This window comes from Streptomyces sp. NPDC002676 (assembly GCF_053592455.1).
Genome location: NZ_JBSFVT010000004.1, coordinates 510,445 through 566,519, shown reverse-complemented (window position 1 = coordinate 566,519; position 56,075 = coordinate 510,445). Strand labels below are relative to the sequence as shown.

The window sequence follows — 56,075 nt, the reverse complement described above, 5'->3', positions numbered from 1 at the left end:
CAGCGGGTTCAGCCGGATCCCGTGGTCCAGGGCGGCCGTCGGATCGAGCCGGATCGGCGTTATCCCCAGCTCTTCCGCGATCAGGTTCCATTCGCCGACGCCGTCCTCGCCCTGGGCGTCCAGGACGACGACCTGGCGGTCCCTGAAGCGCAGCTGGCGCAGGACGTACGTCTTCTCCAGGGCCGACTTGCCGTTCCCGGACTCGCCGAGGACGAGCCAGTGCGGGGCCGGGAGCTGCTGACCGTACAGCTGGAAGGGGTCGTAGATGTAGCCCTTCCCGGAGTACACCTCGCGGCCGATGATGACACCGGAGTCGCCCAGGCCGGGCGCGGCGGTCGGCAGGTAGACCGCCTGGGCCTGGCCGGTGGAGGTGCGCACCGGAAGCCGGGTCGTCTCGACCTTCCCGAAGAGGAAGGAGGCGAAGGCGTCGGTGAGGACGGACAGCGGATCCCGCATCGGCGAATCAGCCCCTACCTTCGGATGCCGGTGGCGAAGGGAAGTGTGTTCACGAAGGCCCGGTGGTGCTCGCGGTCGCACCACTCCAGCTTCAGATACGACTTGCCTGCGGAGGCCCTTATGGTGCGCTTGTCGCGGTTCAGTGCCTCCGGGGAGCGGGCGGAGACGGTGATGTAGCCGACCAGGTTGACGCCGGCGGCGCCGCTGGCGAGGTCCTCGCCGCGCTGGTCGAGGCGGGAGTGGGCGGCCACGTCCCGGGGGTCGACGGTGCGGTTCATCTTGGCGGCACGGGAGGCCTCGGCCTCGTCGTTGGTCTTCTCGGTCAGCATGCGCTCGATGGCGATCTCGGTGGGTTCGAGGTCCATCGTGACGGCGACCGTGCGGATGACGTCCGGGGTGTGGACGAGGAGGGGCGCGAGGAAGTTGACGCCGACGGGCGTCATCGGCCACTCCTTCACCCAGGCCGTGGCGTGGCACCAGGGCGCGCGGGTGTTGGACTCCCGGGTCTTGGCCTGGAGGTAGGTGGGCTCCATGGCGTCGAGCTCGGCCGGCCAGGCGTTGCGCTGGGTCATCGCCTGGATGTGGTCGATGGGATGGTCGGGGTCGTACATGGAGTGGATGAGGGAGGCGAGCCGCCCCTGCCCGAGGGGCTGCCGCACCCGGATGTCCGCCTCCTGGAGGCGCGAGCAGATGTCGGTCAGCTCGCGGGCCATGACGACGGCGAGCCCCGCGTCCCGGTCCAGCTTGCGGCCCGCCTGCGGGCGTGCGGCCCGGGCCATGGCCTGGGCCTCGGAGGCCAGTTCGCGGGTGTAGTGCATGCAGGCGACGAGGTAGGCGCGGTGCTGCTCGCTGCTGGTGGACACCATGGACTGGAGCTGGTCGTACGACTGCTGCAGCCACTGCGGTGAACGCCCGTCGCCGCGCTGGGCGACGTCCTTGGCGTGTGCGTCGGGGTCAGCGGGCAGCGTACGGGCGAGCATCTGCAGCCGGGTCACGAAGCCGTCGCCGTTGGCGACGTGCTTGAGCAGCGTGCCGAAGCGGTCGACCAGGGCCTCCTGGTCCTCGGAGTCGCGCAGTCCGACGCCGGGGCCCTCGATCTCGATGGCGGCGGTGACGGTCCTGCGGTCGGCGTGCAGCAGTACGGCGATCTCGTCGGGCCCGAAGGGGGCGGCGAGCCAGCTGATCCGGCCGATGCCGGGCGGCGGTCCGATCTCGACCTCGCGTCCGTCGAGGCGGGTGCCGGCCTCCGCGGCGGTGGAGCGGTAGACGGCCCCGCGCTTGACGGTCCGCTTGTAGGAGCGGTTGATCTCGAACCACTTGTAGAAGGTGCGGCGCTTGTACGGCACGTACACGGCGGCGAGCGCGAGCAGCGGGAAGCCCGTCAGCAGCACGATCCGCAGGGACAGCACCGGGACGAGGAGGCCGCACATCATGCCGAGGAACGCGCCCGCGATGATCAGCGCGATCTCGCCGGACTCGCGGTTCCGGCCGACGATCGCGTTCGGCCGGGCGCGGCCGATGAGATACGTACGGCGGGGCGTGACCGGATGGGACAGATGGGACTCGGTCGTCAACGCCCTTCACCTCCCGTGCGGTTGTTGCGGGTGTTGCCGGCGTGCGGGGTGTTGAGCGGGCTGGCCGCGCGGGGCGCGGGTGTGGCGGAGGGGACGGCTCCGCCGTTGCCGCCCGGGGTACGGCTGCCGTGGGCGGCGACGCCGCCGGAGGCGGGGTTGGCGGGGCGCGGCGTGCTGCTGCTCTGCGCTCCGCCGCCTGCGTTGTTGTCGGCGCGGCTGCTGTGGGTCTTGATGCCCTGGGCGACCAGGGTGGCGGGGGAGCTGATGACGGCGGCGGCCTTGCCCTCGGCGCCCTGCATGATGCGGTTGTTGCGGGAGCCGGCGATCTCGTCGCCGAAGCCGGGGACGAAGCGGTAGATCATCGCGCTGGCGAAGATGGCGAGCAGGATGATGGCGAGACCGGAGACGACGGCGGAGAAGGCGTCGGGGCCGTTGTCGGAGGACAGTGCGCCTGCCAGTCCCAGCACGATGACGATGACCGGCTTGACGAGGATGACAGCGATCATGATCCCGGCCCAGCGGCGGACGTGCCCCCACAGGTTCTTGTCGACCAGTCCGGCGTAGACGACGGTGCCGAGGAGGGCGCCGACGTAGAGCAGGGCGGCGCGGATGACCAGCTCCAGCCAGAGGATGCCGGCGGCGAGGATGCTGACGAGGGACACCACGATCAGCATGATCGGTCCGCCGCCGATGTCGTTGCCCTTGTTGAGGGCGCCGGAGAAGGTGCCGAAGAACGTGTCCGCCTGGTCGCCGGTCGCCTTCGCGAGGACGTCGGTGACGCTGTCCGTGGCCGAGACGACGGTGTACAGGATCAGCGGGGTGAAGGCGGAGGCCAGCACCGTCAGCCACAGGAAGCCGACGGCTTCGGAGATGGCGGTGGTGAGCGGCACACCGCGCACCGCGCGCTTGGCGACGGCCAGCAGCCACAGCAGCAGCGTCAGGATCGTGGAGGCGGCGAAGACGACGGCGTACTGCTGCAGGAACTTCTGATTCGTGAAGTCGACGTTGGCGGTCTCCTTCACGGCCTTGCTGAGTTTGTCCACCGTCCAGGAAGCGGCCTCGGCGCAGCCTTTGGCCAGCGAGGACAGGGGGTCGAGAGTCGAGTCCAGGGAGCCGTCGGAGTTGGATCCGGTGAGGCCCTTCTTGGCGCCGCCGTTGTCCTGGTCGCAGAATTCCCGAGCGGTGCCGTGGAGCAGGGCGCACGGGTTGTTGCTCGTCGAGGGTGAGGGAGTGGGCGCGGCCAGGGCACGCGTGGCCAGGAGGACCGCTGCCGTCTGAGCGGCCGTGACCGCGCCGGCCAGGGTGAGTACGCGGCGACTAGCGGGCATAGGTGAACCCTCCGTACTCCTGGACGGCCTTGGACATCTCATCGGAGCTGGAGGCCCTGTCGTCGCCGGGTACGGGCGCCGGGCCTTCCTGCTGGGACTGCGTGCTGATCTTCCAGTCGCCGCCGGCCCACTCGAGTTTCATCGTGATGGTGAACCAGCTGTTGGTGACCGGGTTCGTGGACTTGTCGCCCGCGAGACCGAGGAGGCCACTGCACCAGACCTCGACCGTCGCGGTGTCGCTCGTGGACTCGGTGACCTTGGTACCGATCGGGCTCGTGCGTGAGACGAATGTGTAGCCCCTCGGCGCCGAACCGTCGTCGTTGAGACCGAGGTTCTCGTTGAAGGCGGGCGTGTACGCCTTGTCGAACGCAGCCTCGGAACGCGATAGCTGGGACGGAACGGTGACGGCCTGAAGGATGGCATCGCGTGCGGCCTTGTTGAACATCTCGGCGGACCCCAGAGCCACCGCATAGTTCGCCGCCGCGCTCTGTGCTCCTTGCGTGCTGTGGGCGAAGCCGGAGGGGATGGCGGCGGATGACTTGGTTTCCACCGGACGCGTCCCGCTGGCTGCCGTAGGGGCGGCCTTCGGGCGGGAGCCCTTGGCTGTCGAGTCGTCGGACGACGAATCGTCTCCGCGGTTCGCGAAGGCGATCGCGGCGATCAGGACGACGACGACGCCGACGACCGTGACCAGGCTCCGCGAGGAGGACCGGCTGTTTCTGCGGGGCGCGCCGCCGTAGGGGTCGCCCCCGGGCAGGCGGGTCCGGGTCTGGCCCGCTTCGGCGTAGCCCTGCTCGTCTCCGGGACTCATGCCGCGTACGCCCCCTCCACCTCGTAGAGATACGACGGTAGCCGTGCTGGTTTCCGCGCGGGCGCGGTGTGGTGACTCGACATCAGGGAAACGCAACCTCAGCCGGTGGGCACGACGGGTGGGTGGGGTGGAGGGGACCAGGACCGGGCGTGCCCGGGAGGAAGTAGGAGGAGGGGAAAGGGAAAAGGAAGAGCGTCAGACCGCCATGCCGTACACGATCGTGAACAGTGTGCCCAGGGAGCCGATGATGAAGACTCCGGTGAGACCGGCGATGATGAGGCCCTTGCCCTGTTCCGCGCTGAAGGTGTCCCGCAGGGCCGTCGCGCCGATGCGCTGTTTGGCCGCACCCCAGACCGCGATGCCGAGGCAGAGCAGAATGGCCACTGCCATCACCACCTCGATCATCACCTTGGCCTCGTTGCCCAGGCTGCCGAAGGGGCCCCAGTCCGGAGCGATCCCGCCGATGATGGTGTTGATGTCTCCCTTGTCGGCCGCAAAGAGCATGTAAGTCACCGCCCCTGGTGGGTAGTTCCGCAAGACCCTGCCGTGTGCAGGGGTCAGGTCTCATTCTCGCCGACAACGTCGCCGTCGTATGTCGACTTGACGTCATTGACTGGCGGGTTTCGTACGCATGGCTAGTACGGTCACTCTGTGTATCACGGCAGGTCACGCCGGGCAACGAGGCCCCAGCGAAACCTGTCGTGTGGTTCCGTCGTTGTCCTCCTTTACGGCCTCCGTCCCGACCTGGCACGGTTTTTGACGGCTGGTCGGGTGAGGTGCCGAGTCGATGGTCTCACGGAGCGCACGGGGCATTCCGTGTGCAGGCGGAAGGCCGTAGTGCGGGCGGTGCTCGGCGACTTGGGGGCGGGCGCCGGGTCAGCGAGGGCTCAGGCCGTGCAGCAGCAGGTGGACGTGCTCGTCCAGGCCGGCCACAGCCTCGTCCGCGTCGAGGGCGCAGCCGGCGATGAGTGCGGCGAGGCCGTGCAGGCTCGCGGCGGCGACCATGGTGATGCGCTCGGGGTCGCCCTGGATGATCTCCCCGCGTCCCTGGGCCTCGGCGACCAGCCTGGTGAAGGAGCCGAGGGAGCGGTCGACGGCCGCCGCGAGCTGCGCGGAGCTGTCGGGGTCGTGCTTGCGCGCGAACATCAGCTCCAGCAGTTCCGGGTGCGCGACGGCGAACCCGAGGTAGGCCCGTGCGAGCGCCGTCATGTGTTCCTCGAAGGTCTGGCCGGGGCTGTCGGCGGCATCCAGGGCCTGGTTGAGGCGCTCGTATCCGTCCAGCGCGAGGGCGTCGAGCAGTGCCTGCTTGTCCTTGAAGTGCCGGCCCGGCGCGGCATGGCTCACGCCGGCGTCACGGGCCAGCTCGCGCAGCGAGAGCGCGCCGACGCCCTTCTCGCGCAGGGTGCGCTCGGCGCTCTTGAGGAGGGCGGTGCGCAGGTCGCCGTGGTGGTAGGGGCGGTTTGTGGACGGGCGCGGCATGCGGACCATCGTATCTCGATGTTGTCATTGACAGCATTGTTGGCGCTGCCTACATTGGCTTCCATGGCCGAGACGACCGAAGCGCGCGGTACGCGCACCAAGTGGAATGCGACCCACCTCCCCGACCTGACAGGCCGTACGGCCGTGGTCACCGGTGCCAACAGCGGCATCGGCTTCACCGCGGCCCAGGCGCTCGCGCGGGCCGGGGCACACGTGGTGTTCGCCGTACGGGACCTCGCGCGGGGCGGGGCCGCGGCGGCGAAGGTGAGCGGCAGCACCGAGGTGCGCCGCCTGGACCTGGCGGATCTGGACTCGGTACGCGAGTTCGCCGCCGGCTGGGACCGCCCGCTGGACCTGCTGATCAACAACGCGGGCGTGATGATGCTGCCGGAGCAGCGCACGAAGCAGGGCTTCGAGATGCAGTTCGGCACGAACCACCTGGGCCACTTCGCGCTCGCCAACCTGCTGCTGCCCTACGTCACCGACCGGGTGGTGACGGTCGCCTCCGCCGCCCACCGCTGGGGCGACGCCCGGATCGAGTTCGAGGACGTCAACCTCACCGGCCGCTACAACCCGCAACGCGCCTACGCCCAGTCCAAGCTGGCCAACCTGCTCTTCACCCTGGAACTCCAGCGCCGCCTGACCGGGGCGGGCTCCGGAGTGCGCGCCCTGGCGGTCCACCCGGGCTACGCGGCCACCAATCTGCAGAGCCACGCCGGGAACCCCGTCGCGCGGGCGCTCATGGCCGTCGGCAACAAGCTGCTGGCCCAGGACGACAGGGCCGGCGCCCTCCCCACGCTCTACGCCGCGACCCAGGACCTCCCCGGGGCGGCCTACGTCGGCCCCGACGGGCTGGGCGAGTGGCGGGGCGCGCCTACGCTGGTGGGCCGCAGCGGGGCGGCGAGCGACCCGGAGTCGGCCCGCCGCCTGTGGACCCTCTCGGAGGAGCTGACGGGGGTGGCGTGGGGGCTCACGGCGGCGCAGACGTCGTAGGCGCTCACGCCGCAATCGCAGCCGGGCTCAGCCGACCGTGACGTGCTCGTCCATCCCGAGCTGTTTGTGGTTTTCGACCGGGCAGTGGGTGGCGTCCTTCGGGTCCCCGAGCCCGCCCCGGGCGTGCCGGAACCCGTCGAACCGTGCGACTGCCCGCCGCCCCCGCCGGAGCAGGCGGCCAGGAGGAGAGCGGCGCGGAAGGTGGCCGCCGTCGTACCGAGCGTCGTGCGCGTCATACGTGCCGAGACGGTCATGCGGCTCACCCGCACGGCCGGATACGGTGACGCGTGGACGACTCCTCCAGGACCCACCAGGACTCACGGATGGCGGCAGGCATGGGCGGCGGCACCGGCCGGTTGAACTTCCGGCTCGACGGCCGCACAGCCCTCGTGACCGGCTCGGTGCGCGGGCTCGGGCTGGAGATGGCGCGAGGCCTGGCCGCCGCCGGGGCACGGGTGATCCTCAACGGCCGGAACCCGGACACCGCCGAGGCTGTCGCGGTGCGCCTGCGGGAGGAGGGCTACGACGTCCTCGCCGCCGCCTTCGACGTCACGGACCGGGAGGCTGCCGAGCAGGCGGTGAGCGGGCTCGGCGACATCGATGTCCTGGTCAACAACGTGGGCCGATGCGACCCGCGGGCCGTGCACCAGATGACCCCGGACGAGCTGTCCGCGATGCTCGACGTCCACCTGGCCTCGGCGTACGCGCTGAGCCAGACCATGGCGCAGGGCCTGGCCGCGCGCGGTGTGCCGGGCCGCATCATCAACGTCTCCTCGGCCGTCGGCCGGCTGGCCCGCACCGGCGACGCCGCCTACGCGACCGCGAAAGCGGGCCTCGACGGCCTGACCCGGGCCCTGGCCGCCGACCTCGGCCCCAGCGGCACCACGGTCAACTCGGTGGCACCGGGCATCTTCGCGACCGACCTCGACACGGAGCCGGCCGACGACCCCGAGCGGGAGCACTGGCTGCGCACACGCACCGCCCTGGGCCGCTGGGGCCGGCCGGGAGAGCTCGCGGGGCTCGTGGTCTTCCTGGCGAGCGACGCGGCGTCCTTCATCACCGGGCAGACGATCGCGGTGGACGGGGGGATGACGGCGCCCGCTTGAGCAAGGGCTCGGGTACGGGTCGTCGACGCGCGCCGTACTGGCGCGGAGGCGGGACGGGAAGGTGCCCTTTACCGTGGGTACGAAGCCGGGCGCTGCATCGGGCCTCTCGTCATCGACCCGCAATGCCCCGTGGGCCCTGCGCAGCCGGCTGGACAACGGGCGTCTACCAGGCCGTACTGCCGGGAGGAGAAGCTCCACCGCCACAGGGAGGTTTCACAGGAAAATCTCGGTGAAGTCGGAGCGTGTTTCTCACCTTCGGGGGGCAGAGTGAGGGCTGATGAAGCGCAACGCACGCATCTCGCTCACCTCGCGTCCCGCCTTGCTCGGCGCTGTGGTGCTGCTCGCCCTGACCTCGGCCTCCGTGGCCGCCGCCGATGACGGTCCGGGACCCCTCGGGGTCACCGCCGACGCGGTCGCGACCCGGCAGAGCGTGCGGGTCGGCGCGCTGTTCGGCGCGGACCGGGCCGACAGCCTGGCCGGGGGGCACTTCTGCACGGCCTCGGTGGTGCACAGCCCGCGGGGCGATCTCATCGTCACGGCGGCGCACTGCGCGGGCGGTGCCGACGGCGACCTGGTGTTCGTGCCGGGCTACCGGGACGGGCAGGCGCCGTTCGGGGTGTGGAAGGTAGCGAAGCGGTACCTGCCCGACGGGTGGGCCAACGAGCAGGACGAGGACAGCGACCTCGCGTTCGCCGTCGTGGAGGACCTGGACGGCAAGCGGATCGAGGACGTGGTCGGGGGCAACCGGTTCGCGACCGGCGTGGCCACCGGGGCCACCGCGGTGACCGTCACCGGCTACCCCGACTCCCGCGAGGTGCCCATCAGTTGCACCAACAAGCCGACCCGGCACAGCAGCACCCAGCAGCGCATCGAGTGCCCCCGCTTCTCCAGCGGCACCAGCGGCAGCCCCTGGGTCAACGGCGACCACCAGATCGTCGGCGTCCTCGGCGGCCACGAAGCGGGCGGCGCCACGGCGGACACCTCCTACAGCGTGGTGCTGGGCCGCGAGGCCGCCGAGTTGTACCGGGACGCGACGAGCGACTGACCCCTGAGTTTCCGTCAGCTGCGGCATACGTGGTGCCCGGCCTGTGAAATGACGCCACTTCATGCGGAAATCGCCTTTAACCATGCCCGTATGGGGGAAAGTTGAGGCGTGCGGAAGGTATGGGTGGTCGGTGGGGCGGCGGTCGGGCTCGGGCTGAGCTTCGTCATGCTGTTGGTCGTCGGGGTCTACGTCATCTCCGGGAATCTCGTCAACGGGGTCGGTGCGGGCAGTCGTGGGCTGGCCAAGGGGGCCGTGCCTGCCGCCTACAAGCAGCTCGTGCAGAAGTGGGGCAATCTGTGTCCCGCGCTGAGCCCTGCCCTGCTCGCCGCGCAGTTGTACCAGGAGAGCGGCTGGAACCCCACCGTCGTCAGCCCCGCCGACGCCCGTGGCATCGCCCAGTTCATCCCGGGCACCTGGGCCACCCACGGCATCGACGGCAACGGTGACGGCAAGCGCGACATCTGGGATCCGAATGACGCGATTCCGTCGGCGGCTTCGTACGACTGCGAACTCGCGAAGTACGTGAAGGACGTTCCCGGGAACGTCTCCGACAACATGCTCGCCGCCTACAACGCGGGCGCCTACCGCGTCATAAGGGCGGGCGGGGTTCCCGCCATCAGCGAGACGCAGAACTACGTCAAGCGGATCCGTAGCCTGGAGGAGAGCTTCGCCGCGCCGGTCAGCCGGATCGACCCCACCCGGCAGGCCGCCGGCGCCATCGCCTTCGCGCAGAGCAAGCTCGGCACCCTCTATCTGTGGGGCGGCAACGGCACCGCCGACCAGGGCGGACGCTTCGACTGCTCGGGGCTGACCAAGGCCGCGTACGACAAGGTGGGCATCGGCCTGCCCCGCGTCGCCAACGACCAGTACAACGCCGGGCCGCACCCCTCGCGGGACCAACTGCTCCCCGGCGACCTCGTGTTCTTCTCCTACGACCTCACCGACTCGCGGGCCATCCATCACGTGGGCATCTATGTGGGGGGCGGGTACATGATCGACGCGCCGCGCACCGGTGCCGTGATCCGGTTCGACCCCATCGACACCCCGGACTACTTCGGTGCCACCCGGGTCACCGAAGATGGCGCAAAAGCGCTGCCCACGAAGGTGTGAGGCGGTGTGAGCCGACTGTGAATCCCCCTGAGCTGCGGCGATGAGTCTCTCTTCGATAACGTCTGAGTGATCATTCCGTGGAGTGTGGAACGTATGAGGGGGAGCCGTGCGTTCCTGTTGACGTATCCACCACGCACATGACGTGCGTCCGGAAGACCGACGAAGGGGCCGCAGCACATGGCTGTACTCGCCGAATCCGGATCGAACCCCGACGTCGACCTCCTCTACGACATCAACGGCCTGGCCAAGGACGCACCGCACTGGTTCGACCGGGTCATGGAGTTCGTCGGTGAGTACGGACTGCTGCTCGCCATGGTGCTGTTGGTCCTGTGGTGCTGGTGGTCCGTGCGGCGCCGGGACGGTGAGAACGCGGCCTCCACGGTCGCCTCGCTCGTGTGGGCACCGCTCGCCGCCGGCATCGCCGTGCTGGTCAACATCCCCATCCGGGGCTTCGTGGCACGCCCCCGCCCGTTCGCCGACCACCAGGGACTGGACGTCCTCGTCTCCGGCAAGACCGACTTCTCCTTCGTCAGCGACCACGCGACGATCACCATGGCGCTGGGGGTCGGGCTGTTCGTCGCCAACAGGGCGTTCGGCATCGCGGGCATCGCCCTTGCCCTGCTGGAGGGGTTCTGCCGTGTGTACATGGGCGTCCACTATCCGACGGACGTCGTCGGTGGGTTCGCGCTGGGCACGGCGGTCACCCTGCTGCTCTCTCCCCTGGCGACCGCCCTTCTCACCCCGCTGATGAAGGCGGTCGAGCGGTCGCCGCGGGCCGGGTGGATCATCCGCCGTCGCTCGGCACCGGTGGGACAGCGCAAGGCCCTGCTTCCGAGCGCCCGCAAGCCGGCCGGCTCCGAGGAGCGGGACCTGGCGGCATAGCCGAGCCCCTACAGCCCCTGCCCGTAGGAGAAGAACCTCTCCGGGTCGTACGCCTTCTTCACCTGGCCGAGCCGGTTCACCGCATCCCCGTAGTACGCCTTCCGCCAGTCCCGCAGCGTCGGATCCGTGTAGTTCTGGTACGCCGCACCGGAGGCGTACGGCTTCATCGCGTCGTGGGCCGACGTCAGCCACGACTGGGCCGTGGCGCCGGAGGCCCCCGCCCCCCAGGACGCGATGTACTGCGCCAGCATCCGCGAGCGGCGGTGGACGAAGGCCGTTGCCGTGGGGCTGACGCGGTTGACCGCGCCGCCGAGGGCCGTGAACGCGATGCTGCCCGCGCCGCCCCGGACGGAAGCGATCTGCTTCAGGGCCGTCTGGATACCCGCCGCCGTCAACGAGCGGTCGAAGAAGTCGGAGCGGGCCGCGTACGTCTCCCGGCCCAGCGCGCCCTGGGGGGAGCGGCCGGGGGTGGAGCCCGGCAGGTGGCACTGGGCGGAGGTGGGGAAGGAGGAGCAGCCGGCGTAGATCTCCATGGCCTCCTCGTAGCCCCGGCGGTGCAGGGAGACGGAGGAGGCGTTCGCGCCGGCCTGGTGGGCGAGGTGGTCCACCGCGTTCTGGAGTTCGCCGTAGGTGCCGAGGGAGAAGCAGGCCACGGAGATCGTCGGCGTGCGGCCCGGCGTGGCCGCCAGGTGCAGGGAGGACCAGATCTCGTCCGGCTGGGTCGGGCCCCACTCCTGCCAGGCCTTCAGTACCGCTGCCGCCTTCGCCCACGGCCAGGTCATGTACGCGGTCACCGCCTGGGGGGCCGGGTGGGTCTTGAAGACCAGCTCCGTCACCACGCCGAAGTTGCCGTTGCCCGCGCCGCGCAGCGCCCAGAAGAGGTCGGAGTGGGTCGTGGCGTTCGCGGTCAGCTGGGTGCCGTCCGCCGTTATCAGCGTTGCCTGGGTGAGGCTGTCGCAGGTCAGGCCGTACGCGCGGGAGACGACGCCGTGGCCGCCGCCCAGGACCAGGCCGGAGACGCCGACGGTGGGGCAGGAGCCCGCGGGTATGGTCACGCCCTTCGCGGCCAGCGCCCGGTAGACGTCGATCAGCTTGGAGCCGGCGCCGACGACCGCCTGGCCGCCGCTCACCCGGATCCGGTTCAGCTCGGAGACGTCGACGATCAGGCGGTTGTCGCCGGAGGAGTAGCCCGCGTAGGAGTGGCCGCCGTTGCGTATCGACACCTTGATGCCGTGGGCGCGGGCGTACGACAGGGTCGTGCGGATGTCGTCCGCGTGGGCGGCGTAGGCGACCGCGGCCGGCTTCAGTCCGTCGAAGCGGGTGTTGTACAGCTGGTGGGCCGTCTTCCAGGCCGTGTCGCCGGGGCGGACCAGGGGACCGTCGAGGTCACGGGCGAGGGCGGCCCAGTCGGCGGCGGCGCTCGCGCTGGTGGTCTTGAGGGACGTACGCGAGGATGTTGTCGCGTTCGCCGAGAGACCGGCGGACCGACCATCACCACCATGACCCGTGGTGCACGCGGTCAGCGCGGTCGCCGCCAGCGCGGCTGCGCCGCCCGAGATGAACGTACGCCGTTCCATGTCCGCCGCCTTTCCTCAGCTGTCGTGGAACGAGACGACGTCCTGCGCGCATGGGTTCCCCCGATCGGGTGAACGACTTCGCATACCCGTCCGCTACATGGCCACCACCCCTCCGCTACCCCTCCGCTACCCGTCCCCGAAGCGGTTTCGAACCGCTCGCGAACCGTCCGCGAGCCGTTCACGTGGCCCGATCGCCGGAACCTCCATGTGCCCTCCCCGTAAGCATTCCGTGACCTAACCAGGCCGACGGCAGGGGTTCACTCCCCGTTCACTTACGGCCTTCGGCGGCTTCACCTGTTCTGCCTAATTTCGGCCTTACCCGGTGCCGAGTGCGGCCATGAAAAGCGCTCGGACCCAACAACTTCGCGCGCCGCCGACAGCGGCGGCTCCTGGAAGGAACTTCCGAAAGTGATGCTTCAGCGCAAGAACCGGCTGCGGGCCCTTTCCCTCGGTGCTGTCGCCGTCACCGGCGCCCTGGCCCTGACCGCGTGTGGCTCGGACGACAACGGCAACAACAACTCGGGCGGCAAGTCGGCGGCCCCGACCAACGCCAGCTCGATCAAGTGCGACAACGCCAAGGGTCAGCTGCTCGCGGACGGCTCTTCCGCGCAGAAGAACGCGATCGACGCCTGGGTGCAGCAGTTCACCGCCGCCTGCAAGGTGCAGATCAACTACAAGGGCCAGGGCTCCGGTGCCGGTGTGACCGCGTTCACGCAGGGCCAGGTCGCCTTCGCCGGTTCTGACTCCCCGCTGAAGCCCGAAGACCTCGCGGCCTCCAAGAAGGTCTGCACCGGTGGTGGCCAGGGCATCGACCTCCCGATGGTCGGCGGCCCGATCGCCCTCGGTTACAACGTCCCGGGTGTCGACAACCTGGTCCTGGACGCGCAGACGATCGCGAAGATCTTCGACAGCAAGATCTCCAAGTGGAACGACCCGGCGATCGCCAAGCTGAACCCGGGCGTCAAGCTGCCCGACCTCAAGATCCAGGCGTTCCACCGCTCGGACGAGTCCGGCACCACGGACAACTTCACCAAGTACCTGATCGCCACCACCCCGGCGAACTGGAAGTACTCCGGCGGCAAGGCCTGGCAGGCCAAGGGCGGCCAGTCCGCTCCGCAGTCCGCGGGTGTGGCCCAGCAGGTCAAGCAGACCGCCGGCGCCATCGGCTACTTCGAGCTGTCCTACGTCAAGGACGGCATGAAGGCCGTCTCCATCAACACCGGTGCCAGCAAGCCGGTCGCCCCCAGCTCCGAGTCCGCCACCGCCGACATCGCCGCCGCGAAGGTCGTCGGCACCGGCAAGGACCTGACGCTGAAGCTGGACTACAACACCAAGGCCGAGGGTGCCTACCCGATGACCCTGGTCACGTACGAGATCGTCTGCGACAAGGGCAACAAGGCGGACACCCTGCCCGCCACCAAGGCGTTCCTGCGCTACATCGCCTCCGAGGACGGCCAGAAGATGCTCTCGGGCATCGACTACGCGCCCGTCCCGGCCGACATCAACGCCAAGGTCCGCACCACCATCGAGGGCCTGAGCTGACCTGATCCCGAGTGCGGCCCGGTCCTCACGGCCTCCCCTGAGGACCGGGCCCGCGCCCGTCCGGTGCACCGCCGCCAGGAGCCGCAGCCCCACAGGGCACGCGGCTTCGCAGACCGGAGATCCCAGTGGACATATCTACGAAGACAACCGACGCACCTCCACCCACCCCCCAGCCCGTGGCCAAGCAGAAGGGCGCGGCCCGTGGCACCACCCGGCCCGGTGACCGCATCTTCCTCGGTCTCTCCCGCGGCTCGGGCATCCTGCTGCTGCTGATCATGGCCGCCATCGCGGCCTTCCTCGCCTATCGCGCCTCCCTCGCGATCAGCAAGGACCACGGCAACTTCCTGACCACCTTCGAGTGGAACACCAACCTCCTCGAGCCGACCTTCGGCATCGCGGTGCTGGCCTTCGGCACGATCGTCTCCTCGGTCATCGCCATGGTCCTCGCGGTTCCGGTCGCGGTCGCCATCGCGCTGTTCATCACGCACTACGCACCGCGCCGCATGGCCGGCCCCGTCGCGTACGTGATCGACCTCCTCGCCGCCGTGCCGTCCATCGTGTACGGCCTGTGGGGCGCGCTCGTGCTCGTACCGCACCTGAACGGCCTCTTCGGCTGGCTCAACAGCTACTTCGGCTGGACCGGCCTGTTCTCCTGGGACCAGGGCGCCCCGCGCTCGATGCTCACCGTCGGCATCCTGCTCGCGATCATGATCCTGCCGATCATCACCAACGTGAGCCGCGAGGTCTTCCGCCAGGTCCCGCAGATGCACGAGGAGGCGGCCCTGGCCCTCGGCGCCACGCGCTGGGAGGTCATCCGCATGGCCGTCCTGCCCTTCGGCCGCTCCGGCGTGATCTCCGCCTCGATGCTCGGCCTCGGCCGCGCCCTCGGCGAGACCATGGCCGTTGCCACTGTGCTCTCCCCTGACTTCCTCATCCACGCCAGCCTGCTCAACCCGGGCGGCGGCACCTTCGCCCAGAACATCGCCAGCAAGTTCAGCGAGGCGACGGAGTTCGGCCGGGACGCGCTGATCGCGTCCGGTCTGGTCCTGTTCGTCATCACGCTGGTGGTCAACGGCGCGGCCCGGCTGATCATCGCCCGCCGCGCGGAGTACTCGGGGGCCAACGCATGAGCCACGCAGCCGTCGTCAACGACAAGCGCCCCAGCACGCTGCGCGGCGCCAGCCTGCCCCGCTGGTCGCCGTGGGCGATCGCGGGCGGCTCCCTCGTGCTCGGCATCGGCATCTCGCTGGCCGCCGGCCTGGACAGCAAGGTCCAGTGGGGTCTGATCGCCGCGGTCCTGTTCGTCCTCGGTACGTACGTGATCGCCGCCCGCGTCGAGGGCCGGCGCCAGGCCAAGGACCGCGTCGCCACCAGCCTCGTCTGGGTCGCCTTCCTGATCGCCGTCATCCCGCTGATCTCCCTGATCTGGGTGACCGTCGCGCGCGGTGTGAAGGTCCTCGACCCCTACTTCCTGAGCCACTCCATGGGTGTCGTCGCCGACACCGAGCCGGGCGGTGGCGCCTACGCCGCCATCATCGGCAGCCTGGAGCAGGTCGGCCTCGCCACCGTGATCGGCGCCCCGATCGGCATCCTCACCGCGATCTACCTGGTGGAGTACGGCCGGGGCAAGCTCGCCAAGGCCGTCACCTTCTTCGTCGACGTGATGACCGGTATCCCGTCGATCGTCGCGGGTCTGTTCATCCTCAGCCTGGTGCTGATCATGAAGGAGGGCCCCTCCGGCTTCGCCGGCGCCCTCGCTCTGGCCATCCTGATGATGCCGGTCGTCGTCCGCTCCACCGAGGAGATGCTCAAGCTCGTCCCGAACGAGCTGCGCGAGGCCTCCCTGGCGCTGGGCGTGCCGAAGTGGCGCACCATTCTGAAGGTGGTCCTGCCGACCTCCATCGGCGGCATCACGACCGGTGTCATGCTGGCCGTGGCCCGTATCGCGGGTGAGACCGCCCCGGTGCTGCTGCTCGTGTTCGGTAACCCGTTCATCAACAACGACCCCTTCCACGGGGCGCAGGCGTCGCTGCCGCTGTACATCTACCAGCAGTTCGCGAACAGTGCGGGTTCCGGCGCGGCGTACGACCGGGCCTGGGCGGCCTCGCTCACGCTGATCGCCTTCGTGATGATCCTCAACCTGGCGGCCCGCGGCATTGCCCGCTGGAAGGCCCCGAAGACCGGTCGCTAAGGCGACACTTTCCGGCTCCGCCGGGCGGGGCCCCTCAGCGACTGAAGACTTTGGAAGTGAAGCAGTAATGGCCAAGCGAATCGACGTAAGCGGACTGACCGCCTACTACGGCTCCCACAAGGCGATCGAGGACATCTCGATGACCGTCGAGCCGCGCTCGGTGACGGCGTTCATCGGCCCCTCCGGCTGCGGCAAGTCGACGTTCCTGCGCACCCTCAACCGCATGCACGAGGTCACCCCGGGTGGCCGCGTCGAGGGCAAGGTGCTCCTGGACGACGAGGACCTGTACGGCGCCGGCATCGACCCGGTGTCGGTGCGCCGCGAGGTCGGCATGGTGTTCCAGCGCCCGAACCCCTTCCCGACGATGTCGATCTACGACAACGTGGCGGCGGGTCTGCGCCTGAACGGCAGCTACAAGAAGAGCGAGCTGAACGACATCGTCGAGCGCTCGCTCAAGGGCGCGAACCTCTGGAACGAGGTCAAGGACCGCCTGAACAAGCCCGGCTCTGGCCTCTCCGGTGGTCAGCAGCAGCGTCTGTGCATCGCGCGGGCGATCGCCGTGGAGCCGAAGGTCCTGCTCATGGACGAGCCCTGCTCGGCCCTGGACCCGATCTCCACCCTCGCCATCGAGGACCTGATCGGCGAGCTGAAGGAGCGCTTCACGATCGTCATCGTGACGCACAACATGCAGCAGGCGGCCCGTGTCTCGGACCGTACGGCGTTCTTCAACCTCGCTGCCGTCGGCCAGCCCGGCCGGCTGATCGAGATCGACGACACGGAGCGCATCTTCTCCAACCCGTCGGTCCAGGCGACGGAGGACTACATCTCCGGCCGCTTCGGCTGATCCCCTGAACCCCTCGCGGTGCTGCATGGCGGTGCCACCGCGAGGACGCAAAAAAGGCCCGCCCCCGGATTCCCGGGGGCGGGCCCGCCGCTTTTCACGGCACGTTTTCAGCTTGCCTGGTACGTCCCCTACAGCACGGTGAGCTTCACAAGGCCGAAGGCAAGCGCGGCAACAAGCCCGGCGGCCGGCATCGTGATGAACCACCCCAGCACGATGTTCTTGGCCACCCCCCACCGCACGGCGTTGAGCCGCTTCGTCGCCCCGACACCCATGATCGCCGAGGTGATGACATGGGTGGTGGAGATCGGCGCCTTGAACAGATACGCCGTACCGAACATGATCGACGCACCCGTCGCCTCCGCGGCGAACCCCTGCGGCGGATCCAGCTCGATGATCTTCCGGCCCAGTGTCCGCATGATCCGCCAGCCACCGGCGTACGTGCCGAGCGACAGCATCACCGCGGAGACGATCTTCACCCAGACCGGGATCGGGTCGCCGAAGGTCTCGTGGCCGGAAATCACCAGGGCCATCACCACGACACCCATGGTCTTCTGGGCGTCCTGGAGACCGTGTCCGAGGGCCATGCCGGCCGCCGAGACGGTCTGGGCGATACGGAAGCCCCGCTTGGCCTTGTGCGGGTTGGCGCGGCGGAACATCCACATGATCGCCGTCATGACCAGGTAGCCGCCGAGCAGGCCGACCACCGGCGACAGGAACATCGGGATGATGATCTTGTCGACGACGCCGTTCCAGTGCACGGCCGTGCCGCCCGCCAGGGCCGCGCCCACCAGGCCGCCGAACAGCGCGTGGGAGGACGAGGAGGGCAGGCCGAAGTACCAGGTGGCGAGGTTCCAGACGATCGCACCGACCAGGGCGGCGAAGAGGATGCCCATCCCGTGCGAGCCCGAGGGCGTCTCGATCAGTCCTTCGCTGACGGTCTTGGCGACCCCGGAGCCCAGGAAGGCACCGGCGAGGTTCATCACGGCGGCCATCGCGAGGGCGGCGCGCGGGGTCAGCGCCCGCGTCGACACCGAGGTGGCGATCGCGTTCGCGGAGTCGTGGAAACCGTTGGTGTACGTGAAGAAGAGCGCGACCAGGATGGTCACGACAAGGGCAAAGGTGTCCATGGACGCCTCAGGACTCCTTGACGGCGATGGTCTCCACCGTGTTCGCCACGTGCTCGAACGCGTCCGCCGCCTCTTCCAGGACGTCCACGATCTGCTTGAGCTTCAGCACCTCGATCGCGTCGTACTTGCCGTTGAAGAGGTGGGCCAGCAGCTTGCGGTGTATCTGGTCCGCCTGGTTCTCCAGCCGGTTGACCTCGATCCAGTACTCGGTGAGGTTCTCCATCGTGCGCAGGTGCGGCATGGCCTCGGCGGTCAGTTCGGCCGCGCGCGCGAGAACCTCGATCTGCTGCTCGACGCCCTTGGGCAGTTCCTCGATGTTGTAGAGGACGACCAGGTCGACGGCCTCCTCCATGAAGTCCATGATGTCGTCGAGGGACGACGCGAGGGAGTAGATGTCCTCGCGGTCGAAGGGCGTGATGAAAGAGGAGTTCAGCTGGTGGAAGATCGCGTGCGTGGCGTCGTCACCTGCGTGTTCCGCGGCCCGCATACGCTCTGCGATCTCGGCTCGGCCGGAGGCGTCCGCCCCGAGCAGTTCCATCAGGAGCTTCGAGCCCGTGACGATGTTGTCCGCGGATGCGGCGAACATGTCGTAGAAGCTCGTCTCCCTGGGGGTCAGACGAAAGCGCACAAGGGGTCCTCGGGGTGCATCGGTTTCGGTCAGGCTGATGCTAGGCGCATCATCCGGCCACGGCTATCGGGCCGTCCCCCAGTGTCGCCCATCAGGCAGATTGATCAGCACGGGGGCGGACCAAGGGCCCCATACCCAGCAAAGTTCGCTATCATATACCCACCTGGGGTATATGCAGGCTCGTCCGGAGAACAGGGAGGCCCGTGATGACGGCGACCGAGGCCCACGCGACCACGCACGGTTACCACAAGCAGAAGGACGAGCACCTCAAGCGGCTGCGCCGGATCGAGGGGCAGATCCGCGGGCTGCAGCGCATGGTCGACGAGGACACCTACTGCATCGACATACTGACGCAGGTTTCGGCCTCGACGAAGGCCCTGCAGTCCTTCGCCATGCAGCTGCTGGAGGAGCACCTGCGGCACTGCGTCGCGGACGCGGCCCTCAAGGGCGGCGACGAGATCGACGCCAAGGTGGACGAGGCGACGAAGGCGATCGGCCGCCTGCTGCGCTCCTGAGAGCGTTTACAGCGCGCTGTAGGGGTCTCCCGGGGGCCCTGGGGCGGTCTCCCGTTCCTCGGCCACCCGCAGCACCTCGTCGATGCTCTCCAGACTCAGCCGTTCCTCGGCGGCCGAGGCCGCGATGATCAGCTCCCCGCACAGCTCGATCTCGGCGAGAGCCACGTGGTCCTGGACCGCCGTACCGCCTGCCCGAGCCACGTGCCTCACCTCTTCTCCGCCGCCACCGACCTCCTAGGGTAGGCAGGGCCCTGCACGCCGCGCATGGCACGGACGGGCTAGTCGGGGGTGACGGCACTGACTAGTTTCCGTCCTCGGTGATCCGGCCCGCGTAGATGTCCCGGGGGCGCGGCAGGAGTACGTCTACGGGGGCGCCGAAGCCGTACAGCAGCGTGGTCGAGGCGACCGCCACCGCGGTCTTCTGGCGGCCGTTGACGAAGCTGAAGTGCTGCCTGAGCTTGCGGATGCGGCCCTGGTCGTCGAGGTAGGCGTCGAACGGAACCTCGGTCGTGGCGAACCCTTTCGCCGCCGCCGTGAGGGAGGCCCGCACGTCCGCGGGCGCGCTGCGGGCCGCGAGGGCCAGGTCAGCCGTCCCCCGGTAGTGCCGCACCTCGGTCCCGCCCAGCTCGGTCGTGCCGAGGTACGTCGCCTTACGCGTCCCGCGCAGCACCTCGGCCGCCGCGTACGGGTCGGTGACGCCGCCGGTCACCAGGTTGCCGTCGGACAGCGCCGCCGTCTCCACCCGCACCCACTTGTCGGCGGGCACCCCGGCGCCCCGGTTCTTCATGAACAGCGCGCCCGGGGCGAGGAGTTCGGTGATGGGCCGGTGCCGCGAGGCGCCCGTCGGGTCCTCGGGCAGTACGACGGTGAGCCGGCCGAGCCGGCGCCGGTAGTCGTAGACGCCCTGGCCGCGGATGGTGACCCGGGTGCCGCCCGTCGCCATCTCCATCGACGTGCTGGCCTTGGAACTGCCCGCGCCGGAGAGCGTGCCGACGGCCCGGTGCAGGACGGCGACCGGGTCGCCGCCGGGCCCGCTCACGCCCGCCGCGGCGGCTCCGCTGCTCGAACAGCCCGTGGCGGTCGCGCCGAGCCCTGCCGTGATCGCCGTGATCCCCACCGCGACGACCGTTCTGCCCGCGTGCCTGTGCTGCCGCCGATCCATCGCCTGTCTACCCCCAGCCGGTGCGTCCGTGGGCGCCTGTCGTTCCGGTTAACGACGGGTAGGGGGCGCCGTCACGCGTTGCGCAAAGGGGCGCGGAAGCCGGGGGAGGTAAGGGGAGCCAAGGGGAGGCCGTACGAACGCTTTGGCCGCGGGCTGGGTACCGTTGTCGGTGTGAGACAGGAGGACGGGCCGCAGCGGGCCCGCCAGGGGCAGGAACACCTCGCGACGACGACCGAGCAGGGGCGCTTCTGCGTGGCCCGGTGCACCTGCGGCTGGCGTGGACCGGCCCGCCGGGCCCGCAGCCAGGCCAGAACGGACGCTGCGGATCACACGGCGGGCCTGTGAGGCACCGCCCTCACCTGTACCCGCTCACGTGCGCGCTCAGCTGTGCTCGAAGGCGCGGACCAGCGCGTCCACCAGGTCCCGGTCGCGGGGCTGGGTGAGCCGCTCGCGGGCCGCGGCGGGGGAGAGCCACAGGATCCGGTCGACCTCGGCGTTCGGCGTGAAGTGGCCGGAAACCGCCTCGGCCGCCCAGTAACGCACCTGCTTCGGGCGGCCGTTGGCCACATAGTGCATGGTCGGCAGCTCGGCGCCGGGGACGGCGGTGCAGCCGGTCTCCTCGGCCACCTCGCGCAGCGCGCCCGCGAGCGCGTCCTCGCCCCGCTTGAGCTTGCCCTTCGGGTGGGACCAGTCGTCGTACCTGGGCCGGTGGACCAGGCAGACCTCCAGGTCGCCCGAGACCGGGGAGCGGCGCCACAGCACGCAGCCCGCCGCCCGGACCAAGATGTCCTTCACACCGCCTCCTCGGGAGGGTTCAGGGTGCGCTGACCGTCTGCTTGAGCCACGCCTGCTGGAAGCCGAACCGGGCCGCCTCCACCTCGTGCCGCTGGTCGGCGTGGAGCACGCCGAGGGCGTACGCCGTGGCCGGGGCGATGCGGGGCGTCCGGGCCGCCTGTGCCGCCGCCGCTGCCGCCTCCGAGGCGTCCCGGTGCCGGTTCAGCGCCTGGCCGGCCGTCAGCAGCCGTACGTCCACGGGCGCGTCGCCCCCGTGCAGGGCCTCGACGGCGTAGCGGTGCAGGCGCAGCAGCAGCCGGACCTGGTGCCAGGGGCCGTCCTGCGGGTGCGGGGAGAGGTCCGGGGACAGGCCGTGGACCAGGGCCTCCGCGTTGTAGGGGTGCCCGGCGGTGACCAGCGGCAGGGTGCCGATGGCGTCCGTGAGGCGCTCCTCGGCCGCGGCGGCCAGGGGACGCAGGTCCGTGGTGACCGCGGCCGGGGTCAGGGGCACCTCGCTGGCGAGTACGGCGACCTTGTCGGCGACGGCGTGGAAGCGGGAGGAGCCGAGGGCCTGGAGCGCGGTGGAGTGGGCGCGCGTCCGGGCGAGGGTGAGCTGGCGTTCGAGCAAGGCGCCCGCTTTGGCCGCGCCTACTGTCAGGTTGCCGCGCTCTGCGGTTGCCGCCGGGCGGGCCGGGCCGCCGGCGCTCTGAGGTGCCGCTTTCAGCGGGACGGGTGCCGCACCGGCGGCACGACTGCTAGTGGTCAGGGCGGCTGCCGCGTCCTTCGACACCGTGGCCTGTGCCGGGATCACCGTCGCCCCCGAAAGCCGGTGCAGCGCCAGCAACAGCCGTTCCAGCCGGGCCTCGTACGCGTGCTCAAGGCCCAACGTGCCAGAGAGCCAGGCCAGTTCGGGGCGCATCTCTTCGGACCAGTCGGGGTCCAGGAGGGGGTGGAAGGTGTGCAGGCTGCCGCTGATGCGGCGGGCCGAGCGGCGCAGTGCCCGGGCTGCGTCGACGGCCTCCTCCGCGCTGCCGGCGCCGTTGCCGCCGGACTCCCCGTGCAGGCGCAGCGCGCGCAGGAACTCCGTGGCCTGCGCGCGCAGATAGCCCGCGAGGGCGTCCCCCATGGCAGCCTTGGCCGTGGGGTCCGTCGGGTCAAGGTGTTGCATTGCCACGCCGGCGCCTCCGGGCGTCTATGAGCATCTCCTGAACGTTGCGCAGGGGCTGTCCGTCCGCGTCGGTCGCGTGCCGGGTCCACTCGCCGTCGGGGCCGAGGTGCCAGGAGGCGGTGGATTCGGACATGCCGGTGTCGAGCAGCCGGTTCAGGGCCGCCCGGTGGCCGGGGTCGACGACCCGGACCAGGGCCTCTATCCGGCGGTCGAGGTTGCGGTGCATCATGTCGGCGCTGCCTATCCACACCTCGGGTTCGCCGCCGTTGCCGAAGGCGAAGACCCGGGAGTGCTCGAGGAAGCGGCCGAGGATCGAGCGGACCCGGATGTTCTCCGACAGGCCCGCGACACCCGGGCGGACGGCGCAGATGCCGCGCACCCAGATGTCGACCGGCACGCCCGCCTGGGACGCCCGGTAGCAGGCGTCGATGATCGCCTCGTCGACCATCGAGTTGACCTTGATGCGGACGAAGGCCGGGCGGCCCGCGCGGTGGTGCTGGATCTCCTTGTGGATCCGCGCGACCAGGCCGTCCCGCAGGGACTTGGGGGCGACCAGGAGCCGGCGGTAGGTCTCCCGGCGGGAGTAGCCGGAGAGGCGGTTGAAGAGGTCGGAGAGGTCCGCGCCGACCTGCGGGTCGGCGGTGAGCAGGCCGAGGTCCTCGTACAGGCGGGCCGTCTTCGGGTGGTAGTTGCCGGTGCCGACGTGGCTGTAGCGGCGCAGCGTATCGCCCTCCTGGCGGACCACCAGGGACAGCTTGCAGTGGGTCTTCAGGCCGACCAGGCCGTACACGACGTGGCAGCCGGCCTCCTCCAGCCGCTTCGCCCACTTGATGTTCGCGTGCTCGTCGAAGCGCGCCTTGATCTCGACCAGCACGAGGACCTGCTTGCCGGCCTCGGCGGCGTCGATGAGCGCGTTGACTATCGGGGAGTCGCCGGAGGTCCGGTACAGGGTCTGCTTGATCGCGAGGACGTCCGGGTCCTCGGCCGCCTGCTCGACGAAGGCCTGCACGGACGTCGAGAAGGAGTCGTACGGGTGGTGCAGCAGGACGTCCCGGCTGCGCAGGGCGGCGAAGATGTCGGGCGCGGAGGCCGACTCGACCTCGGCGAGGTCGCGGTGGGTGCCCGCGACGAACTTCGGGTACTTCAGCTCGAGGCGGTCGATGCCGGCGATGCGGAAGAGACCGGTGAGGTCCAGGGGGCCCGGCAGCGGGTACACCTCGGCCTCGGAGATCTTCAGCTCGCGCACCAGCAGGTCGAGCACCTCGCGGTCGATGGACTCCTCGACCTCCAGGCGCACCGGCGGCCCGAAGCGGCGCCGCATGAGCTCCTTCTCCAGGGCCTGGAGCAGGTTCTCGGCGTCGTCCTCCTCGACCTCCAGGTCCTCGTTCCGGGTCAGGCGGAAGGCGTGGTGCTCCACCACCTCCATGCCCGGGAACAGCTCCTCCAGGTGCGCGGCGATGACGTCCTCCAGCGGGACGTACCGGCCGGGCGCGGCCTCCAGGAAGCGGGACAGCAGCGGCGGCACCTTCACGCGGGCGAAGTGCTTGTGGCCGCTCACCGGGTTGCGTACGACGACGGCCAGGTTCAGGGACAGGCCGGAGATGTACGGGAAGGGGTGCGCGGGGTCCACGGCCAGCGGGGTGAGGACCGGGAAGATCTGGTGCCTGAAGAGCGTGAAGAGGCGGGCCTGCTCCTTCTCGGTCAGCTCGTTCCAGCGGACCAGGTGGATGCCCTCCTCCGCGAGTGCGGGGGCGACGTCCTCGTGGTAACAGGCGGCGTGCCGGGCCATCAGCTCGCGCGAGCGGGCCCAGATCATCTCCAGGACCTCGCGGGGCTGCAGGCCGGAGGCCGACCGGGTGGCGACCCCGGTCGCGATGCGGCGCTTCAGACCGGCCACCCGGACCATGAAGAACTCGTCCAGGTTGCTGGCGAAGATCGCCAGGAAGTTGGCGCGCTCCAGCAGGGGCGTGTTCGGGTCCTCGGCGAGCTCCAGGACGCGCTCGTTGAAGGCGAGCCAGCTGCGCTCCCGGTCGAGGAACCGGCCGTGCGGCAGCGGTGCCCCCTCGGCGTGCGATTCCTCGTACGCGTCGAGGTCCGCGTCGATGTCGGGTTCCAGGTCGGAGACGACAGCGGCCACCGTGTGGGGGCGGTGCGCGGCGATGGAGCCCACGGAGGGCTGGGCGTGCTGGACCTCTGCCTGGGTGTCTGACTGGCTCATATACCCATTGTTCCGCGCCCGGGGCGTGACGGGCGCGTCGGAACGTGCGGGCGGGAGCGTCACTGCCCCGTTCACCGCTGGCCCCTCGGGAGGCGGCGAAGGCTCTGGCACGGCGGGCTTCATTGGCCGAGCGTCGCAAGGTCGTCTGAATCGATGGTTACGGAGACATGACGTACGGGATAGCGCGGAGCGGCCCCCGGGCGTATCTACCGCCTCGAGTGGATCACTGCGGCGGGATTTCCGGGGGCCGGAGCGTCACCGTGGGTGTGCGGCGGGCTGCTCCAGGTGAGTGAACGTCTCACGTTTCGGTGCGGTACATCAGGTCCGTCTCGTGGACCGTGAAGCCAAGCCGCTCGTACACCGACACGGCCGCCTTGTTGTCGGCGTCGACGTAGAGCATCACCGTCGCAAGGCCGAGACCGGCCAGGTGGCGCAGCCCGATCGTGGTCAGCGCCTTGCCGAGGCCGCCGCCCTGCTCGCCCGGCAGGATCCCGAGGACGTACACCTCGCCGAGGCCCTCCGCCGCGTGCACCTTCGTCCAGTGGAAGCCGATCAGCTCCCCGTCCCGCTCGGCGAGGAAGAAACCGGCCGGGTCGAACCACGGCTCGGCTTTGCGGTCGTCCAGGTCGCGCTGGGTCAGCGAGCCCTGCTCGGGGTGGTGGGCGAAGGCCGCCGCGTTCACCGCGAGCCAGGCCGCGTCGTCCTTGCCGGGCACGAAGGTGCGGACGGTCACGCCCGCGGGCAGCACCGGGTCGGGCAGCTGCAGATCGGTCAACGGCCGCCGCATCTGGCGCAGTTCGCGGAACAGGGTCAGGCCCAGCACCTGGGCGAGGTGGCGGGCGGCGGAGTGCCCGCCGTGCGCCCACACCCGCAGCCGTTTGCCGGAGGCGGCGAGCAGCGCCGAGCCGAGCGCCCGGCCGTGCCCGTGTCCGCGGTGCCCGGGGTGGACGACCAGTTCGGCGGCCGGTGCCTCCACCGGGTCGGTGTCCTCCAGCTGTGCGTAGCCGACGAGTTCGCCGTCGATGGTCAGCAGCAGGTGCGAGACGCCCTCGCGCGGCGCCCCGCGCAGTTGCAGCCGGCCCTGTTCGGACACCGGCTGCTGCCCGTCGACCCGGGCGGCCTCCGCGAGCAGTTCGCCCACGGCCTCGGCCTGGCGCGGCGTGAGTTCGGCGTAGGTCTCGATGGCACGGGAGGGGAAGGGCCGTACGGCGTCGTCGCTACTCATGCGTACGAGGGTACGACCAGCCCCCGACGGAGGGGCCGACATCGGCCGCCCCGCGTCGGGCGGTCCGTGTCAGCCGTTCCCCGTCAGTCCGTGCGGCGGCGGTCGAACCAGATCGTGGCCGCCGTCGGCACCAGGCCCGCCCAGAAGATGAACTGCGGCACCGTCCGCGTCGTCCACGGCACCTGAGTGAGCAGCAGGGCGCAGAGCATGGCCCAGGCGGCCTGCCCCAGGACGATCCGCGGCCAGCGGCGACGACGGATCAGGGAGCGCAGGTTGTACCGGACCCCGGTGCGCAGCCGGCGGTAGCGCAGCAGGGCGCCCACGGCCCAGATGGCCGCGAACGGGACGAGCGTCCACAGGCGTTGGCCCAGGGCAACCGGCAGCTCGCGCTGGACGTGGCCCTCGGTGGCGAACAGGTCGAGCATGGCGCCGGCCAGGCCCACGCACAGCAGGGCGAGCCAGCGCACCCCGCGCAGCAGCCGGTAGGAGGCGTCGTCCAGGCCCTGCATCATCGACGCCGACTCCGGGGCGGCGGCCAGGGCGTCCGCGTAGAGCGTGGCGGCCTCGGCGGCCTTCACACCCGGCGCGGCGGCGGCCTTCTCGGTCCGCCGGGCCAGGGCCTGCTGGTGCATCGGGTCGAGGCGGAGGATGGCCTCATCCATCATGCCGGCGACCGTCCGGTTGCCCGCCATGTCGGCGATCAGCCAGGCAGCCTCGTACGCGTACACCTCCTCGGGCCCCAGCCGGATGGCCTCCTGGGCCAGCTCGCCGGCTTCCTGGAGGGCGGCGTCCATGGCGTGCCGGGGGACCTCCCCGCCGTTCGCCTGCCCGGCGGCGATGCACCTGATCCGCCACAGCCAGTCCGCGAGCAGCGCGTACCCGTACCAGTACTCCGGCGCGAGACGGATGACCTCCCGCAGCACGCCCTCGGTCTCCGGGAACCGGCCGACCTGGCGCAGGGCACTTGCGCGCGTGAGGAGCGCGCCGATGTCCTCGGGGTCGAGCGCGAGCGCCCGCTCGACCGCCTCCAGGGCCTCGGCCCCCTCCCGCTCGCCGATCAGGCGGGCGCGGGCGAGCTTGGCCCAGGCGCGGATGTCGTCGGGGTCCTCGGCGAGCCGCTGCCCGAGCAGCGCCTTGGCTTCGTCGAGGCGATCCAACTGGATGAGCGCCTCGGCCTTTTCCACGGCGGGGTGCAGGGCTGTGGTCACAGCTTGCGCCTCTTCTTCAGGTGGGTGATCAGGTCGTCGTACATGCCGCCCTCGTTGGCGAACATCGCCACGTTCCGGGCGGCGGCGAACCACGGTTCGCTCGACGGGGGGACTTCCTTCGCCGCGGCCAGCAGGTCCTTCATGCCGATCATGCGGACGGTGCCGGTGCGGGCCGAGTCGAGCAGCGCGCGTTCGGACGCCGCCTCGCACACGTGGGCCAGGTCGGCGCCGGACAGGCCCTCGGTGACCTTGGCGAGCTTGGCCAGGTCGACGTTCTCGATGGGGCGCTCGCGCAGGTGGTAGCGGAGGATCGCCTCACGGGCCGGGGCGTCCGGCGGCAGCACGAGCAGGGTGCGGTCCAGGCGGCCGGGCCGGCGCAGGGCGTTGTCGACGTCCCAGGGCACGTTGGTGGCGGCCAGCACGAAGACGCCCTCGTTCGCCGCGGAGTCGACGCCGTCCAGCTCGGTCAGCAGCTGGTTGACGGTGTTGCGCATCCCGCTGTGCGCGGTACGGCTGCGCTTGGCGCCGAGCGCGTCCAGCTCGTCGAGGAAGACCACGCAGGGGGCCTGGCGGCGGGCGGTCTGGAAGATCTGGTGCATGTTGCGCTCGGAGTTGCCGATCCACATGTCGAGCACGTCGTTGACCGACACGGAGAGGAAGGACGCCCCGAGTTCCCCGGCGACGGCCCGCGCGATGAACGTCTTCCCGCAGCCGGGCGGCCCGTACAGCAGCAGGCCGCCGCGCAGGCTCTTGCCGTACAGCTTGCGCAGCTCGGGGTTGCGCAGCGGGGCGAGGAAGGCGGCCTCCAGCCGGTCCTTCACCTCCTGCATGCCGCCGACGTCCGCGAGCCGTAGGCCGCCGGGCTGCTCCACGTCCCACGCCTCGGCGTCCCCGGGGTCACCCTCGCCGTCCGCCCGCAGGGGAGCCTCCGCCTCGACGAAGCGGGGCGGTACGACGTCCCCGACCTGCTGCTCGGCGGCCCGCCAGTCGAACCCGCCGCGCGCCTGGGCGGGCTGCTGCACCGCGGGCTGCTGCACGGCAGGAGGGGCCGGCTGCTGGGGTACGCCCATGGCCCGTGCCATGAGCTGCCGTGCCTTCTCGTCCCCGGGCGTGTGCTGCAGCGCGACGGCCACCTCGGCGACGGCGGCATCGGGCCGGCCCTCGTCCAGGAGGAGTTCGGCCAAGTGCAGTCGGAGCGGCACATCGGCGGGCGCGGCCTCAACTGCCGTGCGCAGGCTCTGTATCAGCGGGGATTCTCCGGGCATGGCCATACCCTACGGAACCTCACTGACAGGGCTTCAGGCCGTCTCCTGCGGAGCCGTCGGGGTCCCCGGCAGCCGTACGGTCACCAGCGTGCCGCCGCCGTCCGCGCGGGTCACGGTGACCGTGCCGCCCGCCTGCTGGACCGAACGCGCCACGATGGAAAGGCCCAGGCCCGAGCCCGGCAGGGCGCGGGCGCTCGGGGAGCGCCAGAAGCGGTCGAAGACGTGCGGGAGTTCGTCCTCGGCGATGCCCGGGCCGTGGTCGCGGACGGTCAGGACGCCCTTGCGCAGCTCGACCTCGACCGTGCCGCCCGCGGGGCTGAACTTCACCGCGTTGTCGAGGGTGTTGACGATCGCCCGCTCCAGCGCGGAGGGCTCCGCCTGGACGAACCACGGCTCCACGTCGGCCGTGATCGTGAGCTCCGGCCCGCGCAGCCGCGCGCGGCGCAGGGCGGCCTCCACGGTGTCCTGGAAGGAGACCACCTGGACGCGCTCGCCCCGCTGCCCCTCCGAGCGGGACAGCTCCTGAAGATCGCCGATCAGCGAGGACAGCTCCGCCATCTGCGCCGTCACCGAGGCCAGCAGGGCCTTGCGGTCCTCCGGCGGGAGCGGGCGGCCGGTCTCCTCACTGCGGGTGAGCAGTTCGAGGTTCGTCCGAAGCGAGGTGAGAGGAGTGCGCAGCTCGTGGCCGGCGTCCGCGATCAGCTGCTGCTGGAGGTCGCGGGAGCTGGCCAGGGCGGTGGTCATCGAGTTGAAGGAGCGCGAGAGCCGCGCCACCTCGTCCTCGCTGTCGTCCTCGACGGGGATGCGGATGGTCAGGTCCTCGGTCCGGGCCACGTGCTCCACGGCCTCGGTGAGCTTGTCGACCGGGCGGAGGCCCGCCCGCGCCACCGCCAGGCCCGCGGCGCCCGCTCCCACGACTCCGACGCCGGAGACGAGGAGGAGGATCAGGGCGAGGTCCTTGAGGGTCTTCTCGGTGTCCTTGAGCGACAGGGACACCAGGACGGCGACGCCCGGGTAGGGCTCGATCGCGGGGGTCACTCCCACTCCGCCCACCGGGACGGCCGTGATCATCACCCGGACGTCGTTGCCCTTGCTGTCGGTGCTGTTGTGGAAGATGTGGTCACGGAGGGTGGGGTTCTTCGCCGCGTTCCGGTCCGTGGCGGTCACGTTCACCGAGACGCCCTCGGAGTTCGGCACGACGCAGGTCCGGCCGTCCGCCGTCACGACCTGGAGGAAGACGAGGGAGGGGCGGCCGTCCGTGTCCTGGGGGTTCTGCGGACACGCCGCCACCAGCGCGGCGACCTCGTCGGCGGTCAGCGTCCGGCTGCCGATGCCCGACAGGCGGTCGTCGGCCTGCTCGTACAGCTTGCCCTGCACGATGAACCAGCAGGTGACCGAGACGGCCGCCACCGCGAAGGCCACCGCCGCCGCGACCAGCACCGCCAGCCGTGCCCGGATCGGGAGCGCCCGGTAGCGGCGCACCAGCTTCTTCACTCGGCGCCGCCCTGGCGGAGCACGTACCCGACGCCGCGCACGGTGTGCACGAGGCGCGGTTCGCCGCCCGCCTCGGTCTTGCGGCGCAGGTACATGACGTAGACGTCCAGCGAGTTGGACGAGGGCTCGAAGTCGAAGCCCCACACGGCCTTCAGGATCTGTTCGCGGGTGAGCACCTGGCGCGGGTGCGCGAGGAACATCTCCAGCAGCGTGAACTCCGTGCGGGTCAGCTCCACCGGTCGCCCGCCCCGGGTGACCTCGCGGGTGGCGAGGTCCATGCGCAGGTCGGCGAAGCTGAGCCCCTCGTCCTGCCCGGCCGCGGCGGCGACGGCCCCCGCGTAGTTGCGGCGGCGCAGCAGCGCGCGGATACGGGCGAACAGCTCGTCCAGCTCGAACGGCTTGACCAGGTAGTCGTCCGCCCCTGCGTCGAGTCCGGTGACCCGGTCGCCGACCGTGTCGCGGGCCGTGAGCATCAGTATCGGGGTGGTGTCCCCGGTGCCCCGGATCCGCCGGGCCGCCGTCAGGCCGTCCATGCGGGGCATCTGGATGTCCAGCACGACCAGGTCCGGGCGGTACGCGGTCGCCTTCTCCAGCGCGTCCGCGCCGTCGACGGCGACCTGCGTGTCATACCCCTCGAAGGCGAGGCTGCGCTGCAGCGCTTCGCGTACGGCGGGCTCGTCGTCCACGATCAGGATGCGCTGGGCGTCACGGTCGCCTTCGGAGGGGCTCATCGGTGGCGGTTCCTCGGGGTGGGGTGGGGTGGGGGTGTGGTGGGGATGCGGTGGCGATGCGGTGCGCGGGTGTCTCTCAGCGTCGCACGTTTCGGGGCCGGGAGGCGCGCTCACACCCGGACCGGACGCCTCTCACGCCCCGACGGTCGTCAGGCCCGTGACCGCGGTCAGGCGCTTGAGCGGCACCTTGCGTCGGTGGGTGCGCGCGGCCGGGGTGCGCAGGCCCATCAGCTGGGGGACCGGGACCTCCAGCGGCGGGAACGGGTCGAGCTCCGGTTCCGGGACCCGGACGGGGCGGAACGGGGTGGCGGGCGCGTGCAGCTCGTACGCCACGTCCAGGGCCAGGGTGACGACGGCCGGACCGGTGCCGGTGGCCTGGTGGGATACCTGCTTGATCATGACGTACTCCCTGCCGACTTGCTGGGCTTCCTGATGAAGACCCGAGGTGGGTGAGGAGAGGGGAGGGGATCAGTTGGTGGCGCCCGACCGCAGCTTGGCCAGGTCGGACTTGACGGTGTTGACCGGGATCGCGAAGCCGAGGCCGATGCTGCCCGCGTCCGAGGACGAGGACTGCTGCGAACTCGACGAGTACATCGCGGAGTTGATGCCGATGACGGCACCGCTCGCGTCGATCAGCGCACCGCCGGAGTTGCCGGGGTTGAGCGAGGCGTCCGTCTGGATCGCCTTGTACGTCGTCGTGGACGAACCGGTGTCGCCGTTGAACTGCCGGCCGCCGAACTGGAACGGCCACTGGCCGTCGCCGTCCTGGCTCTGCCCCTGGTTCTCGTCCGTGGAGACGGTGACGTCCCGGTCGAGCGCGGAGACGATGCCGCTGGTGACGGTGCCGGTCAGGCCCTCGGGGGAGCCGATCGCCACGACCGAGTCGCCGACCTGGACGCCGTTCGAGTTGCCGAGCGCGGCCGGTGTGAGGCCGGAGGCGCCCTTCAGCTTGATCAGCGCGAGGTCCTTGGAACTGTCGGTGCCGACGAGCTCGGCGGTGTAGCTCCTGCCGTCGCTGGTGCGCGCCTTGATGGAGGTGGCACCGGAGATGACGTGGTTGTTGGTGACGATCTCGCCGTCACGGCTGATGACCACGCCGGAGCCGGTGGAGGAGCCGTTGTCCAGGGTCGCGTTGATCTCGACCACGCTCGGGGTGACCGCGGAGGCGATCGCGGCGACGTTGCCCTTCTTGTTCGAGGGCACCACGTTGGTGGCGGTCCCGGCGGAGGAGACCGAGTCCTTGCCGGTCAGCTCCTCGAACAGGTACGCCGTGCCGCCGCCGACCGCAGCCGCGACGATCGCGACCGCCGCGAGGAGGCCGATCGAACCACGGGTGCGCTTCTTGCGACGGGTGGGTTCCGGACCCGCCGGAGCCGCGAAGGGCTGGTGCTGCACGGGCTGCACCGGCTGTCCGGGCTGGACGGGCTCGTATGAGGGCGGGGGAGGCCACTCGGGGTTCACGGTCATGCCATTCAATATGTCCCGTGACCATGAGAGCTTCCTGAGTGCCCGCTGAGAAGCCCGACAGAACCGCGTTTGCCCCGAATAAAGACGCTCGGCACCGCTGTGCGGTCGCTCAGTGCACGCAGCCGCAGCTCGTGCGGACCATCAGCTGGGCCGGGAACGTCTTCAGCCGCTCGCGCCGGGAGCCCGCGACCCGCAGCCCGTCGTCCAGGACGAGGTCCACGGCGGCCCGGGCCATCGCCGAGCGGTCCGAGGCGACCGTGGTCAGCGGCGGGTCGGCGAACGCCGCCTCCTTGATGTCGTCGAAGCCGGCCACCGCCAGCTCCCCGGGCACGTCGATACGCAGCTCGCGCGCGGCCCGCAGCAGGCCGATGGCCTGGTCGTCGGTGGAACAGAAGACCGCGGGCGGCCGGTTCGGCCCGGCCAGCAGCTCCAGGGCCACGCGGTAGGCGTCGTAGCGGTTGTACGGCGCCTCGAAGAGCCGGCCCTCGGTGGACAGGCCCGCCTCCTCCATGGCCCGCTTCCAGCCCTCGACGTGGTCGGAGACCGGGTCGCCCACGGCCGGCGTCTCCGCCGTACCGCCCAGACAGGCGACGTACTCGTGGCCGTGCTCCAGCAGGTGACGTACGGCGAGCTGGGCGCCGCCCAGGTCGTCCGTGACGACGGCGACGTCGTCGATGGCCTCGGGCCGCTCGTGCAGCAGCACCACCCGGGCGTCCCAGGCGTCGATCTCGGCGGCGGCGAGGTCGTTCAGCGCGTGCGAGACGAGGATCAGGCCGGAGACCCGCATGCCGAGGAACGCGCGCAGGTAGTGGACCTCGCGTTCGCCGACGTAATCGGTGTTGCCGACGAGGACCATCTTTCCGCGCTCGGCGGCGGCCTGCTCGACCGAGTGCGCCATCTCCCCGAAGAAGGGCTGGCGGGCGTCCGGGATGATCAGGCCTATGAGGTCCGTGCGCCGCGACGCCATCGCCTGGGCGACCCGGTCCGGCCGGTACCCCAGTTCCTTGATCGCCGCGAGGACACGCTCGCGCGTGGCCGGGGCAACCGGCCGGGGTCCGTTGTTGATGACATAACTGACGACGGCGGTGGAGGTCCCAGCCAGCCGTGCCACATCATCCCGAGTCACCTTGGCCACGCGCGGAGTCTACGCGGATGGACCCACTCTGGGCAGGGCGTATCAAAGCCCGGATATGCGATCGCAATGCTCCGACCGGCGGACGGCAGCGTTCCGCAGGCGCCGTCGCTAGGCGTCCGCGTGGGCATCGGCGGCGTCCAGGGCGGCCGATCCGTCCCTGTCGTCCGCATTCGCCCGCCCCGCCCTGGCCTTGGCGTCCTCGCCGCCCCGGTCACCCTTCTCGGGCGTAACGAATCGATAACCGACGTTGCGAACGGTGCCGATCAGCGACTCGTGCTCCGGGCCGAGCTTGGCGCGCAGCCGCCGTACGTGGACATCGACCGTCCGGGTGCCGCCGAAGTAGTCGTAGCCCCACACCTCCTGCAGCAGCTGGGCGCGGGTGAAGACCCGGCCCGGGTGCTGGGCGAGGTACTTCAGCAGCTCGAACTCCTTGAAGGTGAGGTCGAGGACCCGCCCCTTGAGCTTCGCGCTGTAGGTCGCCTCGTCCACCGACAGATCGCCGTTGCGGATCTCCATCGGGGAGTCGTCGCTGACGATCTGCTGCCGTCCCATGGCCAGGCGCAGCCGCGCCTCGACCTCGGCGGGACCGGCGGTGTCGAGCAGGACGTCGTCGATGCCCCAGTCGGCGGTGACGGCGGCGAGGCCGCCCTCGGTGACGACGAGGACGAGCGGGCAGCCGGGCCCGGTGGAGCGCAGCAGCTGGCACAGGCTGCGCACCTGGGGCAGGTCGCGGCGGCCGTCGACCAGGATGACGTCGGCGCCCGGGGTGTCGACCAGCGCGGGGCCCTCGGCGGGGGCGACCCGCACGTTGTGCAGGAGGAGGCCGAGGGCGGGCAGTACTTCGGCGGACGGCTGGAGAGCGTTGGTCAGCAGCAGCAGAGAACTCATACGTCTGGTTCCTCCTCGGTCCCTGCGAGGACATGGCGTCGGTGCGGCACTGCTCTGCGATCCCGGGGCGCTTCGTATACAACGCTTCCGAAAGCACAAAAGGACCCGGGGGCTACGCTGCCCGAGTCCTCTGCACAGCAGAATAGCCCACATGAGCAACGGTCCGGCAGGTCGTGTGGCGCGTTCCACCGTAAGTCCATATCCCGAGACGCGCAGGCCCGCGCCTATCCGGACGTATCTGCGCACAGCCGACGGAATTCCGATCGATTCCGTATACAACCCGGGCGCGGCTGTATGCGAAACGCAATCGGAGACGCATTCGGATGTGTTCGTGATCGCTCACGGCTTCACCGGATGCGTGGACCGGCCGCATGTTCGACGGGTGGCCGACGTCCTCGCCCGTTACGGCGCCGTCGTCACCTTCTCCTTCCGCGGCCACGGGGCCTCCGGCGGCCGGTCCACGGTCGGCGACAGGGAAGTGCTGGACCTCGCCGCCGCGGTGGAGTGGGCGCGCGGCTTCGGCCACGCGCGCGTGGTGACCGTCGGTTTCTCCATGGGCGGCTCGGTGGTGCTGCGGCACGCGGCCCTCAACCCCGGCGCGGTCGACGCGGTGGTCTCGGTCAGCGCCCCCGCCCGCTGGTACTACCGGGGGACGGCCCCCATGCGCCGCCTGCACTGGCTGGTCACCCGCCCCGAGGGCCGCCTGGTGGGCCGCTACGGCCTGCGCACCCGCATCCACCACCGCGAGTGGAACCCCATCCCGCTCTCCCCGGTGGAGTCGGTCCCGAAGATCGCCCCGACCCCGCTGCTGATCATCCACGGCGACCGCGACGGCTACTTCCCCCTCGACCACCCGCGCATGCTGGCCGAGGCGGCCGGTGAACACGGCGAACTGTGGCTGGAGCCGGGCATGGGCCACGCCGAGCACGCGGCCGAGGACGCGCTCGTCGCCCGGATCGGGGACTGGGCGGCGTCGAACGCGGGCTAGCCTGACCCCAAACTGTCTTTAGTCACTTCTTGCCGTCGATTGAGGAATGAGATGCCCAAGGTCACGGTGCGCTACTGGGCCGCCGCCAAGGCCGCGGCCGGGGTCGCCGAGGAGCCGTACGAAGCGGCCACGCTCGCCGACGCGCTCGCCGTCGTGCGCGAGCGACACCCCGGTGAACTCACCAGCGTGCTCCAGCGTTGCTCCTTCCTTGTCGACGGTGACCCCGTCGGGACCCGCGCGCATGAGACGGTACGGCTGGCCGAGGGCGGCACGGTCGAGGTGCTCCCGCCGTTCGCAGGAGGGTGAGCATGACCGACCAGCCGTATCAGGGCGGCCCGTACGAGGGCTACGACCCGTACCAGCAGCAGCACCAGCCCCAGCAGCAGTGGCCTGGGCAGGAGCAGTACGACCAGTACGGGCAGCAGCAGCCCGGCTACGACCCCCAGCTCACCCAGCAGTGGCAGGGCCAGACCTGGGAGACGCAGACGCACGGTTCGCTGCAGGCGCCGAGGCAGGCGCAAGCGCAGGCGCCGGAGACGGCGTATCTGCCGCAGCAGGAGCAGCAGCCGTATCAGCAGCAGTACCAGCAGTACGAGCAGCAGCAGTACGCGCCCGAGGCCCAGGTACAGCAGCCGCAGCCTGTCGCTGAACCCGCCCCCGCTCCCGCCCCCGAGCCGGAGTCCGTCTCCGGCCCCGAGTACGGCCCCGCCACGCTCGCCGGCAACGCCCGGATCACCGACGCCCAGCGGGCCCGGCTGGAGGGCCGCTCGCCGATCATCGAGCCGGGCATGCAGCCGGCGCTGCTCACCGCGCTCCTGGGCGTGCTGCTCGCGGCCACCGCGCCCGTCGCCTCGTACGCCCTGGCCGTCCCGCTGGTGCTGCTCCAGGCCGTGACGGCCGCGGGCTGGTTCCGGCTCAACGGCATGTGGCCCGCCCGCCAGGGCATCGCCCTCGCGTTCCTCGGGGGCCTCGCGGCGGACGTGGCGGTGCTCGCCGCGGGCCGCGACCACGCGCCCGCCGCGATCCTGGGCCCCCTCGGCGTCTGGGTCCTGCTGTCGCTGGTCCTCCAGCTGCGCTCGCACGCCTCGCCGGACGAGCGGATGTACGGCCTGATGGCCACGGTCGTCTCGGCGGCCCTCGCGATCCTCGCCACCGGCTACCTGGGCGCGACTCCGCACGCGGTCTCCGTGGGCGCGGCGGCGGTGGCGGTGGCCGTCCTCGCCCGGGTCCTGCCGCTGCCGGGCCCGGCCTCACTCGTGGTCTCGCTCCTCGCCGCGGCAGGCGCGGGAATCGCGGTCGGCGGCATGACGGGCCTGGGCGCGAAGGGCGCGCTGCTGGGTCTGGCCGCCGGGGCGTGCGCGCTGATCGGCCACCGGGTCGCGAGCTACGACTACCCCTCCCGCTTCGTCCACTTCACGGCGGGCGTGGCACTTCCGCTGTCGGCGGCGGCGCCGGTGGTGTGGGTACTGGGGCGCGCGCTGGGCTAGGTGTTCTGTAGAGCTGCCGACCCGTGCCCCCCGTTCATTCCGCCGAGCCGGATCAGGTCTTGAGGTGTGCGGTGAGGGCGTGGAGCGCGGTCCAGGCCGCGGCGTCGGAGCCGTCGCCGAGGGAATAGTGCAGCGCCGGGTCCGTGGCTGTGCCGAGCTGTACGGGTCTCTTCGCGAGCGGGGGCCGACGGGCGTGTGCGAGTCCCGTGGCGCGGACGTCCCCGGCGCCGAGTGTGAACGTGACCGGGATCGGCGGGGCGGCGAGTACGGGCCGTAGCGTCAGGTCGGCTTCGGCCGATGTCAGCGTGGCCAGCATCGTCGTCAGGCCGTGGGCGTCGACGAGTTCGGCTGCCAGCGGCTCGATCGCGTCCAGGGGGACCTGGTGGCCTGTCGGGTACCCGACGGTGAGCGTGACCTCTTCGGCGACACCTGCCGTGGTGCGTGCCGTGCGGTGCGTCGCGACGGCTGGCCGGTCGGGGGAGCCGACGGCGAGGGCGTGGGTGGGTTCGGGGGAGCGCTTGCGGGCCAGGTCGGTCAACTGGCGCGGTGACCAGGGCAGGTTGACGGGCTCGGCCGTGCCCCATCCAGCGGGCTGGGCGCCGGTCAGATGACGCCAGGCCGTTTCCAGGGCGCCGCCGAGCACGAGGTCGGCATCGGGGGAGCGGACGGTGCGCAGTGCCACCGTGAGCCGGCGCTCCTCGGTGGGCGCCGCGCCGTTCGTGAAGGCGTCCGCGACCTTCACGGGTGGGCCGGTCGGCGCGAATGTGCCGTCCCTCCAGGAGAGTTCGGCTCCGGAGAGGCCGTCGTAGTAGCCGCCTGCCGGGTTCTGGACAACCCACCGGTTCGGTGCGCCGCCGAGGACCGTGCGCAGCGGGAGGGTGAGGCGGACGTGGGGCGGGGTGACGATGTGCAGGGCCCGGCCGGCCGCCGTCGTGGCGCGCAGTACGTCGGACAGCCAGGCCGTGAGGCCGAGGACCGGACGGTCGGCGAGTACCACCGCGGTGGACTCGGTCAGGACGTCGACGGCGGGCAGGGCCCCGTCCGGTGCGGGCGTGACGGTGACGTCGTCGCGGTCCTGGCCCGTGTCCACGACCGCCGTGCTGTTGGCCTCGCGCGGCCAGGTCGTTCCCCCGAGCAGCAGCGTCAGGCGTCCGCAGACCGATGCGGCGAGGGGCTCGGCCGTGGGGACGGCGGTGGAGGCGCGTGCCTCGGTCCACCAGTACGGAGGCCGGGGCGAGGTGACGTGCGGGCCGAGAAGGCGTTCGGCCTCGCCCGGTACGTGGACGAGGAGGGGAGCCTCGACGGAGACCAGGGGGCGTCCGGCCGCCGTGCACAGCTGGATGACCGCGCCGTCGTCGGTGGCGGTCAGGCTCAGGTCGGGGCCGCCGGCGTGCAGGGCGGCGAGCAGGGCGGGAGGGTCGGGCATCTTCTCGGTGAGCGCGATGACGTCCTTGGTCATGCCGGTGCCTCCGTGGGCTCGCCCGCGGGTGCGAGGGCGGTCTGGATCAGCTGGTGGCGGTGGCCGCGGCGGACCAGGGTGCCGCGGCCGGGCGGCTGGGCGGAGGCGTACAGGCCAGGGAAGAGCTGGCCTTCGCTGCGGTCGCCCGTCATCACGAGTGCCGTGGTGCCGGTCTCGCGCAGCGCCGTCAGCACCGGGTCGTACAGGGCCCGGGAGGCCCCGGCGACACGGCGCGCGACCACGAAGTGCAGGCCGATGTCCCGGGCCGAGGAGATGTACGGCAGGAACGGGGCGAGGGGCTGCTGCCCGGCCGCAGTGAGGATGTCGTAGTCGTCGACGAGGATCACGATCCGCGGGCCGGCGAAGGACGGTTCGTCGGTGAGGGCGTCGGGGTCGGCGGTCTCCGGCAGGCGCTTCTTCAGCTCGGTGGCGATGCCGGTGGCGAGCGCCTGGGAGAGCGTGGCGTTGTGCGCGTAGCCGCCGCGATAGGGCTCCGGTACGACGCCTCGAAGGCCGCGCCGCGGGTCGAACACGCCGAAGACCAGCTCGTTATCGCCGTAGCGGTCGACGAGGGAGCGGGCGACCAGCGTGAGCAGGTTCGTCTTGCCGCACTCGTTGTCGCCGAGGACCAGCAGGTGCTGGTCGGCGCCGAACAGGTCGAGGACGGTGGCCGAGAGGCTCTCCTGGTCGACGCCGACCGGGATCGCGCGCGGTACCGCCGCCGCGGAGGGCAGCCGCTGGGCCGGCAGCTTCGTCGGCAGTACCCGTACCGGCGCGGCGAGTTCACCGTGCCAGGTGGCGCGCAGCATGGCCGCCGCCTGTTCCAGGGCCGGGCCGAGACCGTCCGCCGTGGCGTGCGCGTCGATGCGGGGGAGTGCCGTCTGGGCGAACAGCTTGCCGTCCGTCAGGGCCCGGCCCGGTGTGCCCGCCGACAGGGTCTCGGAGAGCTTGCGGTCGACGGCGGAGTCGGCCGGGTCGTTCAGGCGCAGTTCGATGCGGCTGCCGAACAGCGACTGGGTGGCGATGCGTACGTCGTTCCAGCGGAGCATGCCCGCCACGACGTGGATGCCGTAGCCGCTGCCGCGCTTGAGGAGGTCGGCCACGTCGTCGTCGAGGTGGGCGAACTCGTCGCGCAGGGCGCCGAATCCGTCGATGAGCAGCACCACGTCGGTGGAGCCGAGCCGGGGCAGCTCGCCCTTGGCGCGCAGGGCCCGCAACTGGTCGACCGAGTCGATGCCCCGCTCACGGAAGATCTCCTCGCGCTCGGCGAGCATGGCTCGCACCTCGGCGACGGTGCGGGCGGCTCGCTCGTGGTCGGCGCGGGTCGCGATGCCGCCGACGTGCGGCAGGTCCGCGAGCGCGCTCAGCCCGCCGCCGACCAGGTCCAGTCCGTAGACGGCGACGTCGCGCGGAGTGTGGGTGAGGGCGAGGGAGAGCGCCAGGGTGCGCAGCAGGGTCGTCTTGCCGGAGGCCGGGCCGCCGATGACAGCGGTGTGCCCGCCCGCCGTGTTCAGGTCGTGCACCCACGGGCCCTGCCACTGCCTGGCGGGATCGTCGAGGACACCCAGCGGCACCCGCATCGGGCCGTCCGTTCGGGCGAGCCGGAGGCCGTCGGCGGACGCCTGTACGGGGCCCGCGGCCGTGTCGAGGGTGAGGGCTTCGGGCAGCGGCGGCAGCCAGATCCGGCGTACCGGCCCGGCGGCGTCGGCGAGCCGGTCGACCGCGACACCCAGAACCGTCGGCCCCGTGTCGCGCTCACGGGGCACCGGGGCGTCGTCACCCGACGCGGGCGCCTGCGCGGCGCCGGGCGCGTTGAACGCCGGATACGGCCGGGCGAGCGGTGCGGCCTCGGCGGTGCTCTCGCGCACGGCGGGACCGCGGTACGCACCAGAGACGAAGCCTGCCTTGAAGCGGGTGTACGTGGAGGTGTCGACCTTCAGGTAACCGAAGCCGGGCAGGGGCGGCAGATGGAAGGCGTCGGTGGTCTCCAGGACGGTGCGCGACTCGTCCGCCGAGAACGTGCGCAGCCCGAGCCGGTAGGACAGGTAGGTCTCCAGGCCCTTGAGCCTGCCGCCTTCGATGCGCTGGCTGGACAGCAGCAGATGGACGCCGATGGAGCGGCCGATGCGGCCGATGGACAGGAACAGGTCGATGAAGTCCGGTTTCGCGGTGAGGAGTTCACCGAACTCGTCGATGACGACGAAGAGGTGCGGGAGCGGTTCGAGGTCGGGCCGGGCCGTGGCGCGCAACGCGCGGTAGTGCCCGATGTCGGCGATGTCGCCCGCGTCCTTGAGGACCTGCTGCCGGCGCTTGATCTCGCCGGCGAGGGAGGTGTGGACGCGCTCGACGAGGCCGGCCTGGTTCTCCAGGTTCGTGATGACGCCCGCCACGTGCGGCAGGCGGGCGAAGGGGGCGAAGGTGGCGCCGCCCTTGTAGTCGACGAGGACCATCGCCAGATCGTCCGGCGCGTGTGTCGTCACCAGGGCGAGCACGAGGGTGCGCAGTAGTTCGCTCTTGCCGGAGCCGGTCGCGCCGACGCACAGCCCGTGCGGGCCCATGCCGAGTTCGGAGGACTCCTTCAGGTCGAGGAGCACCGGCTCGTGCCGGTCGTCGAGCCCGATCGGCACGCGCAGGAAGTCCCGGTCGCCGCGCGGTGCCCACTGTCGGGCCGGATCGAGGGCGGCCATGTCGTCGATGCCGAGCAGCTCCGGAAAGCCGACCGGCCCGGAGACGGGGGTGCCCTCGGCGGCGGACTCGGCGGACAGCCGCAGTGGCGCAAGGGCCCGTGCGAGGCCTTCGGCATCCGGGAGGTCGGCGCGGTCGGCCACCCCGTGCATGTGTACGACCTGTTCTCCGCGCAGGTCCTCCACCGTGACCCGGTCGCCGTCGACGGTGATGCGCACGGAGACGTGATCGGGTTCGTGTACCTGTTCGGCGAGCAGGTGCAGGACCGTGACCCCCATGTCGTCCAGGTCGACGGCGATGTCGGTGCGCGGAAGCTCGACGGCGTTCTCCCCGTACTCGTCGCTGAGCACGAGCAGCCGGTCGGTCAGCGCGAGTGCCTTCCTGTCGGACAGTCCGCGGCGCACCTCGGCCGCGTAGGAGGCCCGCCGCTTCAGATCCGTGCCGATCACCTGGGCCAGTTGGGCCAGGCCGGGGGCGATGCGCCGCGCGGCGAGGGAGCCGTCGCGGGTCTGCGGGTCGTGGGTCTGCGGGTCGAGGACGTGCGGGTCGAGGACGTGCGGGTCGAGGACGTGCGGGAGCCATTTCGCCCACTCCCACTCCTCGATACGGTCCCCGGGCACGGCGAGCGCGACGGCCACGTCGTCCGGGGCGTGTGTCACGGCGGCCTGCACGAGCAGTGCCCGGGCGACACGCAGCACACCGGCACGGTCGCCGACGACGCTGACGTTGCCCGCCCGGTCCAGCGGCACGACCAGCGGATGGTCGGACACGCCGGTGTAGCGGGCCTGGAGGGCGCGCGCCTCGTTCAGCATGAACGGGTCGGGCGGGGTGAGCACGCCCCCGGTCGCCTGCCGGCCGATGGCCAGCTCCTGCACGGGTACGTCGCCGACGCCGACCCGTACGTGGAGGAAGTCCGCGTCGGTGCGGCGCCGCTCCCACAGACGGGCGGGATCGCGCAGGACGTCGTACAGGGCCGCGGGGGCGGGGTGGAGGAGCCGGGCGGCCCGACGGTGCTCGCGCTCCGCCGCGCCCAGCTCGGCCCGTAGCTCCTCCAGATACTCCAGGTACCGTTCGCGCTGGACGCGCCGCTGCCGCTGCGCCTTGCCACGCTGCGACAGGAACAGGGCGACCGCGCCGAGCAGCGCGACGACCAGCACGACGGCGCCCAGGCCCGCGAACTGGCTGGAGCGGATCACCGTCATCATCACGACCGAGCTCATGACGCCGGCCATGGGCAGCAGCGCGGTCGCCGGGCTGCCGGTCTTGCCCTCGGGCAGGTTCGGGGGCGGCTCGATCGTGCGGGCCTCGGGCGGGAGCAGGGGCCGCGTCGAGCGGGCGGGCCGATGCACCTGATGCTGCGTCAACGCACCCGCACCGCCCTCTGCAGAGCCTCGGAGGCCAGCTGGGTGGCCGCTCGGCGGGTGGCCTCGCCGAGCCGGTCCGTCCTGATCGGTCCGCCACCGGCCAGGTGCCGGTCGTAGGGCAGATGCACGAGGGTGACCCCGGTTTCCCGCAGATGGGCCGTGGCGGCCTTCAGGTCGAGGTTCGCGTCGGGTGTGTTCGAGGTGAGGGCGACGACGGTGGAGGCGAGTGCGGCGTGCGGCAGTTGACCGAGCCAGTCCAGGACGATCCGGGTGCCGCCCACACCCTCGGCGGTGAGCGGGGCGACGACCACACGCGCGTGCGCGGTGTCCATCGCCGTCCGGGCCACTTCGCCGGGCAGTGTCTCGCAGTCCACGACCGTGACGGCGAAGTAGCGGCGCAGAGCGAGTGTGACGGTGCGGTAGGTGGGGACATCCAGCGGGGCGCCCACCCGCCCCTGACTGGCGGGCAGCAGCCAGCCGCCGTCCGTCAGTGGCACCAAGTACCCAGTGACGTCCGTCAGTTGCATCGAGGGAGTGAGGATCGGGGCGAGTTCGGCGCACGACCACCGCACAGCCTGAGCGCCCATGCGCACCGGCAGCGTCCCCAGGGCGGCGTCCGCCTCCAGGGCGAGCACAGGGTCGTGCCGGTAGTGGCTGAAGGCCCGCGTCAGCAGCGCGGCGGTCGTGGTCTTGCCGACGCCGCCGCGGATCGACGTCACCGCGATCACCCGGCCCGTGGTCACCGGCTGCTGCAGCCAACTGCCCAGCCTGCTCTCCTCGGTGACGTCCCGCGCGGCGGACGAGGCCAGCTTGCGCAGCGACCGCCCCGAGCGCCGGGCCAGCGAGTCGCCGTGCGGGGGCGAGCCGAGCGCCAGGGCGAGGCGCGGGTCGAGCGTCGGAACCGGCTCGGGGGCCGCGACCGGCAGCCGGCCCTGACGGGGCGGGCGTACGACGGGGGAGGCGTTCGGTGTGGGGGGCCCTGCTGTGCGGGCCGGGGCCTGCGGAGGAGGTGTGTGTTGTGCAGGGTGCGGTGTTGCCTGAGTCGGGGTGTACGGGACGGGCAGGGCGCCGTCCGCCGCCGGGACCGGGGCAGTGGTGCGCCCCGCGAGGGACCCGCTGCCGGGCTGCCCCGGATGGGGCCGCTCCTCGTCCGCGCGGCGCACGGGCAGTGGCAGCCGACGGTCCCCCACGGAACTCTGCTCGCCCGCGTCACCCGCATCTCCGGCAGAGCCTGCAGAACCGGCGGTCAGCTCACGCAGTACGCCGTCCTGCCACCGCCCGAAAGTCGTCATCACCGCCACCTCACGCGAAGGTGCCGAGCAGCCGCCCGTACACGCCGAACACCCCGAGGACCAGCGGGAACAGAGCGATCACAGCGGCCGACTCCAGCACGTCACCGGCCTTGCGCAGCCGTACCCGCACATGCTCGGCGGGCTGCACAGCCAGCACACCCAGGGACATCGCGGCCAGCATCACCAGACCGGCGAGCGGAGCGGTAGCCCCGGAGTGCTCCAGCCACACCCAGGCCAGTCGCAGCGCCACCGCCATGGACGCCGCGAGCAGCGCGACGACCTCCCCCACCAACGGATAGGCCCGAGCCCGCAGCGCAAGAACACACGTGACGGCGACTGCCAGCAGCACCGTCCACGCCGTCACGGTACGCACCGCCAGCACCCCGGCGACAGCACCGGAGGCGGCCGTAATGACGGTTGCCAGTGCCAGCCCCCGATGCGTGGCGGCCAACGCGGTCGCCACCTGATAACGACTGACCGACGACCCCGCGGAGCGCCGGTCGTCCAACCCGGACAGCCCCGACGCCGCCAACGCCAGCCGGGGCAGCACCCCCAGCGCCACCACGGACACGACGGCGAGCAGCGCTCCGGCACGGGCCGACCCGGCGGCGCTCGCCCCGCCGGACTGGAAGGCGAGCGCGGCTTCCCAGCACACCCCGGCCCCGCCCAGCGCCCCTGCTCCGACCACAGCGCCCCGCCCGAACGGCGAGAACCAGCCGAGCAGCACCAACGCCACCACGACCACCGCGAGCACGGCGGCCAACCGCACGGCCCCCGACCATCCCTGGGCGTCGGCAAGCGACCACGCCCCCTGCACACCCACAACGGCACTGACGGCGACCAGTGCGGCGGCAAGCCCCTTACGCCCGGCCCGCCCCAGCAGCGCTCCGGCCACCGCAGCCACCGCAGCGCTCACGAGCAGCGCCACACCAACGGCCTTGGCCTCGAACCCTTCCCGCGCCATGAACCCGGCGGCCAGCGCCCACACCGCCCCGGCACCCGCCGCTGCGATCCGCCGCGCCCGTGCGTCCCAGCGCCAGGCCCGCACATCGAGATCGCCGGCCGCTTCATCACTCACGTCATGGACCACCGGAGCGGACGGCGCATCCTCGACCCGCACCAGCCGCAGCACGGCACCGTCAGGCACTCCCGCCGATTCCAGCGTCGCATCCGGCTCCAGGGCACTGCCGTCGGCCGTCACGAGATGACGCCCCTGTGGCCGATCGCCCACCCGGTCGTCGAGAAGCCGCATCACCTCGGGCAACAGCAGCCCGACCGGCTCCCGGGACGGCAGCACCAGATCCACCCGCCGCCGCTCACCCACCAGGGTGACCCGGCTCAGTGCCGTACGGCTCAAAGTCCCCCGGGATATCACGCGTTCGAACCTATCATCGGGCGGATGGCGCCGAAGTAGGCACAGAAGTCCCATACGGACTCTTCCCCACCACCCGGTGCGAAACGAACGACCATCCCACACACCCCGCACACACCACGGCCGCAATCACCACACCCGCGAACGCCTTCCCCACCCGCTCATCCACGGTCCGCCGCTGCCGCTGCGCCCCGAACAACACGGCATCCCGCAACCTCCGCCGCCGCACCGCCACGGACTCGAGGAGCTGGCTGTCGTAATCCTGGGCTGACATGTCCTGTTTCCGGTTCGCTGGGTATGGGGCTACAGCTCATCGAACATCCTCCAACCCCGGGCATTGCAGTGGCAACGGGTATGGGGTGGAGTGACCTGATCTCGCTCATGACGTGAACCAGGCTGTGGCGAGGCAGCGTCAGGTGCACCCTCGTAGAGTCGTGCGGATGAAACCAGAGGACACTCCGGACTCCGGCCTGCCGATGCTAACCGCCGCCCAGGCGGCACGACTTCGGGCATTCGCCGCCCCGTACGCGCAGGACGGACACGACTACTCCCTGACCAACCTGGCACACGTGTGCCGCAAGGCGCCGGAGGAACACTGGCCCGACCTTGTCGCTGCGCACTTCGCCCGCCTGCAACAGGCCAGCAGGGGCGACGAGAGCGCCGAGGAGTTGCTGCGGGACGTACATTCCCGGCTCCTGCCCGTCGATTCGCTCACCCCGGAACTCGCAGAAGCCATGCGTTACGCGCGTGTGGTGGCCGACGGACTCGTTTTCGCCTATGCCCTCGACGGGCCCACCAGCGTCCGGATCCTCACCGACAAGGACGTGGAACGGGCCGGGATCGAGAACCTGAGCCAGGCGGCGTACGCGAACCTGATGCGCGTACCCGTCGAGCACGAGGAAGTGTCGGTCGGGGGACGGGCGAGGCTTCACTCGCTGTACGGCGACTCCCCGTTCGTCGCCAGCAAGGCGCTCTTCTTGTCCGAAGTGGCGCGGCAGGTCACCGGGGAGCCGCTCCCGGACGCCGGTGCCCTCGTGGTCGTACCGAACCGGCATCTGCTGGCGTACCACCCGATCACCGACGGCTCTGTGGTCGATGCCGTCAACGGCCTTGCCTCATACGCGTTGAGTACGTACGAGGACGGTCCGGGCGCGCTGTCCCCACGTGTCTACTGGTGGCACCGTGGTGGCCTGAAGTCGCTCACGGTCATCGACCAGGACACGCGCACCTTCTCCCTGAATCCGCCACCGCAATTGCTCAGCCTCATGAAGGGCCTGGTCCGCCTGGACCGCGCCGACCGTCTCCCCACCATCCTCGCGGCCAGGTCTGCGGAGGTGCCCGAACTCACCAAAGCCACAGCCGAGTCGATAGCCAGCCTCGCCGATTCCCCGGCCGGACTGGGCGAGGCTTTCGCCTCCGCCGTCGCACTTGCCCACACCCACTGCGCCGCCGACCCCAACGCGGCGCACGTCGACACATGGGACGCGTGGGCCACCGCTGTCCAACTCGGATCCGCGCTGTTCACCGGCGCGCACCTGCAGGAATGCTCCTTGGGCGAGGACCTCGTACGGCACCTGCCCGCCACACCCGCCGAACCACCCGCGGACGCCCGCGCCTGGCTCGACGCCATGTACCTCGCGATCGTGTGCCGCCAGAAGGACCGGATCGACCGGCTGTGCCAGGTGCCCCTTGTGACGCTGCGGCAGGACGACTCAGTCGACGAGTACGTCCTGCACTGGATCGACACGCTGCAGACCTACTTCTCCGAGCGTCCCATGGACGACGTCGTGGAGAAGCTGCTGGCCACCATGAACACGTCGATGCCCGACGCCGTGACCCACGCGCCGATGGACTTCGTGAACCGCATCGACTACCAGCCGGTCGCCCTCTTCCACCGACTGATCGCACGCGACCACGACGCTTTCACCAAGACCCTCTCCGAAGCCCTCGCGGACCACGACGGCTACTGGGGCGACTCTAGGGCGCCGCGCGCCCAAGTAGCTCTAGGGCCGCTCGCGATGGCGAGCCTCGCATACGACTACGAGTTCCCGATCGCCACGGAACACCCGTACCTGCCCAAGTACCTCCTCAACCGCGAACGGATCGAGGAAATCCCCTCACCTTGAGACGCCCTGTGTCCTTGGGGGGAATACGGGCGCATCCGGCGGGGTGGTGAGGGAACCATCGGTGAAGCGGAGCAAGAAACGTCCCGTCTATTTGTGTCCAGGCCCGCTGCCCAGCGTACGGATGAGCGGCCCTGGAGGATCCGGGCCGCTCGTCCAACCATCGACCGTCAGTTCAGGTGACTCAGGCGCCGGCCTCGGCTCTCTGCAATGCGGAGAGCGTCCCGCAGCGCCTCGGTCAGGCGCTCGGCAAGGAAGCGGAGTTCACCTGGCGGGGTGTCGGGCAGCAAGTCGAAGGCATGGCCGAGGAGTTCGTTTCCCATGCTGAGCTGAATTGACTCGGTGGCGTCGGCCAGCCGGGAGGCGGGCCCGCTGTCGTTGTCAGTGATCAGGTAGCAGGGCTTACCCTCGGTGCCGGACCAGGGAAGCAGACGGGGCTCGTGCGCCATCACGCCACCTCCAGCCCATGGATCCAGAACGGGCCGGGCATGTCCTGGCCCATTGCGGCCAGCGCCAGTTCACGCCGTCGCTGACGTTGCTCGTGCGCGGTCAGGTAGGGGCGTACGGCCTTGACGGCGGTGGCGTCCAGAGGAGTGTTGTCCTGGGCGTATGGACTGCGGCGTGGGGGGAGCGGTGTGGCATGCCGCGAGGCAGGGTCGACTGGCGAGCCCGGTAGCGGAGGCCTGAGTCGCAGATCTGCGCCACGGCCCTTGAACAGGACCCACGCCCAGGGGACGAGTCGGCGGATAAGGTCGGTCATGTCATCAGCTCCGGTCAGCTGGTGGCCGTGCCCCGGGGCGGCTCCATCCGTCGCCGGGGCTTTCACATGGGCAACCGTAGCTAAGGCGAACTAGGCATGCTAGGGGTTCTAGGGATTCCATGTATCGCACGGATGTCCAAGCATGCGCATGATGGCGTGGTGATCGAGTTTGTTCCCGACGTTCCCCGATGGAGGCAGGTCGCCGAGGTGGTCCGCCGCCGGATCGCGGACGGCACCTATCCTCCGCGCACCCGCGTCCCCTCTGTCGTACAGCTCACTGCGGAGTTCGGGGTCGCCAACGCGACCGCGCACAAGGTCCTCCGCGCACTGAGGGAGGAGGGGTTGACGTACACCGAACCCGGCCTCGGGTCATTCGTGGCCGAGCGGCCCGCCGAGAAGGTCGCAGCGGAGGAGTGAGGCCTCTGTGTCCAATACAGCACGGCACTGAGGCTTTCCGCAGCGGCGCCTGAGATGAACAGGCCTGAACCGACCTGCATCGCCGTGACCCACGCCTCCCGCGTCGCGAATTCGCCTGTCACAGGATCCGTCAGGCATGACCACTTGGCCGGGGTCAATGGGTGCAAAGCGTCGAAGCGATCGCGCTCGGCGTATTACCAAGGCAGGGAGGCAGGGCGGCGGTTCCACCACCATCCGCGTGCCGAGGCCACGTCCTCCGTGCCGGCCGGCTCCTCGCGGAGCAGGCCGCCGGTGTCGTCGACTGTCAGCTCGGCAAACAGTGCGTCCAGGGACTCAAGAGCGGTCTGGAGCAAGGTAGCAACGTTCTGCGGGAGTCGACTGCGCACCTGCTCCAACTTGTCGCGCGCTTCGAGGCGCTCACGGTAGAGGTCGGCTGGATACCAGCCGGAGGGTGCCCAGTCGGCTGCCATCTGCCGGACGAGTTTCTCCCAGGCGCCCAGGGAACTCCTTGCCGTCCAGAACGGCGTTCCTGGGGCCCTGGTCTCCTCCGGGTGCATGCGGTCCAGGTGCGCGGCGAAATCAGCGGTAAGCGGAGTGGCGATCTTCAGTTCGCGGACCACTTCAGGGATGCGGGCGACCGTGACATGCGGAAGTCGGGAGACGGGAGTTTCGACCCTGTCGATCGTGTAGTGAGGTTCTTCGTCGTCGGAGTCGTACAGACGTGCTCGCGTGACGAGCCCGTCTTCCGCGGCCAGCCAGTACGCGCTCGGAGGCTCTTCTTCGGCGGGAAAGAGGACCACGGTACCTGCCGCCCGGGCCAACTCGGGCGCCAGTTCCCGCTCGGTGGGCTGCGGTTGCACGGATTCCTGGACGTAGATGTCCAGGGATGTGGATACGTCGCCCAGGACTGTCGCCTTCTCGCAAAACACCAGGGCATCCCAGTTGCGCGTCTCCTGGTCGGTGTCCTCGTCGGCAACGTCCACGTCCTGCTCGCGCACGTGCAGGCACTGTGCGAGTGCCGCCGTGACGGCGTCGAGGCTCAGGAGTTCCACGGTGAGGAGGTTGTACGTCATGGCGGATAGGTCCCGAGGCTGGCCTGCAGGGAGCGGGTGTCCGGCATTCTTCAGGGTGAGGGCGATCACCGGTCTTTGCCAGATGACGTTATTCGGCGTCGTTGACCTGCGCTGTCAGGCCCAGGTTGAGTTCCGCGGTGGCCAGCATGCGGACGATCTCGATCGGGAGGTCGGCGAATTCCATCCTGACGATCTCGGCAGGGTCGATCCGATGAGGCTGACCATCAAATCCGGTTGCCTCGATGACATAGCGGTATCCACGCGGTGCGGTGGGGTCATCTTCCACAGCCCAGCGTGCGCCGTACCTCTGGATGAGGAAGTCGGCGAGGTAGCACGTCAAGTCCGCGTGCAGTGTGATCCAGTCGGCCTGTTCGAATTCATTGAGTGGGGCGCGTGAGACCCAGTCTTGCAGGGCTGGAATGAGGCTCATTGGGTCGCGGGTGTAGATCTCAGGGGGAACCCCGAGCATGTCCGCTATATCGATGATGGTCCGGCGCCCCTCCTCGGCCCATTCCTGGAGATTGGGTTCACTTGCTTTGGACACGTTGTGCACCTTCTATGGGCTCAGGCTATTTGGGGGGTGGTCCGTACTCGATGAAGATGATGCGGGCCTGGATGAGGTAGTTCCTCAACGCCTGTGACGGAGGCGCGTGCGAGAACGCCCATCGAGGATCGAACTTCGGGTCCAGGCGGCGTAGCGTCAGATCCTTGTTTATCTGCTCGATGATTCCCTTGCTCAGGGGGACTTCGCCCCTAACGACTTGTTTACTGCCGTCCTTCAGCGTGACCGTGCGCCATTCAAGGTAGTGCTTGACCTCGATGGCCAGGGTACGGCCGTCGGGCATGTCCACCGGAACGTCGACGTTCCGCCCACCGCGCCCCTGTACAGGGTAGTAAGGATGGTTGTGGGGCGACACGGGGTAGTGTCGTTCTGGTGCACCATCCGCCATCTCGCGGAAAAAGTCCTCCATGCCCTTGTATCGTGCTCGGCTGTGGCGCATGCGCTGCATTTCACGCAGAGTGCGCTGCGCTCTGCCCGGTGGGAGTGCACGACGCGTGAAATCGGGTTCGCCGTCGGGGCCGCCATGCTCATGTGCTTCGGACGAGTGACTGCTGTCTGCAGGGGATGAATCATGTGCCTCATGCGTGGCCGAGTCATCATGGTGTGTCGAGCCCCGATCGGGTTCGGAACCATGAGTGCCATCGCCATGGCCCGCCCCGGCAGAGCCATGGCCACCTGTTCCGCTACCAGTGGCTCCTCGCCCAAACGATTCTGCGTCAGCAGACCGGCTGGAGGAACCTCCGTGGGAAGCCGCGTGACCGCCGTCGGTTCTGCCTGTCTGCCCCGGAGTCGGCTCGCCGGTGTGGGCGGAGCCGGTGGTGTGCTCGGCTCGGGCGCCGGCTCCGACCGGGGCGTGTGAGTGGTTCGCGTGGGCTGGAGCGTGAAGGTCCTGATGGTTCTTCGCGGAGAGTTCGTGTGGGGCTTCGCCGGCGTACTGATGGACGCTGCCGTCGGCGTTGAGGATGTGGCTGTCTTCGGTGAGGTAGACGATCTTTCCGGTCGCCTGGTCGACGAACGGGATCGCGTTGTCCGGGATCTTGGGGGACCGGAGGGCGTCGGCTTGCTTGAGGAGGTCGGCGGTCGCGCCGGTGTGGAGGTCTTTGAGGGCGGCGAAGGTGTCGCCGACCTTGATGTACGCGAACTTGCCTGCCTTGGTGACGTACGTCATGGGGTCGAGGGCCCGGCTGACCTTGCCCAGGGACGACAGGACGCGGGTCGCCGCGCCGGCCCTGCCGGCGCCGGAGGCCGCGGCGCCGGCGCCTTCGGTGCCCAAGACGGTCAGCGCGTTGAAGCCGAACGCGCCTGCCGCGCGGGCCGGGTTGGTCTTCCACTGGTCGTAGGCGACGAAGCCCTTCACGAACTGCTTGTAGGCGGTGCGTGAATTGCGCAGCCAGGAGGGGAGCTGGTTGTCGGGGATCAGCCACCAGGCGCCATTGGTGGCGCTGTTGAGGGTAACGGCGGTGCCGATCTCGGCGAGGTTCTTCCATGCCTGGCCGGCGGCGCCCCAGCCCTCCCAGCCGACCAGGGTGCCGAGGCCTTTGAAGGTGCCGATCACACCGTCGTGCCAGACGCCGTCCCACACCTGCTTGCCCTTGTGGACCAGCCAGGACCAGCCCTCGTACTCGCGCTCGGCCGGGGCGCCCCACGGGGTTTCCTTCGCGTGGTCGAGGTAGTCGGCCTTGAAGCCGTACGTGTTCTTGCCGTGCGAGCCGTCGTCGGCGGTCAGCGGGGTGCCGCCGATCAGGGCCATGATCTTGTTGTAGGCGGTGCGCTCGGCGGCCTCGAACGCGGCGACGGTGTGGTTGACGTCGTGCCACAGGTCGTTGTTGTGGTCGACCTTGTCCTGGTCCTTGTGCCAGTGGTGATCGCCCTGTACCGAGTTCACGAACGCGGTGGCATCGGCCTTGAGCGCGTCCAGCTTCTTCACCAGCGGCTGGACTTCTGTGCTGTAGTCCGACAGTGCGGAGGCGACCTTCTCCAGGCCGTCGGCGAACGCGTCCGTTTTCTTCTGCACGGGCAGCGTGGTGGCGAACAGGTCCTCGGCCTCGGGCGCGCTGTAGAACGCGGACAGGCCCTGGAAGGTGGTGTGCACGTTGGAGCCCGAGGCGCGGAACTGGCCCGCGTCCGCCGTCAGCAGCATGACATCGAGGTCCAGCGTGGCCAGGTCGCCGATGAAGTGCGGAATGCCGGAGGGGTTGATCAGCTTGTCGGTCACGACGACCGGTCCTTCGTGCGGTGCCCGGTTCCGCCCTTGCCCGGCATGTCGATCTTCTTCGGCTCCTGGGCCGCCTTGTGCTGCGCGTTGGCTGCCTGTTCCAGATCACCCTGGATGTAGAAGCCGGTGGCCTGATCGGCCCCGTTGATCGAATTCGCGGCGCGCTGGGCGGTGTGGAGCAGCTCCGGGTTCCAGTGCTGCAGGAACTGGGCCAGTGCCGAACCGACCAGCCCCGCGGTGCTGGTGTACGGCCCGTACTGGCTGGTGAGGGTGCCCGCCGCGCTGGCGGCCTCCTCCAGGTTGTCCTGCATGGCGCTGTGCGCGTCCGCCAGGTTCTTCGCCGCGGTGCGCGTCTTGGACAGCACGCTGATCACCCCGGCCGGGTCGATGTCCCACCCCGTCACGACAGTCCCCTCGTCCCCGTGATCCCCGGCCCTGGCTCGGCGGGCCGGCTGCCGTCGGATCAGCCGATGTTGTCGACCGCTGCCCGGGCCTTGGCCAGCGTGGACTGGGCTGTGGAGTCGTTCTGCTCGAGCGTGGTGCGCACCAGCTGGATGATGGCGCGCACCTCGTGCGCGGCCTTGTGCCAGCGGATTTCCTTGCCGTGGTACTCCGCGGAGACGCCATCGGCCTGGAAGTCGGCCATCGCTGCCTTGACCGCCCGGTCGCGGTGGGACAGCACACTCTCCAGCTGGCCGATCACACCCGCCAGGCTTGTCTGCACCTCGGCCGAGGCACCGGTGTCGTACGAACGGCGGTCCTGATTCTGACCCACAGCCAGTTCCCCCTCAGTGAAGTCGAACGTCGGTGACGGAGCGTCAGCGCACGCCGAACCGGGCGGCGTCGAAGTTGGCGGCGCCCATGTTCTGGTGAGAGTTGTCCTGCATCTCCGTGTCACCGGAGCCGAACGCGGTGTCCATGCCGGACTGGCCGCCCAGGATCGCGTCCAGCGAGCCGTTCAGATCGTTCGTGATGTCGTCCGCGTGCGTCTTGAAGTTGTCGAACGCGGCCTTGCCCGCACCGTTGAACTTCCCCTCCAACGGCTCGGCCGCCCGGATCAGCCACTGGATCAGCGTGCCCAGGTCGTCGACGGAGCCGATGGTGCTCTTGCCGAGTTCCGACAGGGTCGTCGACCCCATGTCGAACTTCATTCACCCACCCCCATACGCGCGTTGCGCCCAGCTCATCGAACACCCTCTCGCATCGCGCATTGCAGACGCAACGAGAAATGCGATGGATGGCGTGAACTCAGCCATGAGCGTCCGTGCGCGGGGGCACTCTCGCGATCACCAGCGAACTCACGACCGTCGCGAAAAACCGAAGGGCCGCACCCCCGCCGGCGTCCAACCCAGGGGATGCGGCCCTTCAGCCGTCACAGTGAGCCCGAGAAGCTACTCAGACCGCGATGGCGACCTCCGCCAGGCCGCCCTTCTGGGCGATCACGGTGCGGTCGGCACCGGCTCGCCGCCGCGGGTCACCTGGCCCTGGATCGTGGTCTCGCCGGGCTTGATCGCCGAGGCGTCGGGGCCGCCGGCCTTCGCTCCGCACATGTTGAACTCCTTGAGGGGCGCGAAGGGCGCGCTGCTGGGTCTGGCCGCGGGGGCGTGCGCGCTGATCGGCCACCGGGTCGCGAGCTACGACTACCCCTCCCGCTTCGTCCACTTCACGGCGGGCGTGGCCCTGCCGCTGTCGGCGGCGGCGCCGGTGGTGTGGGTGCTGGGGCGCGCGCTGGGCTAGGCCGGTGCAGAACGGCTCCCAACCAGCGGTCATGGACATGCTGTTAGGCTCCCTCGCGCGCGTGGGGGAGCGGCCGGGGGGCCGGGGAAGATGCAAGGCGTTGCCGTATGTCCCGCCATGCCTTCGTCTTTCCTTCAGGAGGAACGGTGGCCCGACTCGGCCGACATCTGCACAGATACAGACCTACCGCGGCCGTCCTGGCGGCGGCACTGACCTTCAGCCTCCCCCTCGCCGCCCTGCCGTCCCCGGCCGCCGCCGCGGACGGCGAGGTCGTTCTGGCCGCCGCCCCGCGTGCCGTGCCCAGGGCCACGCAGATCCTCAACGCGGGGACCAGCGGCTTCCTCTGGGCCGAGGAGGGCGACGACCGGTACCTGTGGACGGACTACGCCACCGGCACCACGACCGCACTGGAACAAGGGCCGGACTCCCCGATCCAGTACAACATCGATGACGGCTCCTGGCAGAGTGCCGCCTCCTTCGAGCCCGGTTACTACGGGCACGGTTCCGACACCGTGGCCATCTACTCCGTGGAGGACCACCAGGTCACGCTCTTCAAAGGCGCCTCCGGCGACACCACCGGCGTCGTGCCGATACCCGACGAGTACCACCACTATGTGGGCACCTTCGGCGACACCGTCCTCATCAGTGGCTACTCCGACGGCGGCGTGCCGGAGTGCCAGCTGTGGCGCGTCCAGGACGGGGGCGGGCTCGCCGAGACGCCCGTGACCCGACTGCCGGTGGGCGCGGTGGTCAAGGACGGCGACGCGCGGTCCGTCATCGTCACCTACGGCTACAACCACTGGGGCATCGTCGACCTCGCCACCGGCGTGTTCAGCACGCTGCCCGACCGGCCCAACCCGCAGAACGCGCAGGAAGTGACCGGCTTCCGGCTGGGTACCGACTCGGTGCTGCGGCTGCGGAACGGCCGTGGCAAGGCGGACCTGTTCGACCGCGACGACCTGTCCGCCGCCCCTCGCACCTTCGACACGAGCGCCCTGTCCTACGCCAGGTACGGAATCGTCGGCGACAAGCTGCTCGGCGTGGAACCGATGTCGCCCGACGACGGCAAGTACCGGGGCCAGCCGCTGTGGGCCCTCACCTCCGACGGCACGAACACCGGCCTGAGCAAGGTCATGGACCCGGCCGCCTACGAGATCGTCCAGGCGCCCGACGGCTCCGCCCTCGTGGCGGGTGCCGAGAAGTACGTCGAGCAGGGCGACCTCGACTGGGGCGTGTACCGCATCGCCCAGGGTGCCGACGGCTCGGTCACCCGCACCCGCCTGACCGCCGTACAGCCGATGCCCGCGCAGATCCGCGGCCTCTCGCTCGGCAGCGGCATCCTCACCACGGCCGACAACAGCACGCGGTACTCGCCGGACACGGTCCTCGGCGCCTATCGCAGCACCTGGCTCACCACGACCAGTGGCACCCCGAGGGTCACCAAGACGACAGTGGACGGGCTGGTCACCGCGTCGGATGGCTACGGCCGCTGCGCCGGCGTCGACGTCCGCTGCATCCAGATGTTCGCCGACGGCACCGGACGTCACGGACGCCGCGACTCCACCGAGACCGGCCTCACCATGCTGCGTACCAACGGCACCACCACCTGGGGCCCGACCCTCGACACGGACGACTCCAGCCCGGAACTCCGCAGCCTGTCCGGACGCTACGCGGTCATCGACGGGGCTTCCTCCGACAAGCAGTACATCGGCGAGTTCGCCGACGGCTCGGCGGGCAAGATCCTGCAGAAGCGCAACCGTGTCGCCGCGGCCGTCTGGGGCAACACTCTGTGGAGCGGCGCGGCCACGGGAGGCACGGTCACGGCCACCCGGCTCCCGTCCGGCACCGCCGTGGAGTCCTTCACCACCCGCAACGGCTGCACACCGTCCGACCTCCAGGCCGTGGGCCGCTGGGTGTACTGGATGTGTGAGGACGACCTGGGCAACATCCATGGCTCGGGTGTCTACGACCGTACGGCCAAGCGGACCGCCACCGCTCCCGCGGGCCGGGTCCTCCTCGGCGACGGGTACCTCGTCGAGCGCGTCGGCGGCACCCAGAGCGACAGCGGGGTGAACCTCATCGACCTGCACAACGGGCTGCCGACCAGCGGGCACTACACCGACCTGCCGAGCCGCAAGCTCGCCGGCTGGACCGACATCGGCGACAAGAACCTCGGGGTGGGCACGAGCTGGACCGTGGACCGCTTCGGCGGCGGCGTCGCCTACGCCGACCGCGACCAGCGCGTCCATCTGGTGCCGAGCGGTGTCCCGGCCTCCGCACTGTCGGCCATCGACTCCACGGTCACGTCCGGGGCCGCGCGTTGGTCCGGCACCTGGTGGCTGTCGAAGCCCGCCGGTGCCTGGAAGGTGACGGTCCGGAACAAGGCGTCCGGTGCGACCGTGCATACCGTGTCCGGTTCCGCCGCCCGTGGTCTGCTGACCGCCGCTTGGGACGGCAAGGACTCCGCGGGCCACCTCGTGGCCAACGGCACCTATACCTGGACGCTCACCGCCCAGCCCGCCGACGGCCAGGGCACCGCCCTCAGCCTCTCCGGCAGCCTCAAGGTGACGGCCGGAGCGGCAGCCCCGCGCGACTACG

General features: G+C 70.5%; 54 protein-coding genes and 1 pseudogene (2 of these 55 only partly in view). 18 read left to right on the top strand and 37 right to left on the bottom strand.

Annotation, left to right across the window (positions count from 1 at the left end):
* The 6 genes from ACWD3E_RS15960 to ACWD3E_RS15935 all read right to left on the bottom strand — a co-directional run.
* Positions 1 to 456, bottom strand: the start of a protein-coding gene (locus tag ACWD3E_RS15960; protein WP_451388126.1) for an ATP-binding protein. 957 nt of this gene lie to the left of the window's left edge; the window shows 456 of its 1,413 coding nt (coding positions 1-456); its start codon is at positions 454 to 456; its stop codon lies off the left edge, out of view.
* Positions 457 to 470: 14 nt separating this feature from the next.
* A complete protein-coding gene (locus ACWD3E_RS15955) occupies positions 471 to 2,030 on the bottom strand; it encodes an SCO6880 family protein (RefSeq protein WP_451388125.1) in 1,560 nt (519 codons plus the stop codon).
* Positions 2,027 to 3,358: a hypothetical protein gene (locus ACWD3E_RS15950; protein ID WP_451388124.1), complete on the bottom strand. Its 1,332-nt coding sequence runs from the start codon at positions 3,356 to 3,358 to the stop codon at positions 2,027 to 2,029. Before ACWD3E_RS15950 ends, ACWD3E_RS15955 begins: the two co-directional genes overlap by 4 nt.
* Positions 3,348 to 4,169 (bottom strand): hypothetical protein, encoded by an 822-nt coding sequence (locus ACWD3E_RS15945; protein ID WP_451388123.1) that lies wholly within the window; start codon positions 4,167 to 4,169, stop codon positions 3,348 to 3,350. The genes ACWD3E_RS15950 and ACWD3E_RS15945 overlap by 11 nt, the downstream gene beginning before the upstream one ends.
* 195 nt (positions 4,170 to 4,364) lie before the next feature.
* Positions 4,365 to 4,673, bottom strand: coding sequence for a hypothetical protein (locus ACWD3E_RS15940; RefSeq protein ID WP_014673544.1), 309 nt, complete (start codon positions 4,671 to 4,673; stop codon positions 4,365 to 4,367).
* A 372-nt stretch (positions 4,674 to 5,045) separates the two neighbouring features.
* A complete protein-coding gene (locus ACWD3E_RS15935; protein ID WP_451388122.1) occupies positions 5,046 to 5,657 on the bottom strand; it encodes a TetR/AcrR family transcriptional regulator in 612 nt (203 codons plus the stop codon).
* Between the two features lie 54 nt (positions 5,658 to 5,711).
* Between ACWD3E_RS15935 and ACWD3E_RS15930 the strand changes: the two genes are divergently transcribed.
* The 5 genes from ACWD3E_RS15930 to ACWD3E_RS15910 all read left to right on the top strand — a co-directional run bounded on the left by ACWD3E_RS15930 (position 5,712) and on the right by ACWD3E_RS15910 (position 10,784).
* Positions 5,712 to 6,641: an oxidoreductase gene (locus ACWD3E_RS15930; protein ID WP_451388121.1), complete on the top strand. Its 930-nt coding sequence runs from the start codon at positions 5,712 to 5,714 to the stop codon at positions 6,639 to 6,641.
* A gap of 287 nt (positions 6,642 to 6,928) precedes the next feature.
* Entirely contained in the window at positions 6,929 to 7,747 is an 819-nt protein-coding gene (locus tag ACWD3E_RS15925; RefSeq protein ID WP_451388120.1) for an SDR family oxidoreductase, read from the top strand.
* A 277-nt stretch (positions 7,748 to 8,024) separates the two neighbouring features.
* A complete protein-coding gene (locus tag ACWD3E_RS15920) occupies positions 8,025 to 8,792 on the top strand; it encodes a trypsin-like serine peptidase (RefSeq protein WP_451388119.1) in 768 nt (255 codons plus the stop codon).
* 165 nt (positions 8,793 to 8,957) lie between these two features.
* A complete protein-coding gene (locus tag ACWD3E_RS15915) occupies positions 8,958 to 9,902 on the top strand; it encodes a C40 family peptidase (RefSeq protein ID WP_451388158.1) in 945 nt (314 codons plus the stop codon).
* A gap of 177 nt (positions 9,903 to 10,079) precedes the next feature.
* Complete coding sequence (locus tag ACWD3E_RS15910) at positions 10,080 to 10,784, top strand: phosphatase PAP2 family protein (protein WP_451388118.1); 705 nt, start codon at positions 10,080 to 10,082, stop codon at positions 10,782 to 10,784.
* 8 nt (positions 10,785 to 10,792) lie between these two features.
* Here the strand turns inward: ACWD3E_RS15910 and ACWD3E_RS15905 are convergent, their stop codons facing one another.
* Positions 10,793 to 12,361, bottom strand: coding sequence for an FAD-binding oxidoreductase (locus ACWD3E_RS15905; protein WP_451388117.1), 1,569 nt, complete (start codon positions 12,359 to 12,361; stop codon positions 10,793 to 10,795).
* 408 nt (positions 12,362 to 12,769) lie between these two features.
* On the opposite strand from ACWD3E_RS15905, the gene pstS reads away from it, so the two are divergent.
* The 4 genes from pstS (at position 12,770) to pstB (ending at position 16,938) form a co-directional block, all read left to right on the top strand.
* A complete protein-coding gene (gene pstS / locus ACWD3E_RS15900; protein WP_451388116.1) occupies positions 12,770 to 13,903 on the top strand; it encodes a phosphate ABC transporter substrate-binding protein PstS in 1,134 nt (377 codons plus the stop codon).
* Positions 13,904 to 14,028: 125 nt separating this feature from the next.
* Positions 14,029 to 15,033, top strand: coding sequence for a phosphate ABC transporter permease subunit PstC (gene pstC, locus ACWD3E_RS15895; protein ID WP_451388115.1), 1,005 nt, complete (start codon positions 14,029 to 14,031; stop codon positions 15,031 to 15,033).
* Positions 15,030 to 16,094 carry a phosphate ABC transporter permease PstA gene (gene pstA, locus ACWD3E_RS15890; RefSeq protein ID WP_451388114.1) on the top strand — a complete coding sequence of 355 codons (1,065 nt, stop codon included), beginning with the start codon at positions 15,030 to 15,032 and terminating at the stop codon, positions 16,092 to 16,094. The genes pstC and pstA overlap by 4 nt, the downstream gene beginning before the upstream one ends.
* Positions 16,095 to 16,161: 67 nt before the next feature.
* Positions 16,162 to 16,938, top strand: a complete 777-nt coding sequence (gene pstB / locus ACWD3E_RS15885; RefSeq protein WP_451350457.1) for a phosphate ABC transporter ATP-binding protein PstB — start codon at positions 16,162 to 16,164, stop codon at positions 16,936 to 16,938.
* A gap of 128 nt (positions 16,939 to 17,066) precedes the next feature.
* Here the strand turns inward: pstB and ACWD3E_RS15880 are convergent, their stop codons facing one another.
* Complete coding sequence (locus ACWD3E_RS15880) at positions 17,067 to 18,065, bottom strand: anion permease (protein ID WP_451388113.1); 999 nt, start codon at positions 18,063 to 18,065, stop codon at positions 17,067 to 17,069.
* A gap of 7 nt (positions 18,066 to 18,072) precedes the next feature.
* The gene (locus ACWD3E_RS15875) at positions 18,073 to 18,693 is read right to left on the bottom strand and encodes a DUF47 domain-containing protein (RefSeq protein WP_451350459.1); all 621 of its coding nucleotides are present in this window, start codon (positions 18,691 to 18,693) and stop codon (positions 18,073 to 18,075) included.
* Positions 18,694 to 18,899: 206 nt separating this feature from the next.
* On the opposite strand from ACWD3E_RS15875, the gene ACWD3E_RS15870 reads away from it, so the two are divergent.
* Complete coding sequence (locus ACWD3E_RS15870; RefSeq protein ID WP_451350460.1) at positions 18,900 to 19,208, top strand: metal-sensitive transcriptional regulator; 309 nt, start codon at positions 18,900 to 18,902, stop codon at positions 19,206 to 19,208.
* A gap of 6 nt (positions 19,209 to 19,214) precedes the next feature.
* Here the strand turns inward: ACWD3E_RS15870 and ACWD3E_RS15865 are convergent, their stop codons facing one another.
* On the bottom strand, positions 19,215 to 19,418 hold the full coding sequence (locus ACWD3E_RS15865) for a hypothetical protein (protein ID WP_451388112.1): 204 nt from the start codon (positions 19,416 to 19,418) through the stop codon (positions 19,215 to 19,217).
* A gap of 91 nt (positions 19,419 to 19,509) precedes the next feature.
* Entirely contained in the window at positions 19,510 to 20,370 is an 861-nt protein-coding gene (locus tag ACWD3E_RS15860; protein WP_451388111.1) for a hypothetical protein, read from the bottom strand.
* Between the two features lie 171 nt (positions 20,371 to 20,541).
* Here ACWD3E_RS15860 and ACWD3E_RS15855 point away from each other — a divergent pair, with 171 nt between their 5' ends.
* Positions 20,542 to 20,715 carry a hypothetical protein gene (locus ACWD3E_RS15855; protein WP_451388110.1) on the top strand — a complete coding sequence of 58 codons (174 nt, stop codon included), beginning with the start codon at positions 20,542 to 20,544 and terminating at the stop codon, positions 20,713 to 20,715.
* Positions 20,716 to 20,751: 36 nt separating this feature from the next.
* Here the strand turns inward: ACWD3E_RS15855 and ACWD3E_RS15850 are convergent, their stop codons facing one another.
* The 12 genes from ACWD3E_RS15850 to ACWD3E_RS15795 all read right to left on the bottom strand — a co-directional run bounded on the left by ACWD3E_RS15850 (position 20,752) and on the right by ACWD3E_RS15795 (position 33,943).
* Positions 20,752 to 21,165, bottom strand: a complete 414-nt coding sequence (locus ACWD3E_RS15850; RefSeq protein ID WP_451388109.1) for an NUDIX hydrolase — start codon at positions 21,163 to 21,165, stop codon at positions 20,752 to 20,754.
* A 19-nt stretch (positions 21,166 to 21,184) separates the two neighbouring features.
* Positions 21,185 to 22,318, bottom strand: a complete 1,134-nt coding sequence (locus ACWD3E_RS15845) for a CHAD domain-containing protein (protein ID WP_451388108.1) — start codon at positions 22,316 to 22,318, stop codon at positions 21,185 to 21,187.
* Positions 22,299 to 24,653, bottom strand: a complete 2,355-nt coding sequence (locus tag ACWD3E_RS15840; RefSeq protein WP_451388107.1) for an RNA degradosome polyphosphate kinase — start codon at positions 24,651 to 24,653, stop codon at positions 22,299 to 22,301. The genes ACWD3E_RS15845 and ACWD3E_RS15840 overlap by 20 nt, the downstream gene beginning before the upstream one ends.
* Before the next feature lie 175 nt (positions 24,654 to 24,828).
* The gene (mshD, locus tag ACWD3E_RS15835; protein ID WP_451388106.1) at positions 24,829 to 25,755 is read right to left on the bottom strand and encodes a mycothiol synthase; all 927 of its coding nucleotides are present in this window, start codon (positions 25,753 to 25,755) and stop codon (positions 24,829 to 24,831) included.
* A gap of 83 nt (positions 25,756 to 25,838) precedes the next feature.
* Positions 25,839 to 26,963, bottom strand: coding sequence for a tetratricopeptide repeat protein (locus ACWD3E_RS15830; RefSeq protein WP_451388105.1), 1,125 nt, complete (start codon positions 26,961 to 26,963; stop codon positions 25,839 to 25,841).
* The gene (locus ACWD3E_RS15825) at positions 26,960 to 28,228 is read right to left on the bottom strand and encodes an ATP-binding protein (RefSeq protein WP_451388104.1); all 1,269 of its coding nucleotides are present in this window, start codon (positions 28,226 to 28,228) and stop codon (positions 26,960 to 26,962) included. Before ACWD3E_RS15825 ends, ACWD3E_RS15830 begins: the two co-directional genes overlap by 4 nt.
* Before the next feature lie 33 nt (positions 28,229 to 28,261).
* On the bottom strand, positions 28,262 to 29,722 hold the full coding sequence (locus tag ACWD3E_RS15820) for a sensor histidine kinase (RefSeq protein WP_451388103.1): 1,461 nt from the start codon (positions 29,720 to 29,722) through the stop codon (positions 28,262 to 28,264).
* Complete coding sequence (locus ACWD3E_RS15815) at positions 29,719 to 30,453, bottom strand: response regulator transcription factor (RefSeq protein WP_451388102.1); 735 nt, start codon at positions 30,451 to 30,453, stop codon at positions 29,719 to 29,721. The genes ACWD3E_RS15820 and ACWD3E_RS15815 overlap by 4 nt, the downstream gene beginning before the upstream one ends.
* A gap of 132 nt (positions 30,454 to 30,585) precedes the next feature.
* The gene (locus ACWD3E_RS15810; RefSeq protein ID WP_451388101.1) at positions 30,586 to 30,852 is read right to left on the bottom strand and encodes a hypothetical protein; all 267 of its coding nucleotides are present in this window, start codon (positions 30,850 to 30,852) and stop codon (positions 30,586 to 30,588) included.
* Positions 30,853 to 30,921: 69 nt separating this feature from the next.
* Positions 30,922 to 31,920, bottom strand: a complete 999-nt coding sequence (locus ACWD3E_RS15805; RefSeq protein WP_451388100.1) for a S1C family serine protease — start codon at positions 31,918 to 31,920, stop codon at positions 30,922 to 30,924.
* Between the two features lie 109 nt (positions 31,921 to 32,029).
* Positions 32,030 to 33,055, bottom strand: a complete 1,026-nt coding sequence (locus tag ACWD3E_RS15800) for a LacI family DNA-binding transcriptional regulator (protein ID WP_451388099.1) — start codon at positions 33,053 to 33,055, stop codon at positions 32,030 to 32,032.
* A gap of 108 nt (positions 33,056 to 33,163) precedes the next feature.
* Complete coding sequence (locus tag ACWD3E_RS15795; RefSeq protein ID WP_451388098.1) at positions 33,164 to 33,943, bottom strand: winged helix-turn-helix transcriptional regulator; 780 nt, start codon at positions 33,941 to 33,943, stop codon at positions 33,164 to 33,166.
* Between the two features lie 151 nt (positions 33,944 to 34,094).
* Between ACWD3E_RS15795 and ACWD3E_RS15790 the strand changes: the two genes are divergently transcribed.
* The 3 genes from ACWD3E_RS15790 to ACWD3E_RS15780 are packed head-to-tail and all read left to right on the top strand — an operon-like array spanning position 34,095 to position 36,418.
* Entirely contained in the window at positions 34,095 to 34,931 is an 837-nt protein-coding gene (locus ACWD3E_RS15790) for an alpha/beta hydrolase (RefSeq protein ID WP_451388097.1), read from the top strand.
* A 51-nt stretch (positions 34,932 to 34,982) separates the two neighbouring features.
* Entirely contained in the window at positions 34,983 to 35,237 is a 255-nt protein-coding gene (locus tag ACWD3E_RS15785) for a MoaD/ThiS family protein (protein ID WP_451388096.1), read from the top strand.
* A gap of 2 nt (positions 35,238 to 35,239) precedes the next feature.
* Positions 35,240 to 36,418, top strand: coding sequence for a hypothetical protein (locus ACWD3E_RS15780; protein WP_451388095.1), 1,179 nt, complete (start codon positions 35,240 to 35,242; stop codon positions 36,416 to 36,418).
* Between the two features lie 52 nt (positions 36,419 to 36,470).
* On the opposite strand, the gene ACWD3E_RS15775 is transcribed toward ACWD3E_RS15780, so the two are convergent.
* From ACWD3E_RS15775 to ACWD3E_RS15755, 5 genes are read right to left on the bottom strand one after another with little or no spacing between them, the layout of a single operon-like run.
* Positions 36,471 to 37,877 carry a DUF6177 family protein gene (locus tag ACWD3E_RS15775; RefSeq protein ID WP_451388094.1) on the bottom strand — a complete coding sequence of 469 codons (1,407 nt, stop codon included), beginning with the start codon at positions 37,875 to 37,877 and terminating at the stop codon, positions 36,471 to 36,473.
* Positions 37,874 to 41,926: a type VII secretion protein EccCa gene (eccCa, locus tag ACWD3E_RS15770; protein ID WP_451388093.1), complete on the bottom strand. Its 4,053-nt coding sequence runs from the start codon at positions 41,924 to 41,926 to the stop codon at positions 37,874 to 37,876. Before eccCa ends, ACWD3E_RS15775 begins: the two co-directional genes overlap by 4 nt.
* Positions 41,923 to 43,218 (bottom strand): nucleotide-binding protein, encoded by a 1,296-nt coding sequence (locus ACWD3E_RS15765; protein WP_451388092.1) that lies wholly within the window; start codon positions 43,216 to 43,218, stop codon positions 41,923 to 41,925. Before ACWD3E_RS15765 ends, eccCa begins: the two co-directional genes overlap by 4 nt.
* Positions 43,219 to 43,228: 10 nt before the next feature.
* Positions 43,229 to 44,593 carry a type VII secretion integral membrane protein EccD gene (gene eccD / locus ACWD3E_RS15760; protein ID WP_451388091.1) on the bottom strand — a complete coding sequence of 455 codons (1,365 nt, stop codon included), beginning with the start codon at positions 44,591 to 44,593 and terminating at the stop codon, positions 43,229 to 43,231.
* 13 nt (positions 44,594 to 44,606) lie between these two features.
* Positions 44,607 to 44,864 carry a hypothetical protein gene (locus tag ACWD3E_RS15755; RefSeq protein WP_451388090.1) on the bottom strand — a complete coding sequence of 86 codons (258 nt, stop codon included), beginning with the start codon at positions 44,862 to 44,864 and terminating at the stop codon, positions 44,607 to 44,609.
* 166 nt (positions 44,865 to 45,030) lie between these two features.
* Here ACWD3E_RS15755 and ACWD3E_RS15750 point away from each other — a divergent pair, with 166 nt between their 5' ends.
* Entirely contained in the window at positions 45,031 to 46,716 is a 1,686-nt protein-coding gene (locus ACWD3E_RS15750; protein ID WP_451388089.1) for an immunity 49 family protein, read from the top strand.
* 167 nt (positions 46,717 to 46,883) lie between these two features.
* On the opposite strand, the gene ACWD3E_RS15745 is transcribed toward ACWD3E_RS15750, so the two are convergent.
* Positions 46,884 to 47,162 (bottom strand): hypothetical protein, encoded by a 279-nt coding sequence (locus tag ACWD3E_RS15745; RefSeq protein ID WP_451388088.1) that lies wholly within the window; start codon positions 47,160 to 47,162, stop codon positions 46,884 to 46,886.
* Positions 47,162 to 47,473 carry a hypothetical protein gene (locus ACWD3E_RS15740; RefSeq protein WP_451388087.1) on the bottom strand — a complete coding sequence of 104 codons (312 nt, stop codon included), beginning with the start codon at positions 47,471 to 47,473 and terminating at the stop codon, positions 47,162 to 47,164. The genes ACWD3E_RS15745 and ACWD3E_RS15740 overlap by 1 nt, the downstream gene beginning before the upstream one ends.
* Positions 47,474 to 47,632: 159 nt before the next feature.
* Here ACWD3E_RS15740 and ACWD3E_RS15735 point away from each other — a divergent pair, with 159 nt between their 5' ends.
* On the top strand, positions 47,633 to 47,890 hold the full coding sequence (locus ACWD3E_RS15735) for a GntR family transcriptional regulator (RefSeq protein WP_451388086.1): 258 nt from the start codon (positions 47,633 to 47,635) through the stop codon (positions 47,888 to 47,890).
* 194 nt (positions 47,891 to 48,084) lie between these two features.
* Here ACWD3E_RS15735 and ACWD3E_RS15730 read toward each other — a convergent pair whose 3' ends face one another.
* From ACWD3E_RS15730 to ACWD3E_RS15700, 7 genes and pseudogenes are all read right to left on the bottom strand, one after another.
* Positions 48,085 to 48,963, bottom strand: a complete 879-nt coding sequence (locus ACWD3E_RS15730; RefSeq protein WP_451388085.1) for a hypothetical protein — start codon at positions 48,961 to 48,963, stop codon at positions 48,085 to 48,087.
* Between the two features lie 88 nt (positions 48,964 to 49,051).
* Positions 49,052 to 49,507 carry a hypothetical protein gene (locus ACWD3E_RS15725; RefSeq protein ID WP_451388084.1) on the bottom strand — a complete coding sequence of 152 codons (456 nt, stop codon included), beginning with the start codon at positions 49,505 to 49,507 and terminating at the stop codon, positions 49,052 to 49,054.
* Positions 49,508 to 49,532: 25 nt separating this feature from the next.
* Positions 49,533 to 51,740 (bottom strand): hypothetical protein, encoded by a 2,208-nt coding sequence (locus tag ACWD3E_RS15720; RefSeq protein WP_451388083.1) that lies wholly within the window; start codon positions 51,738 to 51,740, stop codon positions 49,533 to 49,535.
* Positions 51,737 to 52,144 (bottom strand): DUF6507 family protein, encoded by a 408-nt coding sequence (locus ACWD3E_RS15715; RefSeq protein ID WP_451388082.1) that lies wholly within the window; start codon positions 52,142 to 52,144, stop codon positions 51,737 to 51,739. Before ACWD3E_RS15715 ends, ACWD3E_RS15720 begins: the two co-directional genes overlap by 4 nt.
* A 59-nt stretch (positions 52,145 to 52,203) precedes the next feature.
* Positions 52,204 to 52,515: a pore-forming ESAT-6 family protein gene (locus tag ACWD3E_RS15710; protein ID WP_451388081.1), complete on the bottom strand. Its 312-nt coding sequence runs from the start codon at positions 52,513 to 52,515 to the stop codon at positions 52,204 to 52,206.
* A gap of 43 nt (positions 52,516 to 52,558) precedes the next feature.
* Complete coding sequence (locus ACWD3E_RS15705; protein WP_451388080.1) at positions 52,559 to 52,891, bottom strand: hypothetical protein; 333 nt, start codon at positions 52,889 to 52,891, stop codon at positions 52,559 to 52,561.
* Between the two features lie 303 nt (positions 52,892 to 53,194).
* Positions 53,195 to 53,290: pseudogene (locus ACWD3E_RS15700) on the bottom strand (DUF1416 domain-containing protein); the annotation flags it as partial.
* Between ACWD3E_RS15700 and ACWD3E_RS15695 the strand changes: the two are divergent.
* Together ACWD3E_RS15695 and ACWD3E_RS15690 are read left to right on the top strand one after the other, a co-directional pair.
* Entirely contained in the window at positions 53,289 to 53,477 is a 189-nt protein-coding gene (locus tag ACWD3E_RS15695) for a hypothetical protein (protein WP_451388159.1), read from the top strand. The pseudogene ACWD3E_RS15700 and the gene ACWD3E_RS15695 sit on opposite strands and share 2 nt — an antisense overlap.
* Before the next feature lie 146 nt (positions 53,478 to 53,623).
* Positions 53,624 to 56,075, top strand: partial view of an FG-GAP-like repeat-containing protein gene (locus ACWD3E_RS15690; RefSeq protein ID WP_451388079.1) — the 5' portion only. 755 nt of this gene lie beyond the right edge of the window; the window shows 2,452 of its 3,207 coding nt (coding positions 1-2,452); it begins with the start codon at positions 53,624 to 53,626; its stop codon lies off the right edge, out of view.

Excerpts from the sequence above, each read along its gene's own strand:
- ACWD3E_RS15950 (WP_451388124.1), bottom strand. The coding sequence starts at position 3,358 with ATGCCCGCTAGTCGCCGCGTACTCACCCTGGCCGGCGCGGTCACGGCC.
- ACWD3E_RS15945 (WP_451388123.1), bottom strand. The coding sequence starts at position 4,169 with ATGAGTCCCGGAGACGAGCAGGGCTACGCCGAAGCGGGCCAGACCCGG.
- ACWD3E_RS15940 (WP_014673544.1), bottom strand. The coding sequence starts at position 4,673 with ATGCTCTTTGCGGCCGACAAGGGAGACATCAACACCATCATCGGCGGG.
- ACWD3E_RS15935 (WP_451388122.1), bottom strand. The coding sequence starts at position 5,657 with ATGGTCCGCATGCCGCGCCCGTCCACAAACCGCCCCTACCACCACGGC.
- ACWD3E_RS15930 (WP_451388121.1), top strand. The coding sequence starts at position 5,712 with ATGGCCGAGACGACCGAAGCGCGCGGTACGCGCACCAAGTGGAATGCG.
- ACWD3E_RS15920 (WP_451388119.1), top strand. The coding sequence starts at position 8,025 with ATGAAGCGCAACGCACGCATCTCGCTCACCTCGCGTCCCGCCTTGCTC.
- ACWD3E_RS15915 (WP_451388158.1), top strand. The coding sequence starts at position 8,958 with ATGCTGTTGGTCGTCGGGGTCTACGTCATCTCCGGGAATCTCGTCAAC.
- ACWD3E_RS15910 (WP_451388118.1), top strand. The coding sequence starts at position 10,080 with ATGGCTGTACTCGCCGAATCCGGATCGAACCCCGACGTCGACCTCCTC.
- ACWD3E_RS15905 (WP_451388117.1), bottom strand. The coding sequence starts at position 12,361 with ATGGAACGGCGTACGTTCATCTCGGGCGGCGCAGCCGCGCTGGCGGCG.
- pstA (WP_451388114.1), top strand. The coding sequence starts at position 15,030 with ATGAGCCACGCAGCCGTCGTCAACGACAAGCGCCCCAGCACGCTGCGC.
- pstB (WP_451350457.1), top strand. The coding sequence starts at position 16,162 with ATGGCCAAGCGAATCGACGTAAGCGGACTGACCGCCTACTACGGCTCC.
- ACWD3E_RS15880 (WP_451388113.1), bottom strand. The coding sequence starts at position 18,065 with ATGGACACCTTTGCCCTTGTCGTGACCATCCTGGTCGCGCTCTTCTTC.
- ACWD3E_RS15870 (WP_451350460.1), top strand. The coding sequence starts at position 18,900 with ATGACGGCGACCGAGGCCCACGCGACCACGCACGGTTACCACAAGCAG.
- ACWD3E_RS15860 (WP_451388111.1), bottom strand. The coding sequence starts at position 20,370 with ATGGATCGGCGGCAGCACAGGCACGCGGGCAGAACGGTCGTCGCGGTG.
- ACWD3E_RS15840 (WP_451388107.1), bottom strand. The coding sequence starts at position 24,653 with ATGAAGCCCGCCGTGCCAGAGCCTTCGCCGCCTCCCGAGGGGCCAGCG.
- mshD (WP_451388106.1), bottom strand. The coding sequence starts at position 25,755 with ATGAGTAGCGACGACGCCGTACGGCCCTTCCCCTCCCGTGCCATCGAG.
- ACWD3E_RS15825 (WP_451388104.1), bottom strand. The coding sequence starts at position 28,228 with ATGCCCGGAGAATCCCCGCTGATACAGAGCCTGCGCACGGCAGTTGAG.
- ACWD3E_RS15815 (WP_451388102.1), bottom strand. The coding sequence starts at position 30,453 with ATGAGCCCCTCCGAAGGCGACCGTGACGCCCAGCGCATCCTGATCGTG.
- ACWD3E_RS15810 (WP_451388101.1), bottom strand. The coding sequence starts at position 30,852 with ATGATCAAGCAGGTATCCCACCAGGCCACCGGCACCGGTCCGGCCGTC.
- ACWD3E_RS15805 (WP_451388100.1), bottom strand. The coding sequence starts at position 31,920 with ATGACCGTGAACCCCGAGTGGCCTCCCCCGCCCTCATACGAGCCCGTC.
- ACWD3E_RS15795 (WP_451388098.1), bottom strand. The coding sequence starts at position 33,943 with ATGAGTTCTCTGCTGCTGCTGACCAACGCTCTCCAGCCGTCCGCCGAA.
- ACWD3E_RS15790 (WP_451388097.1), top strand. The coding sequence starts at position 34,095 with ATGAGCAACGGTCCGGCAGGTCGTGTGGCGCGTTCCACCGTAAGTCCA.
- ACWD3E_RS15785 (WP_451388096.1), top strand. The coding sequence starts at position 34,983 with ATGCCCAAGGTCACGGTGCGCTACTGGGCCGCCGCCAAGGCCGCGGCC.
- ACWD3E_RS15780 (WP_451388095.1), top strand. The coding sequence starts at position 35,240 with ATGACCGACCAGCCGTATCAGGGCGGCCCGTACGAGGGCTACGACCCG.
- ACWD3E_RS15775 (WP_451388094.1), bottom strand. The coding sequence starts at position 37,877 with ATGACCAAGGACGTCATCGCGCTCACCGAGAAGATGCCCGACCCTCCC.
- ACWD3E_RS15765 (WP_451388092.1), bottom strand. The coding sequence starts at position 43,218 with ATGACGACTTTCGGGCGGTGGCAGGACGGCGTACTGCGTGAGCTGACC.
- ACWD3E_RS15755 (WP_451388090.1), bottom strand. The coding sequence starts at position 44,864 with ATGTCAGCCCAGGATTACGACAGCCAGCTCCTCGAGTCCGTGGCGGTG.
- ACWD3E_RS15750 (WP_451388089.1), top strand. The coding sequence starts at position 45,031 with ATGAAACCAGAGGACACTCCGGACTCCGGCCTGCCGATGCTAACCGCC.
- ACWD3E_RS15745 (WP_451388088.1), bottom strand. The coding sequence starts at position 47,162 with ATGGCGCACGAGCCCCGTCTGCTTCCCTGGTCCGGCACCGAGGGTAAG.
- ACWD3E_RS15740 (WP_451388087.1), bottom strand. The coding sequence starts at position 47,473 with ATGACCGACCTTATCCGCCGACTCGTCCCCTGGGCGTGGGTCCTGTTC.
- ACWD3E_RS15730 (WP_451388085.1), bottom strand. The coding sequence starts at position 48,963 with ATGACGTACAACCTCCTCACCGTGGAACTCCTGAGCCTCGACGCCGTC.
- ACWD3E_RS15705 (WP_451388080.1), bottom strand. The coding sequence starts at position 52,891 with ATGAAGTTCGACATGGGGTCGACGACCCTGTCGGAACTCGGCAAGAGC.
- ACWD3E_RS15695 (WP_451388159.1), top strand. The coding sequence starts at position 53,289 with ATGTTGAACTCCTTGAGGGGCGCGAAGGGCGCGCTGCTGGGTCTGGCC.